Source organism: Pantoea sp. JZ2 (assembly GCF_035191405.1).
Taxonomy (GTDB): Bacteria; Pseudomonadota; Gammaproteobacteria; order Enterobacterales; family Enterobacteriaceae; genus Pantoea; species Pantoea stewartii.
The window spans coordinates 2,175,753-2,233,423 of the sequence record NZ_CP045247.1 but is presented as its reverse complement, the minus strand read 5'-3'; the positions used below and the strand labels follow the sequence as shown (position 1 = coordinate 2,233,423).

The window sequence follows — 57,671 nt, the reverse complement described above, 5'->3', positions numbered from 1 at the left end:
AAAGTCACGTCGCGCCTGCATCATCTCCGCGCTGTCGCCCGGCTCGCGGGAGCCTTTATGTTGAACGGGCAGCAAATTGACATAGCCCTCTTTCGCCTGATCGAACTGATGGCGATTTTCGCAACACCAGCTGCGTTCGGTCAGGTTCAGGGAAGAGTGACAAAGTGGGCAAATCAAGGACATAAGGCGCTCCGGCATCTATCGACGCGCAGCAGTGTACTCGACAGGGAACCCGAGCGAAAGCGTAAAAAAAGCCTCGGCCAGAAGGCCAAGGCTTTAATATCTGAGACCGGGCGCAGGGCACCCGTCTGAGGCGAAATCAGATAGCAGTAACGTTAACAGCTGCCGGGCCTTTCTGGCCGTCCTGAATTTCGAACTCAACGTTTTGGCCTTCGGCCAGCGTTTTGAAGCCGTTGCCCTGAATAGCAGAGAAGTGTACGAACACGTCTTTACTACCGTCAGCTGGAGTGATAAAACCGAAGCCTTTAGACTCGTTGAACCACTTAACCTGACCTTTAATCTTTGCCATTTTACTAATTCCTTAAAGTGTTTATTTGCCCGGAGGCTAACCTACAGATAAAACAGAGACATTACTGAATGAGGCACTGATTAAAGTTCGGCAAGGAAGCGGTATTCAACGTCAACGTCTTTACTCGTAACTTCTTTACTGAAGATGCCATACATAAACAGAACTGTACCTCGTTTAACCCACGAATTGTTATCACATATCCGCTAAATAATGGCAAGCCATTTTTAATATGTCGATCGTTAGTTTTTGCATAATTGCAGGGTAGCTCCCAGAGAATGTACTTTATGGTACAAAATGCTGCGAACCGAAACCCAGCGACCGTCATAACTTCACGATAAAATAAAGGCTTCCTGCATCCCGGATGGGATAACGCACTACTTTTCCTGCTTTTATCATGATGTATGACAATAAATAAATTACATTGCACTAATATGGCAATAATGCACCAAATAAAGGAATGGATAAGGGGAACGGTAAACCCGGACGGCTTCAGCTTGTACAGCTTTTATTATTTCGTACAAATATAAAAATTATTATTAGTAAAATCAAAAGTTGAGACTTCCCCTCCGCACTAATCATTTTCTTGACAGCTGACGTTTGAATTACCCCGAGCGCGTAAAAGAAATAAAAAGCGAATACGCCGGAGCCTTGCCGTTTCACAAACACAGGGCCCCGTATTTCGGATTAGGTCGGATTGAGATCGCTCAGACTGTGGCTCGCCCCAATTTTCCAGGGCGCAAAATTTTGCTGACCCTCGCCGCTCTGCGCGAGTGCTCGCTGGAGTTCAGCCGGGGGCGCATCCAGTGACTCATCCGCCAGTTCGAAAACGCCCCAGTGAATGGGAAGGGTCAGTGGCTGACCTATCGCGCGCCACAACGCCACCGCCTGCTGGGGATCCATGTGTTGTGCCCCCATAAACCAGCGCGGAGCATAAGCGCCTATCGGCAAAGCGGCCAGATTAAAGGGGCCATAATGCTGCGCAATCGCCAGAAGACTGTCGCTGTAGCCGCTGTCACCGGAAAACCAAAACCGCAGCGAAGCGGTCCTGATCACCCAACCGCACCACAGGGTTCGGTTGCGATTAGTAACGGTGCGCATGCTCCAGTGGCGCGCAGGGACCGCATCAAACTGTATTCCCGCAAACACTTTCTGTTGCCACCAGTCAAGCTCATGCACCTGTTTGACCCCATGACGCTTACACCACTCCGCCAGCCCCAGCGGCACCAGAAAAATAGTGTCCGGAAAGCGGCGCACAATCTGTTTGATGGTGGGCTTATCCAGATGATCGTAATGATTATGGGATATCAGGACGTAATCCAGCCGCGGTAACTGGTCAATGGCCAGCGGAGACGGCGTTTTACGTTCAGGTCCGATAAACGGCAAAGGGGAAGCCCGCCGGGACAGCGCGGGATCAATCAGAATATAGTGTTGGTTTATGCGCATCAGCAGCGCCGCATGGCCCAGCCACCAGAGACGGTCATCCTCCCCGTTCAGATCGGCAGGTTGCCACCACTGCGTAATAAACTGGTCATAGCCCTGACGAGGCGGATGGGGTAATCCCTGGGCTTTGCGTTCACGTCGCCAGCGCTGCAGGTCACCTTGCTGGCGGCTGTCGGGCTCAGGGTTACGAAACCCCTCAGCGGTGTGATGGGGTTTACTGCTGTCATACCAGGGATTTTTCCAGGCCATCCGGCCTCCATGCAGGGTTAACGTTCCGGGATTAAACGAATCAGTCCGTCGTTTTCCGACGGCGCTTCGGGGGACGGCTCATCTGCACCATTCTGCGCCTCAATCATCCGCCGCAGCAGTGCATTCTGTTTCTTTTGCTCTTCTAACAATGACGTCAATAACGCAACCTGTTCGTTCGCCCGAACGCTGGCGCGATTAACGTAAAACCACAGCATTAATGCCACAATCAGCGCCAGCAGAAAAACGCCGTAACTGATTACCGGTCCCGCATTCGCGGCTAACTCATTCATAACTGCCTCAAGATACCTGATGAAATCACAAAAAAAGGACGACCGTCTATTCTACTCCGCGCCGCCGCAAAAGATAATGGTGACGTCAGCGATATAGCGCTTTCTGCGCTTTCAGTTATCTCTGATCGCATCCTGCCTGAAAGCGAGGCATGCTAATCCTGTACATCATGTTAAGCAGCAGTCACTGGAACGCTGCGTGGGTATCATAAGGAGATACAATGAAACTCTTCATTCGGGCGATTATCGTTATCGGCATCCTCTGGCTGGCTATGCTGTTCACAGGTTACGGCGTGCTGGCGGGCAGCAACAAGAATGCCGCGGGACTGGGGCTGAAATGTAACTATCTGACCGCCAGAGGGATGGTGACCGCGCAATATCTGCATACAGACAGCGGCGTGGTGGGCGTGACGGATTGCCCGCTGCTAAAGAAAAGTAGCGAAGTGGTCGACAACGGATAACGGAGGAGCGGGCCAACTGGCCCGCTTTTTTTTAACCCCCGTCATTGCCGGTATAGCCCAGCTCTGACGAAAGACGTTGGCCCGCTTCACGTAACAGCGTCACATACTGTTGCTTGTTCGCGGCAGAAAAGCGCAGCGTGGGAAAGGAAAGGCTCAGTCCGGCGACGGCAACACCAAAGCGATCAAAAACGGGCACGGCGATGCAGCGCACGCCCACTTCCTGTTCTTCGTTATCCTCACCATAACCCTGCGCCCTGACCTGACCCAGTGCTTCGCGTAACGCGCCTGCGTCCGGTAAGGTGTTGGCGGTGTTAATAGTGAACGTCATACGCTCCAGAATGGCATTCACCTCGTCCCGACTGCGCCATGCCAACAACACTTTTCCCAGTGCGGTGGAGTGCAGTGGATTGCGGTGACCAATACGTGAGGCCATACGCAGGTTATACAGCGAGTCAATTTTATGCACATAGACCACGCTGTCGTCATCCAGCGCGCCCAGATGGATTGTCTCTTTAGTCAGACGCGATAACTCGCGCATGTGTACATCGGCGCTGCGGATAAGATCGCTATGCTGCAACGCGTTGGATCCCACCTCAAACAGTTTCAAGGTCAGCGAATATTTCTCACTTTCCCCTTCCTGCGCGACATAACCTAATGCTTTCATGGTTTGCAGGAATCGGTAGACCGTACTTTTGGACATCATCAGCCGTTGTGCCAGCTCGGTAATACCGTGATCGCGCTCTTCGCTTAACGCCTGCAAAATCCCGAATACTTTTTGCACCGAAGAGACGGCATCCGGCTGTTTATCCTTTTCGTCAGCGGCCATTTGTCACCCTGAATACGTGTTTCAAAAAAAATGGAACAGAGTTGCAGTATAGAGTGACAGCGCCGATCCCGGCAATCTTCCGGGTTTGAAACATCTCTAAAATATATTTTTTCCGTGGGTACGATGCAATTTGGCGGCCAATTGATTAGCATGATGATATTCACACTCTTTAATATTAGCCTCTATGTCACTTTCCTCTTCTGACGGCGGACTCGCAGTACCCCAACGCTACTGGGCTATTCTGACGATCGCCATCGGCCTTATCATGGCGGTACTTGATGGATCGATTGCCAATGTCGCGCTGCCAACCATCTCACGTGAGCTACAGGCCAGTCCGGCCCAGTCAGTCTGGGTGATTAATGCTTATCAGATTGCCATTGTCGCCTCGCTACTGTCGTTGTCCTTTTTAGGCGATATCGTCGGCTACCGCCGCGTGTACCAGGCAGGGCTGGTGGTGTTTGCCATCACGTCGGTGTTTTGCGCCCTTTCGCCCTCCCTTCCCCTGCTTACGCTGGGTCGGGTGCTTCAGGGCCTGGGGGGTGCGGCGATCATGAGCGTTAACACCGCCCTGATTCGTATCATTTATCCCCCACGTTATCTGGGCCGCGGCATCGCGATCAACGCCCTGCTGGTGGCGATCTCGACGGCGGCCGGCCCCACGGTTGCGGCAGCCATCCTCTCATTTGCCAGCTGGCGCTGGTTGTTCCTGATCAACCTGCCACTGGGCGTTGTCACGCTCTGGCTGGCGTTACGTTATCTGCCGGATAACCCGCAACGGGCCAAAACACAGAAATTTGATGTCACCAGTGCGGTGATGAATGCGCTTTTTTTCGGCCTGCTTATTTCGGCGCTGGGTGGCTTTGCCCAGGGACAATCGATCTGGCTTATCGCAGGAGAACTTATCACGCTGATTGTGGTGGGCTACTTTTTTATCCGACGCCAGCTGACGATGGCCGTGCCGTTGCTGCCGGTTGATTTGCTGCGCATCCCTATTTTTGCCCTGTCGATGTGCACCTCCGTCTGCTCTTTCTGCGCACAGATGCTGGCGATGGTATCACTGCCCTTCTACCTGCAAAGCGTGCTGGGGCGTACAGAGGTCGAAACCGGTTTATTGCTTACGCCGTGGCCGCTGGCCACCATGCTGCTCTCGCCGGTCGCGGGACGTTTAATTGAACGAGTGCATGCGGGCTTACTCGGGGGATTAGGGCTGGCCCTGTTTGCCATCGGGCTTTTTCTGCTGGCTCACTTACCTGCGAAGCCAGACGACATGGACATTATCTGGCGCATGATGCTGTGCGGGGCGGGCTTTGGCCTGTTTCAGTCCCCGAATAACCACACCATTATTACCTCCGCTCCGCGTCAACGCAGCGGTGGTGCCAGCGGTATGCTGGGCACGGCACGGTTGCTGGGTCAGAGCAGCGGTGCCGCACTGGTAGCGCTGATGTTCAACTGGCTGGGCAATGACGGCACCCATGCGGCGCTGTTACTGGCGGCTGGATTCTCAACCGCAGCGGCCCTGCTCAGTCTGTCGCGCATAAAAACACCGCGCGTACAGTGATAAAAAAAGGCGACTTCTCAGTCGCCTTTTTGCCGGGTTACTTCAGGTATTCGCCGCTACGCAGCGCTTCAATACGTTTATCTAACGGGGGATGCGACATAAACAGCTCGCTGAATGACTTCCCTTTACCGTTGATACAAAACGCCATCATGCTGCTGGGCTCCTGCGGCTCGTAGCTGGTTTTCAGGCGCTGCAGTGCCGCAATCATCTTCTCACGGCCCACCAGTTTCGCTGAACCGGCATCCGCATGGAACTCACGGTGACGAGAGAACCACATGGTAATGATGCTGGCAAGGATACCAAACACCAGTTCCAGCACCATAGAAACGGCAAAGTATACCAGCGGATTACCGTTGCTGCTTTCTTCCCCATCGCGGTTACCAGACATGAAGCCTGCCGCAATCTGCGCCAGAATACGCGAAACGAAAATCACGAAGGTGTTCACGACGCCCTGAATCAGGGTCATGGTGATCATGTCGCCGTTGGCAATATGCGCGACTTCGTGCGCCAGCACCGCTTCAGCCTCGTCGCGGCTCATGTTTTGCAGCAGCCCGGTCGATACAGCCACCAGTGACGCATTACGGCGGGCACCGGTTGCAAAGGCGTTGATGTCAGGCGCGTGGTAAATCGCGACCTGCGGCATCGCAATACCAACCTGCCGGGCCTGCTGGCTAATGGTCTCTAACAACCAGCGCTCGGTTTCGTTGCGTGGGTGTTCAATCACTTCACCGCCGACCGAACGCAACGCCATCCACTTCGACATCAGCAGTGAGACAAACGCACCGCCGAAGCCAAACAGACCTGCCATAATCATCAGGCCCTGAACACTGCTTGACTGAATTCCTGTCAGGCTGAGAATCAGCCCGAATACCAACATCACTGCCAGGTTGGTCAGCAGGAAAAGAGCAATACGCATCATAACGGTTAATCATCCTCAGTAGTTCATGCGCTCATGCGCGGATACATATCCTATGAGCATTGTGCGGGTTTTCAAGCGACCTTAACGTTTAAGTGCCTAAAAAGACATAACTTTACAATATGACATAACCTTTACCGCAACCCTACTGAATGCGCGCAGTACAACACATTAACGTGACGCATCCTTGCCAGACTTATCATAAAAAAAGCACCGCAGTGCGGTGCTTTTTATTAAACCAGAACGTATCAGTTGCTTTTCGCTGCGGACGCGTCGGGAAGCGTCTTTTCCAGCTGCGCCAGATCGTTGGCAATCTTGACGGTTTCATCCAGATAAGGATCGGGTTCTTTGTAATCCTTAGGCAGGTCATCCAGGCTCTTCAGCGGCTTTTTGCCTTCGGCCTGATAGCGCGCATTAATGCGTTCCAGACGCAGCGCATCGTCTTCGTGGTTCTCTTTCTCGCGTTGAGCAAGATTGAGCGACACGATATTGCGCTTGTCCTTCATGGCATTAAAGCGGGCAATGTCCTTCATGATGTACTGGAACTCACGATCTTTCGCGATACGTTCATCATGTTCTTTCGTCAACTGCGGCACCAGCGCTTTCACATCTCCGGTTTTCGCGTAGGTGGCAGCCGTGATGCTGTCCCACGGTAAGGCGTTATCTTCAAACTTCTCGCCTGTCTCCGCCGCTTCAACGCCGGTAGGCATCAGCAGATCGGGGGTGACGCCTTTACGCTGTGTACTGCCACCGTTAATACGGTAGAACTTCTGAATCGTGTACTGAACCGATCCCAGCGCAGGCCATTCCGGACGCAGCATCTGATCGTAAATGCGGTTCAGCGAGCGATACTGCTGAACGGTGCCTTTACCAAAGGTCGGCTCGCCAACAATCAGCGCACGCCCATAGTCCTGCATTGCCGCCGCAAAGATTTCAGAGGCAGACGCACTGAAGCGGTCAACCAGCACCACCAGCGGCCCTTTATAGTACACAATGCCGTCGTTATCGCTGTCCTGACGGATGCGACCGTTATTGTCGCGCACCTGCACCACGGGTCCACTTGGGATAAACAGGCCAGACAGTGAGACCGCCTCGGTCAGTGCGCCACCGCCGTTGGTCCGCAGATCAATCACGATGCTGTCGACATTCTGCTTTTGCAGTTTCTGCAACTGCACTTTGACATCATCGGTCAGGCCCACGTAGAAGCCCGGAATATCCAGTACGCCGACTTTCTGTTTGCCCACATTGTGAATACTCATCTTAACGGCGCGATCTTCCAGACGGATTTTCTCACGCGTCAGTGTCACAATGCGGGTTTTAGTACCTTTACCGGCAGGCAGGATTTCAAGGCGAACCTTACTGCCTTTCGGTCCTTTAATTTTGGCGACGACATCATCCAGACGCCAGCCAATCACATCTTCCATTGGCTTGCCTGGCTCACCGACGCCGACAATACGATCGCCAACGGTGATGGCTTTACTTTTCGCCGCCGGGCCACCCGCGACCATAGAATTGATCACGGTATAATCGTCATCCATCTGCAGTACGGCGCCAATCCCTTCGAGCGACAGGCTCATTTCAGTATTGAACTGCTCGGTATTGCGCGGCGACAGATAGTTGGTGTGCGGATCGATTTCGTGGGCAAATGCATTCATTGCCAGCTGGAACACATCTTCGCTGTTGCTCTGTGCCAGGCGACGGATGGCGAAGTTATAGCGTTTGGTCAGCACGTCACGAATTTCTTTTTCGTCTTTACCGGCCAGCTTCAGGCTCAACTCATCGTATTTCACCTTGGCATCCCACAGCGCATTTAATTCGTTCTGGTCTTTCGGCCAGGGCGCTTTGGAACGGTCAATATCGATGGTGTCATTACCGGTAAAGTTCATCGGGCGAGCCAGGACCATGAGCGCGTACTGATAGCGTTCGAAGCGGCGTTTCTGGGCCAGATTATAAAGATCGTAAAAAATATCCAGCTTACCGCTACGCAGTTCGTCACCCAGCTGTGTTTTCTTGCTGGCAAACTGTGCTACATCCGACGCCAGCAGCACGTTGTGGCTGTAGTCGAGCATGTTGAGGTAGCGGTCAAAAATTTTGGCGGAAAACGCCCCGTCCAGATCGAACTGACGATAGTGAGAACGCGTGAACCGTGAGGTGACGCGCTCGCTGACGGTAGGATCCTGGGGATCTTCATGCAACTGAGGAATTTGATCGGCACGAGTGATGTTCTCGGCGGCAAAGGAAGGGCCTGACAACAGCAGGCCCGCGATCAATCCAACTTTTAACAAGGTGTTCATGCCGGGGTCAGCCTCCGTTTCAGAACTGCAGGTGTTCTGCGCGCACAATCATTGCCATGCCGGAAGCGAGCTGTACCCGGACGCCGTCTTTAGAAACTTCCAGAACGGTCGCGTCCATTGCACTTTTGCCTGCTTTAACTTTAATACTCTGGCCGGGTTGCAAAGTTGAGGTATCAGTGATGGGTTTAGCCTGCTGCTGCTCCGGGCGGGTTGCCGGTTTGCGATGCTGCGATGCAGTAGGACGCTCAGCAGACTGCGGACGCGGCTTACGCGCGGCGTCACCCTCTGCGGCTTTACGCGGAGCAGGTTTGCGTGGACGACGTGGCGCGCTGGCCCCTTCTTCCCCCTCACCGGCTTCACGACGCGCGGCCCGCTGCTGATCGCGTTGCGCCTGAACACGCGCTTTCGCGTCTTCCAGCTGCTTGCGGGCATGCTCAACGTGCTGCTCATCGAGAACACCGCACGGATTGCCGTCGAGATCCACGCGGGTCGCACCCGCTTTAATACCGTACAGATAGCGCCAGCTGGAGGTATAAAGACGTAATGCTGAACGTAACTGTGTTTTGCTCAGGTTCATTTCGCCCTGAACGCGCTCGACCAGATCCTGAAAGATACCGATTTTGAGCGGACGCGCTTCACCTTCAGCGCTAAAGCAGTGCGGAAAGCGCTCCGCCAGAAAGCTAATGACTTCTTTACTGCTATTCAACTTAGGTTGATTTTCCATGAAATTTCCTGATTACTACGGGTTTGCCGACCAGAGCAGGCATGAACAGGCGACATTATAATGACAACATCGCTAAATGCCATGCAATCCAGTCGATTAGCTACGCGTCAGCTGCAAATATTTTTCTAAGTCCGTGTTCGCGAGCACGTCGCAAAGCCCGTCAGTCAAGGCTACCAGCCCTTTTTCATCATCACTATCAAAGCGATTGTATTCCACACTGTCGATATCCAGCACGCCCACAACGTGACCGTTTACTTTCAGAGGAATCACAATTTCAGCATTACTGGCCGCATCGCAGGCGATGTGCCCCGGAAACGCATGCACATCATCCACACGCTGGACCTGATTTTCCGCCAGCGCTGTACCACAGACACCTTTACCCACGGGGATGCGCACACAGGCAATTTTACCCTGGAACGGGCCAAGCACCAGTGTGTCTGCTTCCGTCAGCAGGTAGAAGCCTGCCCAGTTCACGCCTTCGAGACGTTCATACAACAGCGCGCTAAAGTTACCCATCGCGGCGAGGAACGCCGTTTCTCCCGCCAGCAAGGCGCGCATATCGCGATCTAAATCGGCGTAAAAGGCAGTTTTGTTCATTATTCAACCGTTACCAGTGACATCCGGGCGGCTAACCACTCCGCCAGTTAAAAATAAGCACTAAAAATCCATAGCCATAAGGTGAATCATAGCGTTAGTTACTATAACCTTAACATTCTGTGGATCGAAGCGTGATACCCGAAACAGGTACACAGCAATGTCTTAACAACCCTTTGCGTAAATAACAATAAGCGAACCCTGCACTCTTTATGAAAATTCACGCGATTAGCGAGACATTGCCCCACGCACGTTATCAGCGTTGTCCGCAATGCGATACCCTTTTTTCCTTACCAGATGTGAAATCGCATCAGTCGGCACATTGCCCCCGTTGTAATGCGCAAATTGTCAGCGGCTATGACTGGTCGATGACGCGTCTGCTGGCGATGGCGGCCACCATGCTGGTCCTGATGCCGTTCGCCTTCAGCATGCCGTTGATTGATATCCGGCTGCTGGGTATGCGCATTAACGCCAGCCTGCTGGAAGGCATTGTGCAGATGACGCTACAGGGCAACGTATTAACGGCCTCCATGGTGGCGTTCTGCACTATCGGTGCGCCCGTCACGCTTGTGGCCGGCATTGGCTACCTGGCGCTGGGCCAGCGTTTGGGCATGAATCTGCGCCCGGTTCTGCTGATGCTGGAGAAGCTGAAAGAGTGGGTCATGCTGGACATTTTCCTGATTGGCATCGCGGTGGCGTCGATTAAAGTTCAGGAATACGCCGATCTCGAAATGGGCTACGGTCTGGTGGCCTACATTGCCCTGACCGTCCTGAGCGTGATGACGCTGATTCATCTCAATATTGAGCAGCTATGGGAACACTTTTATCCGCAACAGCCTCAGGTGACGCGACGGGAGGATCTGCAGGTTTGTCTCAACTGCCATTATACCGATGTTCCCGACGCACGAGGCCGTTGCCCCCGCTGCCATACACCGCTCGACTTCCGTCGCCGTCACAGCCTGCAAAAATCCTGGGCTGCGCTCATCGCCTCCATTGTGCTGCTGATCCCGGCCAATCTGCTGCCCATTTCGGTGGTGTACCTCAATGGCTCGCGGCGGGAAGATACGATCTTCTCCGGCATTCTTTCCCTGGCATCCGGTAATATTCCGGTCGCCGCCATCGTCTTTATCGCCAGTATCTTAGTGCCCTTTACCAAGGTTCTGGTCATGCTGGCGCTGCTTCTCAGCATTCATTTTCGCTGCGAGCAAGGTCTGAAAACCCGCATCCGTCTCCTGCGTTTTGTAACCTGGGTCGGTCGCTGGTCTATGCTGGATCTGTTTGTCATTTCGTTAACCATGTCACTGGTCAATCGTGACCAGTTACTGGCTTTTACCATGGGACCTGCCGCGTTTTACTTTGGCGCGGCTGTGATCCTGACCATTATGGCCGTTGAGTGGCTGGATAGCCGCCTGCTCTGGGATGCACATGCAACAGGAAACGCCGACTACACCGACTAATGCTACGCTGCGTAATAAGCGTAAAATTTCCCCTTTTTGGCTGCTGCCCGTTATCGCCATGCTGATTGCGGGCTGGCTGCTATGGACGAATTTTCAGGAGCGCGGCACTACAATCACCATTAATTTCCAGACGGCAGATGGGATTGTACCCGGGCGCACGCCTGTGCGCTATCAGGGCGTGGAAGTCGGTACCGTGCAGGGCATCAACCTGAGCGACGACTATCGCAAGATCCAGATCAAAGCCAGTATCAAAAGTGATATGCGTGATGCACTGCGTGAGAATACGCAATTCTGGCTGGTGACACCGAAAGCCTCGCTGGCCGGGGTTTCCGGCCTTGATGCGCTGGTCGGCGGTAACTACATCGGCATGATGCCGGGCGATGGTAAAGAGAGCGACACCTTCACCGCCCTGGATACGCAACCGAAATACCGTGTTAATACCGGCGAGCTGATGATCCACCTTCATGCACCGGATCTGGGCTCGCTGAATACCGGCTCACTGGTCTATTACCGCAAAATTCCGGTAGGCCGCGTGTACGACTACAGTATCAACGGTCAAAACAACGGCGTGTCAATTGACGTGCTTATCGAACGTCGCTTCGTCAACCTGGTGAAAACCAACAGCCGTTTCTGGAACGTGTCCGGCCTGAACGCCGATGTCAGCCTGAGCGGTGCCAAAGTGCAGCTGGAAAGCCTGGCGGCGCTGGTTAATGGCGCGATTGCCTTTGACTCGCCCGAAGGCGCGGAAGCCGCAAAGAGCGACCAGAATTACACCCTTTATCCTGACCTGGCTCACAGCCAGCGCGGTGTGCTGATTAGCCTCGATCTGCCCAACGGCGATAACCTGTCGGCTAACCGAACGCCGCTGATGTACCAGGGTCTGGAAGTCGGTACGCTCACCAAACTGAATCTGCAGGACGGCGGCAAAGTCACCGGCGAGATGACGGTTGATCCGTCTGTGGTCGGCCTGATGCGCGAAGGCACACGCATTGAAATGCACAGTCCGAAACTCAGCCTGACTGACACCAGCCTGAGCAGTCTGCTGACCGGCAATACCTTTGAACTGGTGCCCGGCGACGGTCCACCCGTACAGCATTTTACCGTGGTTGCGCCTGACAAAACGCTGCTGCAGCAACCCAATGTGCTCACCGTAAAACTCAGCGCGCCGGAGAGCTATGGCATCGATGCGGGGCAACCGCTGATGTTATACGGTATGAAAATCGGCCAGGTCATCTCGCGCGATCTGGATGAAAATGGGGTGAATTTTGTTGTGGCAATCAATCCTGACCACCGGCAACTGGTGCACAGCGACAGTAAATTCATCGTGAACAGTCGTCTTGATGTGAAATTCGGTCTGGACGGCATGCAGGTGCTGGGAGCCAGCGCACGTGAATGGGTCGATGGCGGTATTCGTCTGGATCCCGGCAAGCGCGGCGCGCCAAAAGCCGCCTATCCGCTGTTTGCGGATGCGGAACGTGCGGAGGAAGGTATTGTGGGTGACGGTCCGTCGACCACGCTGATGCTGACCGCGAAAAGTCTGCCGGATGTTCAGGCGGGATCTGTCGTGCTGTACCGCAAGTTCCAGGTGGGCGAAATCACGAAAGTCACACCGCGCGCGGATGCGTTTGATATTGCCGTTCATATCAAACCGGAATACCGTAAGCTCCTCACCAACGAAAGTGTCTTCTGGGCGGAAGGCGGCGCACGCGTGCAGCTTAACGGCAGCGGATTAACGGTGCAGGCCTCCCCGCTGAACCGGGCTTTAAAAGGCGCGATCAGCTTTGACAACCTGACCGGGGCGAAAGTGGATAAAGGCGTAAAACGCGTGCTTTATCCGTCCGAAACGGCCGCTCGCGCGGTGGGCAGCCAGATTACCCTGCACACCTATGATGCCAGCAAACTGTCTGCGGGCATGCCGATTCGCTATCTGGGCATTAACGTGGGTCAGATCGAATCGCTGTCGCTGAGTGATGACAATAATCAGGTGGTGGCCAAAGCCGTACTTTACCCGGAATACGTGCAGAACTTCGCGCGCGTCGACAGTCGTTTCTCCGTGGTGTCGCCCGAGATTTCGGCCGCCGGGGTGAATCATCTGGAGACGATCCTGCAGCCTTACGTTAACGTTGACCCGGGTAAAGGACGCGGCGCGCGGACCTTTGAGCTGCAGGAAAGCACCATCACCGACTCGCGTTACCTCAACGGCCTGAACATCTATGTGGATGCCACCGAAGCGGGTTCTCTGTCATTAGGGACGCCGGTCCTGTTCCGGGGCGTCGAAGTCGGTACCGTGACCGGCACCTCGTTGGGTAATATGGCGGATCGCGTGCAAATCGCCCTGCGCATCAGTAAGAAATATCAGCATCTGGTACGTAATAACTCGGTGTTCTGGCTCGCCTCCGGCTATAACCTGGACTTTGGGCTGATTGGCGGTGTGGTGAAAACCGGTACCTTCCAGCAATTTATCCGCGGCGGCATTCAGTTTGCTACGCCACCGACGGTCCCGCTGGCCCCGCAGGCGAATGCGAACAAGCACTTCCTGCTGCAGGACGAACCGCCGAAAGAGTGGCGTAACTGGGGTACGGCCATTCCTGACCCGAACCAACCTTAATCCTTCCAAAACGGGCAGCCAGGCTGCCCGTTTTCTTTCCGCGTGTTACACTCCCGCCTTTGCCTCAAAGAGAACTTATCCGTGTCCGACGCCGCTTCACGTTTTCCTGCCGATTTCCTTGACCTTATGCGCCAGAGCCTGCCCGATGAGGCCAGACTGCAGCAGTTTATCGACATCAGCCAGCAGCCGTTACGCCGCAGCCTGCGAGTCAATACGTTAAAAATCAGCGTCAGCGCGTTTCTGGCCCAAACGGCTCACTACGGCTGGCAGCTTACGCCGGTGCCGTGGTGTGAAGACGGCTTCTGGATCAGCCGGGAGGATGAAAGTTTACCGTTGGGTAGCGTGGCAGAGCATCTGAGTGGCCTGTTTTATATTCAGGAAGCCAGCTCGATGCTGCCGGTGACGGCGCTGTTTGATGCCTGTCCCGATGCACAGCATGTCATGGATATGGCGGCCGCCCCCGGCTCGAAAACAACACAGATTGCCGCCCGAATGCACAACCAGGGAATTGTCCTTGCTAATGAGTTCTCTTCCAGCCGGGTAAAAGTGCTGCACGCGAACATTACCCGCTGTGGCGTGACCAATACCGCGCTGACTCACTTTGACGCCCGCGTCTTTGGGCCTGCGCTGCCGGAACAGTTCGATGCGATCCTGCTGGATGCGCCCTGCTCTGGCGAAGGCGTGATACGTAAAGATGCGGATGCGCTGAAAAACTGGTCGCTTGCCAGCACCCACGATATCGCCCAGACCCAACGCGATCTGATTGACAGCGCGTTTCATGCCCTGAAGCCTGGCGGTACGCTGGTGTATTCCACCTGCACACTCAATCCGATCGAAAACCAACAGGTTGTGGCCTGGCTGCTGGCGCGCTACCCCGCAGCCGTCGAGGTTGCGCCGCTGACGACGCTGTTTCCAGGCGCAGAACAGGCAGCCACGCCCGAAGGTTACCTGCACGTCTTTCCTCAGCTATTTGACAGTGAAGGCTTCTTTGTCGCGCGGTTACGCAAAATCGCCTCTGTTGAGCGGCTGCCTGCGCCGACATACAAAGTCGGCAAGCTCCCGTTTACCCCCGTAAACCGCAAACTGGAAAACGATATTGTTCAGGCGGCCGCGAAGGTGGCGCTTCAGTGGGATGAGCGCCTGCAACTGTGGCAACGCGATAAAGAGATTTGGCTGTTTCCCGCCGACATCGTTCCGCTGTTAGGACAGGTCCGTTTCTCGCGGATTGGCCTGAAACTGGCTGAAACCTTTGCGAAGGGTTATCGCTGGCAACATGAGGCCGTTGTCGCGCTGGCGTCACCGCGTCCAGCGCAGACAGTGGAACTGAATGAGGCGGAAGCGGAAGCGTGGTTTCGCGGTCGCGATATCTACCCTGAAAACCCGCCCACCGTTGATGAGATGATTGTGACCTATCAGGCTCAGCCGCTGGGGCTGGCAAAACGGGTTGGCAGCCGGATTAAAAACAGCTATCCGCGCGAACTGGTGCGCGACGGTCGGCTGTTCCGTTAAGCCGTCACATCCTGCAAGTGACACTGTCACGCATGCGGCGCTGTTTTGCTGATAGCAGCGCCAGAACCGTCGTTCAGCGCGGACGGACCTGCACAAGCGGCAGGCATCGCGCCTGCGCATTCTGGCGCGATGCATGCTGATAACTCAGGCGGTGCGCGCTTTCGCCGGATGGGTCAGCAATTTGGCGGCGGGCCGGATGGGCCGTCGCACTAATTCTCCCCCGCAGTTGGGACAATGCCCCTGCAGATGCTGCTCAGCGCAGGTCGCGCAGAAGGTACATTCGAACGAACAGATGCGCGCATCACGCGATGCCGCAGGCAGATCGATATCACAACGTTCACAGTTTGGGCGCAGTTCTAGCATGACATTCCCCCTTGCGGTAACGGCTTTCAGCGTGGCAAAACTCATGCTGCTTGTCGAGGATTTTCATCGCCCGTAACGCTTATCCGTCAGAAGATGTGGAACCTGACGTGGCCCTGCTGCGGCTTTCATCGTCGCGCGCCTGGGTCACGTCGCCTTCGTCCTCATTCTCACCCTCGTCCTCTGCGCCCTCCTCATCACTGGTGACCATCGCCGCCTGAATCGCCTCGTCTTCCAGCACCGGGTTAAGCGCCGCGCCTAAAGGCGAGGTAGCCAGGCTGTCCGGTAACACCACGTGGGGCAAAGGTACCTCGGTAGTCGGTAACGGAAGCGGCGCTTTCTTCACATAGCTCAGCACAGCAATCAACAGGGTGCACACCGTGAAGAACAGATAAAGCATGTTACTGCCGAAAGGCTGCATCAGCGAGCCCACCAGCAACGGGCCGATACTGGCTCCGATACCAAACGCCATCAGCAGACAGGCCGTCAGTGAAACGCGCTGCTCCGCCGCCACCTGATCGTTTGCCAGCGCCACCTGCAAAGGATAGAGGGCAAACTGCATCATGCTGGCAAGAAAGGCGATGCCGAGCACCCAGTGAAATGACAGCCTGGGCAGCAACACCAGCGGCAAACAGGCCAGCGCCAGCAGCGCCGCAATATAAAACAGCAGCCGCTGACGATCGTAACGGTCGGACAGCCAGCTTAAAGGAAACTGCGATACCAGCCCGGCAAAGATCGTCAGACTCATAAAAATACCGGTCTGCGCATCGCTGAATCCCTTGCTGCTGGCATACACCGGCGCCAGGCCATAAAAGGCGCCGACGACCATACCGGTTAATAAGGTGGTGCTGAGTAATTTAGGGATGGTGCGAAGAAAGTAGCCCAGTTCCATCGGCGCAGGTGACATCGCGCGAACATGCGTGCGCGTCGTCAGCGCAATCGGCACCAGACAGAGGGCAAAACAGAGCGCCACGATTAACAACGTATGAAGACCAAAGTCACTTTGTAAGGTCAGCACCACCTGACCGCTACTTAAGCCAAGGTAGGTCGCCACCATATAGAAGCCAAAGATTAGCCCACGCTGTGACGATTCCGCCTGGTCGTTAAGCCAGCTTTCCAGCACCATGTACTGGCACATCATGCACAGCCCGATGATCAGGCGCAGGAAAACCCAGAGGGGGATAAAATCTGTCAGCCCGTGTCCGATCACTGACGCCGTGATAATGCCGGCACAGGCTACATAGGCACGAATATGACCGACGCGCGCAATCAGGTTGTGACCCACCTTGCCACCGATCACCAGGCCAATATAGTTTGCCGCAATGATGGCCCCAATCAGCGCACCATTAACCTGATCATGGGCCAGACGCAGTGACACGTAGGTAGTGAGTAACCCTGAGCCCAACAGCATCAACAACGTGGTGGTGTAAAGCGGCAGAAATGTTCTTAGAATTTTTCGCATACGACTCCCTGTCCACAACAGTCATTGGTGTCCTGTAAAGTTTAAAGATAGTTGAATTTGCCCCGCTTTAGGTCGGGACAATTCCGACAGTAAACTCCCGTTGTCACGTGGACGGCAGTGATGACACATTTCCCTGTTCCCGGATGTATCGTAGGCCTCCGGCAAAACCTGACTGGCTGTGGACCATGTTTACGCGGCCGGGTTTTCCGTCAGCCATAAAAAACCCGTTAACCTGGCGGCTAACGGGCTGTGGGATCAGGCGCTGGGGAACGTAATGTTGCTGCCCGGTGCCTCTCGATGCAGATGAATAAAGTTCAAGTGGCGCTCATACTGATCGAGTATATCGATGATCACCTGCTCTTTGCTGTAATCCATCAGGTCATTACCCTGACTGCCCTCCAGCAGGAACGTCTCCAGCCGGTAATAGGTAGATTTCCCGCTGCGCGCGCGGTAGGTAAAGCCCGGAATGGAATACTGCTGTGGCCAGACCTGATAGAGGAAATCCTGCTCCTCGCCCAGCTGTACGCGCAGGTCCAGATAACCCAGAGGATGCTCCCCGTCGGCGGCCACGCGGTCCAGCGTGACGCGCGCGCCACGCAGCTCCAGCTCTTTTGCCACGTCCTCCATGGCGGGAAAGATCGTGTCATCCATCATTTTCAGGGTGTAGCGCGAGCCAGGATAGTTCATCAGGCGCGACAGCCGTTTTTTCCAGGTCAGGCGGTCAGTAGCATGTGCCAGATAAGGTGCCGTATCCCGCGTCGCACTCACGCGGCGATAATCTTCCACCTTGAGCGATTTATACAGCCCTGCCATCACGAAGAAGATGACGAAACTGAACGGCAGCCCCATGATGACCGTGGTATTTTGCAGCGCCGTAATGCCGTTGGTCATCAGCATACTCAGCGTCAGGACGCCGATGGCGACTGACCAGAATATACGCAGCCAGTTCGGCGCATCACTGTTGATGTCTTTCAGTTTGGAGGTGAAATTACCCAGCACCAGCGAACCGGAATCCGCCGAGGTCACATAGAACAACATACCGGTAATGGTCGCGACGGAAGCACTCAGCTTGAAGGCCGGGTACTGCGCCAAAAGACTGTAGAAACCGCGTTCCGCATGGCCCATCACTTCCTGTGCAAAACCTGCATCGCCATGAAGGATTTCATACAGGGCCGCGTTACCAAAGACCGACAGCCACAGCAGCGTAAAGGTAAAAGGAATCACCAGCGTACCGAGCACAAACTCACGGATGGTACGGCCACGGGAGATACGTGCCAGAAACAGGCCCACGAACGGCGACCAGGCCACCCACCAGGCCCAGAAAAACAGGGTCCAGCTGTTCATCCACTCTGTTGGCCGGTCAAAGGCAAACGTATTCAGCGTCATGCCCATAAAGCGATTGATGTAATCCCCTACGTTGAGCACCAGTGCGTTAAGCAGGAAGCCGGTATTGCCAGCGAACAGGACGAACAGAATCAGGCCGAGAGCCAGCGCCACATTCAGTTCCGATAAAATACGAATGCCTTTGTCAACGCCCGACGTCACGGAAATGGTGGCAATGATCACCGACAGAATAATCAATGCCGTCTGCGCCGTTAATCCTTCCGGAATATCGAACAGGACCTTCAGCCCATAGTTTAACTGCACCACACCAATTCCCAGCGTGGTAGCGATACCAAAGATCGTCCCTATTACCGCGGCAATGTCTACGCTGTGGCCGATGGGACCGTTAATGCGTTTACCAAAAATGGGATACAGGGCGGAACGGATGGTTAAGGGCAGATTGTAGCGGTAGCTGAAATAGCCAAGGGCAATCCCCATCAGGGCGTACATTGACCAGCCGGTTAAGCCATAGTGGAACAGGGTCCAGACCATCGCCTGACGGGCCGCTTCAAGCGTTTGCCCTGCCCCTTCCGGCGGCTGCATATACTGCGAAACCGGTTCCGCCACCGAGAAAAACATCAGGTCTATCCCGATACCGGCGGCAAACAGCATTGCCGACCAGCTCAGTATGCTGAATTCCGGTTTCGACTGCTCAGGCCCGAGTTTGATTGAGCCAAAACGGGAACAGGCGATATACACCACGAACACGATATAAAGCGTGGCGGCCAACATGTAATACCAGCCAAACGCTTCGGACACCCAGTTTACCGCCCTCAGTATCCAGTTGGCGGCTTCGCTGCTGAATAAAATAGTGATGAGTGAAAAGGTCAGAATCAATCCTGCGGAGGTGTAGAACACCACGGGGTTGATTCTGTCTTTTTCACTCGCTGGTGGACTCATCATCGTTTACCTCTGGTTGTTGGCTTATCAATTTTGCAAGAGTTCAAACCGGTAAAAACATCCGGTGTCCCGAGGGGTAAGTGTTTTTTACGCTTCGTTTCCTGCCGTTACATTCTGGTCAAAACTAACGAATCTGCCACACTTACCGCTTCACTTACTCAACTTTTAAGACACAGCATCCTAACAAGGTTTCTATTTATATTGAACATCCAATCAAAAAAAGATTAAATAGGGGACTGATTTTGGGTGGGAGCGAACGCAATGCCAAAGGTAGGGATGCAGCCAATACGACGTCGACAGCTGATCGATGCGACGCTGGCAACGATAAATGACGTAGGTATTAATGATGCCACCATTGCTCAGATTGCCCGACGCGCGGGCGTGTCAACTGGCATCATCAGCCACTATTTCAAGGACAAGAACGGATTGCTGGAAGCCACGATGCGCGACGTCACCCGGCAACTACGTGAGGCAGTTGCCCGTCGCCTGCAGCCGTTAGCCAACGCCCCCGCCGAAGAACGACTGCGCGCAATCGTTGAGGGAAACTTCGACGAAAGTCAGGTCGAACGCGCAGTGATGAAAGCCTGGCTGGACTTTTGGTCAAGCAGTATGCACCAGCCTCAGCTTCAACGTCTGGAACGGGTCAGTCATCGCCGTCTTTTTTCATCGCTGGCCGTGGAGTTTCGCCGCCAGTTGCCCAGGGACAGGGCCAGGCTTGCCGCTCACGGGCTGGCCGCCATGATTGATGGCCTGTGGCTACGCGCAGCATTAAGCGGTAAGCCCTTTGACCCGACGACAGCACGGACACTGACCACTCAATTTATTCGCCAGCAGTTAGCAGGCGAACACGCGTAACGGAACCAGGAGAAATTATGTCCCGATTCACCGAACAACACCTCTACATCAATGGTACTTATGTTGCCGCGACGTCTGGAGAAACCTTCCAGACGATTAATCCGGTCAACGGCGAAGTACTGGCTGATGTCCAGATTGCCGGGCGCGAGGATGTCGATCGCGCTGTGGCGGCGGCCAGAAAAGGGCAAAAAATCTGGGCAGCCATGACCGCCATGGAACGCTCACGCATTCTGCGTCGGGCCGTAGATATTCTGCGCGAGCGCAATGATGAGCTGGCTGAACTGGAAATGCTTGATACCGGTAAGCCGTTCAGTGAAACCGCCAGCGTCGACATCGTTACCGGTGCCGATGTGCTGGAGTATTACGCTGGGCTGATCCCTGCGCTGGAAGGCCAGCAAATTCCTCTGCGTGATACCGCGTTTGTGTATACCCGCCGTGAACCCTTAGGCGTGGTCGCCGGTATTGGCGCGTGGAATTACCCGATTCAGATTGCCCTGTGGAAATCTGCCCCGGCCCTCGCCGCAGGCAATGCCATGATTTTCAAACCCAGCGAGGTCACACCGCTGACGGCCCTGAAACTGGCTGAGATTTACACCGAAGCCGGTGTGCCGGACGGCGTTTTCAACGTGCTGCCTGGTACCGGCGCGGTTACCGGTCAACTGCTTACCGAGCATCCGGGTATCGATAAAGTGTCATTTACCGGCGGTGTCGTCAGCGGCAAAAAAGTCATGGCAAATGCGGCAGGATCGACCCTGAAGGACGTCACCATGGAGCTGGGCGGCAAATCCCCGCTGATCATCTTTGATGACGCCGATCTCGATTTGGCCGCCGACATCGCCATGATGGCTAACTTCTACAGTTCCGGCCAGGTATGTACCAACGGTACCCGCGTTTTTGTCCCGGCCGCATTGCAGTCTGCGTTCGAAGCCAAAATCGTAGAACGTGTTGCCCGTATCAAAGCGGGCGATCTGCGCGATCCCGAGACGAACTTTGGTCCGCTGGTCAGCTTCAGCCACCGTGACAACGTGATGCGCTTTATTGAGTCCGGTATTGCAGAAGGTGCCCGTCTGCTGTGTGGCGGTAAACGCTTAACCGGTGACGGGTTTGATCAGGGCGCGTGGGTGGCACCAACCGTATTCAGCGACTGCCGCGACGACATGAAAATTGTCCGTGAGGAAATTTTCGGGCCGGTGATGTCGATCCTGAGTTACACCTCGGAAGAGGAAGTGATACGTCGCGCTAACGATACCGAATATGGTCTGGCCGCGGGTCTGGTGACCCGGGATCTGAATCGTGCGCACCGTGTCATTCATCAGATTGAAGCGGGCATCTGCTGGATTAACACCTGGGGTGAATCTGCCGCTGAAATGCCTGTCGGCGGTTACAAGCATTCTGGCGTCGGTCGTGAAAACGGCTTGATGACGTTGCAGAATTACACCCAGGTGAAGTCGGTTCAGGTTGAGCTGACGCGCTTTCAGTCTGTCTTTTAATCCCCTTACCTGAGGAGCGACGAATGGAATTTGATTACATTATCATTGGAGCCGGATCCGCAGGGAATGTGTTGGCCACCCGACTGACTGAAGACAGTAGCGTGAATGTTCTGCTGCTGGAAGCGGGTGGGCCTGATTATCGTTTCGATTTTCGGACGCAGATGCCAGCGGCCCTGGCGTACCCTTTGCAGGGAAAACGGTATAACTGGGCGTATGAAACTGAGCCTGAGCCGTATATGAACAACCGCCGCATGGAGTGTGGTCGGGGTAAAGGCCTGGGCGGTTCTTCGCTGATCAACGGCATGTGTTATATCCGGGGTAACGCGATGGATCTGGACAACTGGGCAAGCATGCCCGGCCTGGAAAACTGGAGCTATCTGGACTGTCTGCCCTACTATCGCAAGTCAGAAACGCGCGATACCGGTGCCAATGACTACCACGGCGGCGATGGTCCGGTCAGCGTGACCACGCCGAAGAAAGGCAACAACGTGCTGTTTGAAGCAATGATTCAGGCAGGCGTTCAGGCCGGCTATCCGCGCACAGATGACCTGAATGGTTATCAGCAGGAAGGCTTTGGGCCGATGGACCGCTTCGTCACGCCAGAAGGCCGACGTTCCAGCACCGCGCGCGGTTATCTTGACCAGGCGAAACGCCGACCGAACCTGAAAATCGTGACCCATGCCACCACTGACCGTATTTTGTTTGAAGGCAAGCGTGCAATTGGCGTGGAATATATGATCGGTGACAGTAATACGCTGCACACCGTTCATGCGCGACGCGAAGTGCTACTGTGTGCGGGTGCCATTGCTTCGCCACAAATTTTACAGCGCTCGGGTGTGGGATCGTCCGAACTGTTACAGCAGTTTGACATCCCGGTCGTCCATGACCTGCCGGGCGTAGGTGAGAACCTGCAGGATCACCTTGAAATGTACCTGCAGTATGAATGCAAGGAGCCCGTCTCTCTGTATCCCGCACTGAAGTGGTGGAATCAGCCGAAGATCGGCGCAGAGTGGCTGTTTAACGGCACGGGCGTGGGTGCCAGTAACCAGTTCGAAGCGGGTGGCTTTATTCGCAGCCGTGAAGAGTTTACCTGGCCGAATATTCAGTACCACTTCCTGCCGGTAGCGATTAACTACAACGGCTCGAATGCGGTCGATGCGCACGGTTTTCAGTGTCACGTGGGCTCAATGCGTTCACCCAGCCGCGGACATGTGCGCCTGAAGTCCCGCGATCCGCGTCGCCATCCCGCAATTCTGTTCAACTACATGTCGCATGAACAGGACTGGCATGAGTTCCGTGATGCGATTCGTATCACACGTGAAATCATCAATCAGCCTGCGCTGGATAAATACCGTGGCCGTGAGATCAGCCCGGGCATTGAATGCCAGACGGACGAGGAGCTGGATGAATTCGTGCGTAACCATGGCGAAACGGCTTACCATCCTTGCGGAACCTGTAAGATGGGTAACGACGAGATGGCGGTGGTTGATGGCGAAGGCCGCGTACATGGACTGGAAGGTTTGCGCGTGGTCGATGCATCCATAATGCCATTAATTATTACGGGCAACCTGAATGCGACCACCATCATGATCGGTGAAAAAATCGCCGACTGCATCCGTGGTCGTCAACCACTGCCGCGCAGTACCGCAGACTACTATGTTGCAGGCGATGCACCAGTGCGTAAGGCACCTGAGCGGTCAGCCTGATCGCCTCCCTGACCTTAAGCCGGACAACTGTCCGGCTTATTTCTTTTTTCTGCACTTATCACCTACATTAATCAGAATAATAAGCATGATTGCTCTGATTTATGTCAATTCAACTTACAATATCGCGCTGTGCTTTTAACGCCGGTGGTGGTATAAAGTGTGGGTGTTTATTACCGGAGGCTTTACCCGTCCACTGAAGAGAAGCAATAACGTGGATGCATTGTGAAATTATGAGCAGGATGTTCATTCCCCGTTTTACCGCCCTTTCGTTCCTCGCATTACTCAGCGTTAACGCCCTCGATCAGCACTGGCGCAGCGCGCTTTAGTCCCCTTTCCGCTCGTTTATTCCTTTCTGCCGTGGCATCACGGTAGGTTAATTACGACGCTAGTTGTGGAGAAAAAACCATGCGCGCATGGGGATTATTAGCACTCGCTATTGTTGCGGAAATCATGGGTACCCTGACCATGAAATGGTCCAGCCTGAATCAAAGCCAGAGCGGCTATCTGATTATGCTGGGCATGATTGCCTGTTCGTATATCTTCCTGAGTTTTGCCATCAAACGTATCGCACTGGGGGTCGCTTATGCCCTCTGGGAAGGTATCGGCATTATGCTGATCACGCTGTTTAGCGTGCATCTGTTTGATGAAACCGTATCGCCGCTGAAAATCTGCGGTCTGGTCACCTTGATTGTCGGCATTCTGCTGATGAAAACCGGCAGCAAGAAGGAGGCCGATCATGACCCTGCCTGATCTGATTCATTTTGCCTGGCTGGCACTGGCTGTCCTGCTGGAAATTGCCGCCAATATCATGCTCAAGTACAGCAACGGTTTTAAAAAGCCCCTGCCCGGCATCGCGTCGTTGGGCTGTGTGCTGCTGGCATTCAGTGCGCTGTCGCAGGCCGTGAAAGGTATCGATCTTTCCGTGGCTTACGCGCTCTGGGGCGGGTTTGGTCTCGTCGCCACCGTTGCTGCAGGCGGCATTCTCTTTGGTCAGCGCCTGAACCGCAAAGGCTGGGCGGGCCTGGCTCTGCTGTTGCTGGGCATGGTTATGCTGAAACTGGCCTGAGAACAGGGGACGCAGACGTCCCCTTTCCGCCCTTTACCCGTACGTCTGCAATGCTGTCCTGCCCTGCTGTTTATGAAAATACGTCCCTCTTATCCCCAGTGGCAGGCCCGTCAGAGAAAGGGGTTGACCTTTGTCATCGACAGTCACTTCTGAGCCACTCAAAGGTGTGTGTATTATCACGCAGATCGATTATTCATCATAATGTCAGAATCCTCTTACTTTTATCATTGCAGGTGGACTTGATCCGACTGTTAGGGCTTAGTGATGCCTTTGGATCCAGTATAAATAATTGATTAACGAGGTTTTACCATGTCTGCAACGCGAGGATGGTCCACGGAACTGGAAGGGTTACGGGGGATTGCTTCTCTTTGGGTACTGCTGGGACACATAAGCTTGCTTATCCATTGCCATATCACTTTACTCTCTTCTCCGGGGATTGGTGTGGATCTGTTTATCCTGCTTTCGGGCTACCTGATGGCAAAAAACTATGTCGAACGTCAGGAAAAAGAGCCGTGGCAAAGCCCGGAAACCATCAAGAAATTCTGGCTACGGCGTTTTTTTCGCATCGCCCCGCTTTACTATCTGCTGCTGGCGGTCGCGCTCATCTCTGGCCCCTGGTTTGGCGAGATGCGCGACACGATCGCACATGTTTATTCGGGCACAGCGACCGATGCCTCACGCTATGCCGATCAGTCACTCATGAATGTCGTGACGCATTTCTCTTTTCTGTTTGGCGTCCTGCCCGCCTATGGCTTTAACACCACGCTGCCCGACTGGAGTATCGGGCTGGAAATGCAGTTTTATCTGCTGTTTCCCTTTATCATGCTGGCGGTGATGCGCTTCGGTTATGCCCCGGCATTGCTGTGCATCATGGCGCTGAGCTGTGCCGGCCGTTATCTGCTGCCTGACTATTACGAAGCCTTTGAAATGCCGTCCATGATTCTGATTAAACTCAATATGTTTATTTCGGGCATGCTACTGGCGGAGGCCGTACGGCGCAGGTCCCTGCTCTATGTGGTCTTTGCCCTTGCTGGCCCGGTGGTCAGCGTGTTTATCGGGTTAGGCGCGATCAAACTTCAGGTGGTGATGGAAGCCTTGATGATTATCGGCATGGCGGCGGTGCTGTGGCAGTATCAGGAAAACAGTCTGATGGCGCGGATCATTCAGCTTCCACGTAAGGTGTTAAACAACCGCCTGAGTACATGGCTGGGCGATGTCTCTTTTTCCGTGTATTTGCTGCATCTGCTGATTGTGATTCCGGCTATCGCGCTGTTGCTGAAACAAACGGATATTGCTTACCAGAGTGATGTCACGCGTTTCCTGATTGTCTGTGCCGTATCTCTGCCGCTGACGTATGGCCTGGCCTCTTTGCTGTACCAGTATGTTGAGAAACCGGGCATCAGACTGGGCAAAAAAGTGCTGGCTCCCAAACCTGCCCTGTAATACCAATATGGCTCGCCGGGGCGAGCCATTTTTATCCTCACATCATAATGCATTGCCTACATCATGCTGCTTTTCCCTCACATGCTCATCCGGTGATTCCGGCGTATCGGCAAGGCTACTGTACGTTTTCAGTCCGACGAGATGCGTCGGATCGTGCCTGCTGTGTACCAGGCTTTGTGCGGCAGAACCAAACGAGACAATCAAAAACATCCAGGCCACTGCTAATGATTTCCGCATTGTGCTATCCCATGCTGTGAATGGAGTCGCTATGGTGAAGAAATCAGGGTAAGGGAGTGTCTGATAAACTTAAAATTTTCGTCAATATTGTTACCTGCCTCACATATTTTAAGTCACCCAGGGGACACACATGACGGTCGCGGCCTGTGTGGGCTCGGGACAATCGCCCCTCACGCTTCAGCAAAAAGACAAGCGCTTACCCCTTACGCATCGCAAAAACGTGCTGAGCTTAACGTTTTTCGGGTCCGGATTCGGCCCAGGCTGTACGGCGCATCAGGGTTAGGGAGGAATCACCACTTATATTTATCTATCACCTCAAAAACACATGTTTTCCCAATGTAATACATAAAGAAATTCTTTGTTTTTTCATCATTTACCCCCTCCTTCGCAATGAAATCCTTTTATCTTACCATTTATTGATTAAGATCATTTTCAATGGTGCAAAATAAAATATTAAAGATATTTATGTAAATTTTGCATTTTCCATTAATTATTTATGCTTCTGATGCCGATAGAGAACGAAACCGCTCCTTATCAGGAATCTTATTATGAAAATCTCTACACGGCTTGCGACAGGTTTCGGCCTGCTCATTCTCCTTTTGATCCTCTGTACTGCCGTTTCTCTGACCTCCCTGCATCATGCCAAAACAGGCATGGACGATGTCGTGAACAGCAAAATGAGAAAATACCAACTTATTCTGGATATGCGTGGCGGACTGCGCGATCTGGCGATAGCCGTGCGAAACCTGGCCCTGCTCACCGACGACAAAGAAATGCAGCCAGAGTTACAGCGCCTTAATACGCAGAAAGCATTGTTCATTCAAAACCGCGAGACGCTTGAAACCATGATGCAGACTCAGTCTACAGCGGAAGAACAGGCTGCCCTGAATCATATCAGGGAACTTGAAGCACCGATGATGGCGTCCTTCGTGACGGCCGGGCAACTGGGACTAAAAAATGAGCAAACAGAAGCGACGCGCTATCTCATGACGACCCTGCGTCCACTGCAGCGAAATATGCTGGATGCGCTTAATAAAGCCACCGATATTCTGATGTATAGCAGCCGTAACGCCGTCGAAGTTAACAGCCAGTCCACCAGCCGGGCGTCGGTAACGCTGGTGCTGTTAGCCGTGCTTTCTGTCCTGTTCTCGGTAGCAACCGGCTATGTGATTACGCGTGTGCTGATGCGTCAACTGGGCGGTGAGCCCGCCCAGGCGCAGGCGCTGGCCGCTGCAATTGCGGCAGGTGACCTGACATCCAGCGTTTCGCTGCGTCGTCATGACACCACCAGCCTGCTTGCGTCCCTGGATGGTATGCAGGCGAAGCTGCGCGGGCTGGTCTCAGAAATTAAACAAACGTCGGGCAATGTTGCCCTGGCGGCAGAGGAAATCGCCCAGGGAAATACCGAACTCTCCTCGCGTACTGAACAGCAGGCTGCTGCCTTGCAGGAAACGGCGGCCAGCATGGAGCAGTTAACTGCGACGGTAAAAAGTAATACCGCCGGTGCTCAAACTACGGCCTCAACGGCGCGTGAAACGGCAGAGCTGGCCCGCAGCGGTGAGAGTGATGTCCACCGGATGTCAGAAACCATGAACGATATTTCCCTGAGCGCCGCCAAAATTCGCGATATCACCGGCGTGATAGAAGGCATTGCTTTTCAGACCAATATTCTTGCGCTGAATGCCGCCGTTGAAGCCGCGCGGGCGGGTGAACAGGGACGCGGGTTTGCGGTCGTGGCAGGCGAAGTCCGCACGCTGGCCCAGCGCAGCGCCACTGCCGCAAAAGAGATAAAATCCCTGATTGAGCAGGCGGTGGAGCAAGTGGGAAGCGGCGTCAAAGTGGCCAACGGTACGGGTGAAAGTATCCTGAAAATTGTCAGCATGGTGGGCGACCTCGCGAGTGCGATGGATGAAATTTCCCTTGCCTCCGCCGAACAGATGCAGGGCATTTCACAGGTCAGCGTCGCGGTGAGTCAGATGGACAGCGTAACGCAGAATAACGCGGCACTGGTGGAAGAATCGTCTTCGGCTTCACAATCTCTGTCCGAGCAGGCCCATGCGCTGCGCGGCATGGTAGAAGCCTTCCGCGTGTAACGCATGCCATTGCGCCACGTCATCGCAGGTAAGGTATGACGTGGCACGACGTTATTTTACTTTCTCGACTGACGGGGACGAGGCCAGAACAAGGCAGCCTGCCCCCAGTCCGCTTCGTGTTCTTCTGACTGCCAGACTTCACCCTCGTAGATGGTGAAGGTCTCACCCTGTTTATTGACGCGCGGGCCACTATAACCTGTGGCGATGCCATTGCGCCTCACGCTGTCCAGCAAACGCTGCCGCTCCGCCCTGTCGGCAGGCCCGGCGCTGAGCCGTGAGGGCAGTTGCAGCATCTCCGCCAGGCTGTAGTGAAAACAATCCAGCGCACAGCGGTTGGCATAGACAAAAACCGGATCGGCCTCACGGTTATGCGCGAGAATACTGTACGGCGCATCCTCGTGGAGCCAGCGGTAACGATCGGCTACGTGCTCAGGACAGTATAACCCGCTGCCGGTCAGCATCCGGTAGCGGTCATCAATGCGTTTCAGTAAGGCGATTTGCTGTTCAGACGACATGCTTCTCTCCGTAACGAAAATCAGAATGCGAAACGCTAATGTGGCGGGATTACAGGGGGAGATCAAGGACGGGAAGATGACAGCGCCAGGTGCGTTTTGGCTGTTTTGCGGCCGGGATGGATATTAAGACGCGTCGGGTATAAAAAAAGACCGAACACTATTCCAGGTATTCGGTCCAGGGAAAGGGCTCTCAAGGAGCCGTGCGCTAAAAGTTGGCATTCGTTCAGGCTTTCGCCTTGCCTGTAAAGCGTAGGCCAAGACAGGAGATTTTCCAGCCAGCGCAGCGGCGCTGTGCAAAAAACCGACAGGTTTGTGATCGGCTAAACAATTTTGCTGACAACCCTGCCGTATCGCGTGTTATTTCGCGCACAGCGCCTGAGCACGATCGACGATGGGCTGCAGACTCATCATCTGATCCGGATGGGCTTTATCCGGAGCCTGAATCACGCTGATCGGCTGCGCTTTAACCTGACCGGCCTTGAACTGCGCATCCGCTTTGTCGTTGAGGGGATACTGCATCAGCGTGCTGGGGTTAATCGCAAACAGCGCGCCGTCTTTCTCGCAGGTTAACATCACCTCTTCCCGGTTAAAGGGCCACTTCTCTTTGCCAATTTCGAAGCGGCTGACGGTGATAATTTGTGCCGCCAGCGCCTGGCCAGCCAGTGTGAATAACAGCAATGCAGGGATCGCTTTTTTCAGCAACATAACGTTCCTTTCTTGAATGTCGGTCATTTCAGGTTGGCGACAGCGTAGCAAACACACTCACCAACCCCACTACGCCGCATGCCAGCACAATTTCCAGCTGAGTCATGCGAATAAACTGCTGCTGTGCGCCCAGGCCAGCGACATGAAAACGCGGAACTAATCGGTAGCGGTTCCAGAGCGCAATCATCACCATAAGGCCCACCAGCGCGACTTTACAGAGCAACAGTACAACATAACGGTTAAGCGACCAGTCACCCGGCCAGCCTGCAATCAGCAGGCTGTTTACCAGTCCGGTGACCAGCGTCAGGGCCACAGCCAGATGCCCGTAGCGGGAAAAACGCATCATCGTGCGGATTGCGGTGGTTCGGAAGGCAATGTTCCGTGCCATCTGCATCAACACCAGTAACGGCACCAGGCCACCCGTCCAAAAAGATGCGGCGATCAGATGTACAACGTGATTACCTTGTTGCGCGATGCCAGCTAACCCCTCCCGCATCGCGGCATGGCCGATGAGCGCCAGACAACCACACTGTAGCAGACTGGTCAGCCACCCGATCCACTGCCGCTGCGGGTCACGCATCAGGATAGCGGCTACGCTGCACAACGAAAAGAGGAGTTGCCATTGCCACACCGCGCCCCAGTGTGTAGACAGCACCGCCATCCATACGTCCGGCACGGCCAGGTTGTGCCAGTCGCCACTCATCAATGCCGTCTGCGCGGCCAGCATACACAGCGCAGTCAGGAGTGCCAGGATTGCACTGCCTGTCATCAGGCGTGACAGGCGCGATATCAGCGCCGCCCGTAACGAAACGGGCGCCAGCAGCGTCGTACAAAAATGGCTGCCGACCAGTACTATAACCGCCGTAAAATGCAGTGCCCGCAGCACTACCCACAGTGTCGTCACAGGATTACTTCACGGTGAACGTATAGTTTCCGTTTGTTTTATGCCCGTCCACGGACAGCACATGCCAGTTTACCTGATACGCGCCCTGAGTCAGCGGCTGAGCGAAGTTAACCCGTAACTGGTTATGCCGGGCTTTATCGCGGCTGATCTTGCCCGCAATCGTTTTATGCTGAGCATCCACCACCTCAACGCCGCTGAACGCGGGCTCAACATCTTCCGTAAAATTCAGGGTTATCTGCTGCGGCGCGGGCGATATTTCGGCTTTTGCGGCGGGGACAGAGGACGTAAGATGCGCGTGCGCCAGCGCGAACGGACTAAAAGCCAGTGTCGAGGTCGCAAACGCGATCATTGCGCCATGCGAAAGTAATGTTTTCTTCATAACATCATCCTGTTAACGCCTGGTAAGGCCATAAACGTGGCGCAAGAATACGCCGCTGCAATTTAACTGTCGAGGCCAGCAATGCTATCCTTTACCTTGCGTATGGCGGAGGAAAACATTACTTTTGCGCACGCATATCAGGAGAATATCATGAGTCATAACCTTGCCTTGCTGTCGCAGGAAGAGAAAGACAAAGTCAACGTTGATCTGGCGGCGGCAGGCGTTGCATTTAAAGAACGCTATAACATGCCTGTGGTGGCTGAAATGGTGGCCAGTGAACAACCCGAAGCCCTGCGCGACTGGTTTCGTCAGCGCTTAATGCACTATCGCCAGGCCTCTCTGAATCTGTCCCGTCTGCCCTACGAGCCTAAACAGAAATAATGTTACGTGTCATTGATACAGAAACCTGCGGGCTGCAAGGCGGCGTTGTCGAAGTGGCATCCGTGGATGTGATTGACGGCCAGATCGTCAATCCTATGAGCGATTTGGTTTCACCCGACCGCCCTATCAGCCGCCAGGCGATGGCCGTTCATCGCATCACTGAAGCGATGGTGATGGGTAAGCCGCCGATTGAAGATGCCATTACGCGCTACCACGGCAGTGCATATTATGTCGCGCACAATGCCAGCTTCGACCGCCGGATGTTGCCTGAGATGGCCGGCGACTGGATCTGCACCATGACGCTGGCACGCCAGCTGTGGCCAGGTATCAAATACGGTAATCAGGCGCTGCGGCACAGTCTGAAGCTGGAAGTGACGCCGCCCGCAGATTTACATGCTCACCGCGCACTTTACGACTGCTATGTTACGGCGGCCCTGTTGATCCGCATTATGGACCTGTCTGGCTGGAGCGCCGCTGAAATGAGCCAGCGCTCTCAGCCTGCCGCCCAGCGCGATGATGTACTGCCGTTTGGTAAGTATCGCGGCCAGGCGCTGGCCGTTATTGCCCGCAAAGATCCGGGTTACCTGAAATGGATGCTTGAGAACGTTAAAGATTTGCGCCCGCCATTGCGACAGGCGCTGCGTAAATATCTCAGTCAGCTTCCCTGAGGTCAGGCGGGGGCAGACTGCCCTGGGCCAGTGCAATGATAAAGGTCAGCTCCAGCGCGACGCCTTCGTAGGCTTTATAACGCCCTGACTTGCCCCCATGCCCCGAGTCCATATCGGTACAGAGCAGGAGCAGTGTGTCATCCGTTTTATGTTCACGCAGTTTTGCGACCCATTTCGCCGGTTCCCAGTACTGCACCTGTGAATCGTGCAGGCCTGTGGTAACCAGCAGATGAGGACAGGGCCGGGCGTCAATATTGTCGTACGGGCTGTACTGACGAATAGCGTGGTAATACTTCGCCTCATTTGGGTTGCCCCATTCGTCATACTCGCCCGTGGTCAGCGGAATTGATTCATCAAGCATGGTGGTTAACACATCGACAAACGGCACCTGCGCAACGACGCCGTGATACAGCGTCGGTGCGAGATTGATGACCGCCCCCATCAGCAGTCCGCCCGCACTGCCGCCCATGGCATAAAGCCGGTCCGGGTGCCCGAAACCCCTTGCCACCAGTTCATGGGTAACGTCAATAAAATCGGTAAAACTGTTCATCTTATTGAGCAGACGACCGCCGTCATACCACTGTTGCCCCAGCTCACCGCCGCCACGCACATGCACAAGTGCATAGACAAAACCGCGATCCAGCAAACTCAGCCGGCTGACGCTAAAGTCCGCATCCATGCTGCTGCCATAGGCACCATAACCGTAAACCAGCATCGGGTTCTGTCCCTTCTGATAGTACTTGCGGTTATAGACCAGCGAGACCGGCACTTCGGTGCCGTCAGTCACGGTAATCCAGTGATGTTCACTTTTGTACTCATCCGGATTGAAGTCTTTGACGCTGCTCTGCTTTAAAATACGGCGTTCACCCGTGTCCATATCCAGTTCGAACAGCGTGGCAGGCGTGGTCATGGAGGAGTAGCCATAGCGCAGTTTACTGGTGCGTGGCGTGGGGTTGTAAGCCAGCCAGGTTACGTACGTAGGATCGTCAAATGCGATACCGCTGGTTTCGCCCGTGTGCCAGTTCATTTGCCGCAGGCTGGTAAGGCCGCGCTGGCGTTCCTCGACAACCAGCCAGTCACGGAAGAGCTGAAAGTCTTCCATCACCACATGGTCACGCGCGGGAATCACGGTTTCCCAACGCGATTCGTCGAGGTAACGCGTGCGGTACAGGCCAAAATTTTTGCCTTCACGGTTTGAGCGTATAAAAAACGTATAGTCATAGTGATCGAGGCTGTACTCGTGATCGCGTCGCCGTGGCAGAAAGACCTGTGGGAGGGCGTCCGGCAAATCGGCGTCCAGCAGCTGAATTTCACTGGTATTGGTACTGTCCAGTACGATCAGGATAAACTGTTTTGAGGTGGTTTTATGAATGCTGAGGTGAAAGGTATCATCCTTTTCTTCATAAACCAGCTGGTCATCGCTTTGTGGCGTGCCCAGTTCATGCCGCCAGAGCTGGTAAGACAGCAACGTTTGCGGATGCTTGCGCACATAGTAGAGCGTGCGTGAATCATTCGCCCAGGCAAAGCTGGAAGAGGCATCATTCAGCACCTCAGGATACCAGCTCCCGTTTTCCAGATTGCGAAAGCGAATGCCGTACTGGCGGCGGGAAAGGAAATCTTCTGCCAGGGCCATGACCTGATTGTCCGGGCTGATATGCAGCGCGCCCATGGTATAAAAATCACTGTGCGAAGCCCGCTGATTGGCATCCAGCAGCAATGTCCATTCATCAGTTTCCTGATAACTGGCAGGCTGCCGGTAATAGGCGGCATATTCGTTACCACTTTCATAACGGCTTTGGTAGCGGTAGCCATTTTTTACGTAGGGAACGGAATGGTCCTGAGGCGGCAGTCGGCCAATGATCTCGTGGAGAATACGGTTTTGTAATGGCTCCTGTGACGCCATGATTTTCTGACCATAGTTGTTCTCAGCACGCAGGTAGTCCAGCACATCGCTGTTTTCGCGTTTGTCATCGCGCAACCAGTAGTAGTTATCGACCCGCGTCTCGCCATGCAGCGACATCTCGTAAGGTATTTTTTTCGCGTCAGGTGCTTTCATATCATCCATCCTGCTGAACATCATCAACATTAAGGGTGGCACTAATGTCTTCAGATGCCAAGTCAGGGATAGTGAGTATGAGCGTGTTCAGGGCCCTGATACGGGCCCGGACATGAGTTAACTGGCCTTCTGCTGATCAATATCCTGCTGGATACCTTTTCGGACATCCTGCGGAATTTTTAGCGCGTCGCCCAGTGCCGACAGGTAGCTGCGCTCCATAAAATGGTCGACATCAATGGCGGCACAGCTGAGAAAATAGAGTTCCAGTGCTTCTTCTTCATTTTTAACATCCGCCGCCAGCCATTCGGGGTCCAGCGGCCGCTGCATGGCCTGCTGGATCAGTTTCTCCGCATCCTGACCATAGCCTGCCTGATGAATGTTCTGCTCAATCGCCGCACGTTCACGGTCATCAATATGCCCGTCGCTTTTGGCGGCAAACACCAAGGCCGTGACCAGTCGCTCTGCGCGCTGATCAACCGGCGTCTGTAACTCACCAAAACCCGGTTCGTCCTGATGGGTTTCACGCACCCGCTGTTTGTATTTGTTCCACAACACCGCGCCCGCTGCTGCCCCGCCGCCGATGATTAAGGCTTTGCCGCCATATTTAGTTAACAGCTTGCGTGATGATTTACTGGCCACCAGCAATCCCGCCAGGCCACCCAGCGCACCGGGGGCCAGCATCTCACTCAGCCCGCCGCCGGATTTGCCGTCACCGCTCTTTTTTGCCAGTACTGATTGAATCTGTTGCAGCCAGTTATTCATTATTTACTCCCGTTACCATCCAGAAACATCATCATTACCAAAAAGATGTCAGGAAACGTCAGAGCAGGAAAAGTAGCGCAAACGAGATGAAATGTGCGCAAGGGGTGAGAACGCAAACGTTTTCGTTTATACTGCGCGCGAATTTTGACTGGTTGACTGCTTAGGTGAAATGATGACGACTCTCGGAACTGCGCTACGCCCTGCTGCCACGCGCGTCATGCTGTTAGGCTCAGGAGAACTGGGCAAAGAAGTCGCGCTGGAATGTCAGCGTCTGGGTGTGGAAGTGATTGCGGTTGACCGCTACGCCAATGCGCCTGCGATGCATGTAGCGCACCGTAGCCATGTGATAAATATGCTGGACGGCGACGCACTGGCCGCCGTTATTGCCCAGGAGAAACCAGACTTCGTGGTGCCTGAGATTGAAGCCATCGCAACAGAGAAACTGCTGGAGCTGGAGCAGCAAGGTCAGCGCGTCGTGCCCACTGCCCGCGCTGCCCGCCTCACCATGAACCGCGAAGGCATTCGTCGTCTGGCCGCAGAGGAGCTGGCACTGCCCACTTCAACCTACCGCTTTGCCGACAGCAAAGAAAATTTTGTCGCTGCCGCCGCCGGGATTGGTTTTCCCTGCATCGTCAAACCCGTTATGAGTTCATCCGGCAAAGGCCAGAGTTTTATTCGCGATGCCAGCCAGCTGGATAAGGCCTGGGATTATGCGCAACAAGGCGGTCGCGCCGGGGCGGGACGCGTTATCGTTGAAGGCGTGGTGAAGTTTGATTTTGAAATCACCCTGCTGACCATCAGGGCCGTTGACGGCATTCATTTCTGCGCCCCTATCGGTCATCGCCAGGAAGACGGCGATTACCGTGAGTCATGGCAGCCGCAGCAGATGAGCGACCTGGCGCTACAGCGTGCCCAGCATATCGCGGAAACCGTGGTCAACGCACTGGGTGGCTATGGATTATTTGGTGTGGAGCTGTTTGTATGCGGCGATGAAGTGGTATTCAGTGAAGTCTCTCCGCGTCCGCACGACACCGGCATGGTGACGCTGATCTCGCAGGATCTGTCAGAATTCGCCCTGCATGTCCGCGCGTTCCTGGGGCTGCCTGTAGGGGCCATTCGCCAGTACGGCCCTTCTGCTTCAGCCGTTATTCTGCCGCAGTTAACCAGCCAGAATGTCCGGTTTGCGAATGTAGAAGCAGCACTGGGGGCGGGTTTGCAGTTGCGCCTGTTTGGCAAGCCCGAAATTGAAGGTCAGCGTCGTTTAGGTGTTGCTCTGGCCTGCGCAGAGACAACGGAAGAGGCTGTTGCGCGCGCGGTAGCCAGTGCGGCTGCCGTCAGCGTTCAGGGTTAAGTGAGTGCGGTGAGCCTGCGGGCTCACCGTCTGCCCGTTAGCGGGCCCCCGCGACGGCCTCGCTGGCCAGTTGCGTAATACGCTGCCAGTCCCCTGCTTCCAGCGCCTCGTTCGGCACCAGCCAGGAGCCGCCGATACAAAGTACGCTTTTCAGCGCCAGATAATCACGGTAATTCGCTGGTGAGATACCGCCCGTCGGACAGAAACGCACCTGAGGGAAAGGCCCACCGATGGCCTGTAGCGCTTTTACCCCGCCGTTGGCTTCGGCCGGGAAAAATTTAAACTCTCGCAGACCGTAATCCATGCCGGTCATTAATTCTGACACCGTGCTGATGCCGGGAATAAGCGGAACTGGCCCTTCAACGGCGGCCTTGAGTAAGGACTCGGTGATACCAGGGCTGATTACAAACTGTGCGCCCGCTTCCGTCACTTCCTGGAGCTGCTGTGTGTTCAGCACCGTTCCCGCACCGACAATAGCCTCTGGCACCTGTTTGATAATGGCGCGTAAGGCATCCATCGCCACGGGCGTGCGTAAGGTCACTTCCAGCACCCTGACGCCGCCGGCGACCAGCGCCTGAGCCATGGGAACCGCATGTTCCAGCTTGTTAACCACGATTACCGGCACGACCGGTCCGGTTTTCAGAATCTGTTCTGCACTCGTTTTCCAGTTTTTCATCACTTCCCCTGGTAAATAACATTGTGATCACTGCGCCGAAGCCTTTACAGCGCCAGTCCGGTTAACAGCACGACTACCATACAGGATTCTCCGTTTCACCGTCCATCAACGGATAAAATTTTTAAAACAGCAGTTCATTTTTGAGAGATGGTGCAAAAAAAAGCCCGCATTATGCGGGCTGGGAAGGGATTATTCGAATTCATTCCAGGAACGACCGTCTCGCGTGATCATCGCGACGGACGCCACCGGTCCCCAGGTGCCGGCCTGATAAGGTTTGGAGGAATCACCATCTGCGGCCCAGGCGTTGATGATGGAGTCAACGTAAGTCCAGGCGGCTTCCACCTCGTCACGGCGCACGAACAGTGCCTGAATGCCGCGCATCGATTCCAGCAGTAAACGCTCGTACGCATCCGCCAGATGAGACTGGTTAAAGGTTTCTGAGTAGCTCAGATCCAGCTTGGTCGTCTGCAGTTTGTGTTTGTGATCCAGACCCGGCACCTTGTTCAGGATCTCAATGTCCACCCCTTCATCCGGCTGCAGACGGATGGTCAGTTTGTTCTGCGGTAACTCGGAGTAAGAGTCTTTAAACAGGTTCATCTCCGGGTTTTTGAAGTACACCACGACTTCAGAACACTTGGTCGGCAAACGCTTACCGGTGCGCAGATAGAAGGGCACGCCCGCCCAGCGCCAGTTGTCGATATCGACGCGAATGGCCACAAAGGTTTCCGTAGAACTGGTTTTGTTGGCACCCTCTTCTTCCAGGTAGCCGGGGACTTTTTTGCCCTGCACAAAGCCGGCGGTGTACTGACCCCGCACCGTTTTCTCACGGACATTTGTCTGATCGATAGGACGCAGCGAACGCAGCACTTTCACTTTCTCATCGCGAATGCTGTCGGCACTGAGATCGGAAGGCGGAGACATTGCAATCATGGTCAGCACCTGTAACAGGTGGTTCTGGATCATATCGCGCATCTGTCCGGCTTTATCGAAGTAACCCCAACGGCCTTCAATGCCCACCTCTTCAGCCACGGTAATCTGCACGTGATCGATGGTGCGGTTATCCCAGTTGTTCACGAAGATGGAGTTTGCGAAACGCAGCGCAAGCAGGTTCAGAACCGTTTCTTTCCCCAGATAGTGGTCAATACGGAACACCTGACTCTCATCGAAATACTCGCCTACGCGGTCGTTGATTTCTTTTGACGTTTCCAGCGACGTGCCGAGCGGTTTTTCCATCACCACGCGCGCCGGTTTCGCATTGAGCTTGGCCATGCCGAGGCCCTGACAAATGGCCCCGAAGGTGCTGGGCGGCATGGCGAAATAGTTAATCGTGGTGCGGTTTTTCTGATCCAGCATCTTACCCAGTCTTGGGAAATGCGAGGTATCGTTGACATCAAGGTTACAGAAATCGAGACGGTTACTGAGCTTATCCCAGAGCGCTTCGTCAATCTTTTCCTTCATGAAGGTTTCTAACGCCTCACGCACCACTTTGGTGTATTCAGCTTTATCCCACTCTGCACGGCCAACGCCGATAATCCGGGTTTCTTCATGAATCTGACCCGCTTTCTCTAACTGATACAGCGAGGGCAACAGTTTACGACGGGCGAGATCGCCTTTGGCGCCGAAAATTACCAGATCGCATGCCTGGGCTATTTGTGTTACCGCCATTTTCCTCTCCTCGTTGCAGGATAGTCCCGGTGGCGATGCATCCTGAGCACCGGGTCCATGTTGTTATTTACTTTCAGCACAATGTACTTTTTTCCCCAGGCCAGGTAAACCAGCCCGCGGCGTCACCCTACTTACTCTGCGCGTAATTCGCGTCTGTGGTAGGTTGACCCGTGCGCTTTCGCTTATTTTTCTGTGTCAAAAATTGTCTGGCTGCAGCCAGTGCGACGCTGATTATGGCAAAAAAAGGGCCAGCCGACTTATCAGACCTTGCCCCGCGGCTGATTCTACAGGGTCACCCCGGCAGCATTGCCTTTCTTCTCAGCATTTATCCATTCTAACAGATATTTACTCCCTATCCGGTCGGGATAATGCGCCGGTGCAACACTTGCCGCTTTACGCTTTTCGCTGTTTACACCGGCTTCGTGGGCCAAACAACAGACGATGCCTTCCCCACCGGCAAACGAACGACCGCAACAGCCTGGTCTGTTACGCGCGGCCCGGCTGTAACTACGATACAGATGAACGGGCTGTTCAGCCTGCCGCGTTGTGACACGCAGAATGGCTGCGTCACTTGCGTCTGGTCAATTAAGCTGGCGCTAGCGTCGAAGGGGGGATGACTTCCTCGGTGAGTCTCAGTATTGTATCTGACAAAAGCGCCTTTACTGGACGTCTTCCGGGCGCAGTGCCACAGTTCTGACACACTCGAATGTATAATAATACCTCTGTGTGGTAATCAGTATCTGACGGGCTAATACCTTAAAAAGTAACGATTCAGCTCAGTTCCAAAATTCAAAGGAATCTCTATGTCCCGACGTTTAAGAAGAACCAAGATCGTAACCACTCTCGGCCCAGCCACTGACCGCGACAACAATCTCGAAAAAATCATTGCTGCTGGTGCCAACGTTGTGCGTCTTAACTTTTCACACGGTACGCCCGAAGATCACCAGATGCGTGCCGATAAAGTGCGTCAGATTGCGGCAAAACTCGGTCGACATGTGGCCATTCTGGGCGATTTGCAAGGCCCTAAAATTCGTGTCTCCACCTTTAAAGAAGGTAAAGTCTTCCTGAACGTGGGCGACCGGTTCCTGCTTGATGCGGCGCTGGGCAAAGGCGAAGGCGATAAAGAACGCGTCGGCATTGACTATAAAGGTCTGCCCGAGGATGTGGTACCCGGCGATATCCTGCTGCTGGATGATGGTCGCGTCCAGCTGAAGGTGCTGGAGGTTCAGGGCGTCAAAGTGTTTACCGAAGTAACAGTAGGTGGCCCACTTTCTAACAATAAAGGCATCAACAAACTGGGCGGAGGCCTGTCGGCTGAAGCCCTGACGGAGAAAGACAAAGCCGATATTATCACGGCCGCCAAAATCAACGTGGACTATCTGGCGGTGTCCTTCCCGCGTTGTGGTGAGGACATGCACTATGCCCGCCGTCTGGCGCGCGATGCGGGCTGTGACGCGTTAATGGTCGCGAAAGTAGAACGTGCCGAAGCGGTCGCCTCGCAGGAAGCCATGGATGACATCATTCTGGCCTCTGACGTGGTGATGGTTGCCCGTGGCGACCTGGGCGTGGAAATTGGCGATCCGGAACTGGTCGGGATTCAGAAAGCCCTTATACGCCGTGCGCGCCAGTTGAACCGTACCATCATCACCGCGACACAGATGATGGAATCAATGATCACCAATCCTATGCCGACGCGCGCTGAAGTCATGGACGTCGCCAACGCCGTGCTGGACGGCACCGATGCGGTAATGCTGTCAGCCGAAACCGCTGCCGGTCAGTATCCGGCGGAGACCGTTGCCGCCATGGCAAAAGTCTGTCTGGGTGCCGAGAAAATCCCAAGCGTGAATGTCTCTAAACACCGTCTGGATGTGCAGTTCGATAATATCGAAGAAGCGATCGCCATGTCAGCCATGTACACGGCGAACCACCTGCAGGGCGTGACCGCCATTATTACCATGACGGAATCCGGTCGTACGCCATTGATGACCTCACGTATCACATCAGGTTTGCCGATCTTTGCCATGTCGCGCCACGAACGTACGCTGAATATCACCGCGCTGTATCGCGGCGTGACGCCCGTGTTTTTCGACAGCGATAACGAAGGCGTGGCCACCGCCCATGACGCCGTTAATCTGCTGCGTGACAAGGGCTTCCTCGTCTCCGGTGATTTAGTAGTCGTCACGCAAGGGGATGTGATGGGGGCAACCGGCACGACTAACACCGGCCGGGTGCTGCGCGTCGATTAATACCGCTTTTCATACACATCTGTATTACCATTTAAACGCGGCTGCCTTGCAGTCGCGTTTTTTGTTTTTTCATAAGGAGGCCAGATGGCCCGTTATCAACCCATCCGCCAGTTGACCGGACGCGTGATGCTGTTTCCGCTGGCGATGGTGCTTTATGAGTTCGCCACCTATATTGCTCACGATATGATCCAACCCGGCATGTTGCTGGTCACCGCCGAATTCGACGTAGGCGATCAGTGGGTTTCCACCTCTCTCACGGCCTATTTGCTGGGTGGCGTGGTTTTACAATGGCTGCTTGGCCCGTTGTCCGATAAATATGGCCGCAGGCCTGTGCTGCTGTCCGGCATTCTGTTTTTTGCCGCCGCCTGTATTCTGACTACCTGGGTCAGCGACATTGAGCAGTTTGTCAGTCTGCGTTTCCTGCAGGGAATTAGCCTGTGTTTTATTGGTGCGGTCGGCTATGCAGCCATTCAGGAAGCGTTCGAGGAAGCACTGGCCGTGCGCATTATGGCGCTGATGGCGAATGTCGCCCTGCTGGCACCACTCGCCGGGCCTCTGGCCGGCGCCGCCTGGCTCACGGCCGGAAGCTGGCGCAGTATGTTCTGGCTGTTTGCCGCCTGCAGCGCCGTGGCGTTTATCGTACTCTGGCGGGTCATGCCTGAAACCGCCGGCGATCGTCACCAGTCCATTGCGCTGCCGGTGCTGGCGCGCAATTATGGCCGACTGATAAAAGATCGTCAGGTGATGTTTGGGTCCTTTGCCATCGGACTGGTTTTCATTCCCATTCTGACCTGGGTGGCCCTGTCCCCGGTCATCCTGATGCGTGATGAAGGACTTTCACGAATGGAGTACGCCCTGCTCCAGCTGCCGGTATTTATGGCAATGATTGCCGGTAACCTGACCCTGAGCAAACTGGTTGGCCGGATGCCGATTGAGCAACCTGTGAAATTTGCCGCCTGGCCCATATTACTCGGGTTAAGCCTTGCTTTATTTGCCACGCTGATAAACACACACAGCTATTTGTTGATTACCGCAGGATTAAGCCTGTACGCGTTCGGCGGTGGGATGGTGAATGCCGGACTTTACCGGCTGACGCTCTATGCCAGCGATGAAGGTAAAGGCAGCGTCGCGGCCATGCTGGGCATGATCAGCATTTTGACGCTGGCTGCCGGCATTGAGCTGGCGAAGCACTTCTATTTTAGCGGTGGGGTAATCTGGTTTAGCCTGATCAACTTTATCAGTGGTGTCCTGTGGTTTGGCCTGGTGCTGATGTTTCTGCGGGAACGCAGGCGTCACGCCAAAGTAACGCCCGTCTAAATCAGAAAGGCCGCCATGCGGCCTTTCTTTATTTACGAGGATAAAGCTCGTCTCGCGAGTAGGGTTCGACATCACCCGCTTTTCGGGTTTTAAGCAGTTTCAGTATCCAGGTATATTGTTCCGGATGCGGACGCACAAACACTTCTACCTCTTCATTCATCCGCCGCGCCAGTTGACGGTCATCCGCTTCGAGTAAGTCATCCATCGGCGGACGAACGTAAATTTCCAGCTTATGCCTTGCTCCGTTATACACCGGAAACAGCGGCACGACGCGGGCGCGACAGACTTTCATCAACCGGCCAACGGCGGGTAAGGTAGCTTTGTAAGTGGCAAAGAAGTCGACAAACTCACTGTGTTCCGGCCCGTGATCCTGGTCAGGCAGATAATAGCCCCAGTAGCCCTGACGGACCGAACTGATAAACGGCTTAATGCCATCGTTGCGCGCATGCATACGACCACCAAAACGACGGCGGACACGGTTCCAGACATAGTCCACCAGCGGATCGCTCTGGTTATGGAACATCGCGGCCATCATCTGTCCCTCTGAGGCCAGCAGCATGGCCGGAATGTCCACAGCCCAGCCATGCGGCACCAGAAAAATCACGTTCTGCTTGTCGGCCTGCAGTTGATCAATGATTTCCCGACCGTGCCACTCAACCCGCTGTCGGATCTGTGCCGGATCGCGCATACCCAGCTCGGCCATCATGGCCATGGCTTGCGGTGCGGTGGCAAACATCTGATCGACGATCGCGACACGCTGAGATTCGCTTAATTCAGGCAGGCAGTAATAGAGATTGATGAGCGCACGGCGACGCGCGCCCTTCGCCAGCTTACCAGCAAACTTGCCGAGCCCTCCCAGAAGCGGATCGCGCACGCGAGGCGGCATCAATGCAATACCCGCCAGCGCGCCAATGGCCAGCCAGCTGCCCCAGTATTTTGGCTTTAAAAAAGAACGTTCAAAAACGGGAATAAATTCAATGTTATTTTTTTTACGGGTTTCCATGCACTCGCCTCAATCAATGACGGGCTAATGATAGTGGCGACGAGTAAATTTGCAATCATCCTGCGCCAGAGATAAAAAAGTCGACGGCCATGCCGTCGACGTTATCAAAGTGTTTACTTCATCCCCAACTGCGGTAACCAGCCTTTGACCTGAGCAAGATACTGCGAACGATCTTTGCCCGTCAGACCTTCCATGCGCGGCAGCTTGGCCGTCAGGGGATTAACAGCCTGATTATTAATCCAGATCTCAAAATGCAGATGCGGTCCGGTTGAACGGCCGGTATTGCCGGAGAGCGCAATACGATCGCCACGCTTTACCTTTTGCCCCGGTTTCACCAGCACTTTTTTGAGGTGCATGTAACGCGTCATATACTGACGGCCGTGACGGATGGCCACATAGTTACCGGCGGCACCGCCGTTTTTGGCCACCACGACTTCGCCATCGCCCACAGCCAGCACAGGCGTACCAACCGGCAGCGCGAAATCGACACCTTTGTGTGGTGCAATTCGGCCCGTCACCGGATTAAGACGGCGCGGATTAAAGTTCGACGAGACACGGTACTGTTTCACGGTGGGGAAACGCATAAAGCCCCGCGCCAGGCCCGCACCGCTGCGGTCGTAATATTTGCCGTCTTCGGCCCGGAACGCGTAATAATCTTTGCCGCCGCTGCGCAAACGCACACCCAGTAGCTGGCTTTGCGCGCTCTTGCCTTCCAGCATTTCGCGCGACATCAGCACGCTGAATTTATCGCCCGCGCGTAACTTACGAAAATCCATCTGCCACTGCATGGCTTTGATCACGCTGCTGGCCTCTGCACTGCTTAAACCGGCACGCATAGCGCTGGCGGCGAAGCTGCCGCGGACTTCGCCCTGAATCACACTGTTGCGCCATTCACCCTTTTGCATCTGCGACTGCATGCTAAAGCCACCTTTATCGGTGCGCGTATAGGTGCGGGTTTCACGACGCGAGATTTCCCAGGTAAAGGTATCCAGTGCGCCGGCATCATTGAGCGTCCAGCGGAGCTGCTGACCGACCTGCAAATTACGCAGATCTTTATCGCTGGCCACCAGCGCATTAATGTCGCTCATGTCGATGCCATACTGGTTCAGTGCGCTGCTGAGCGTGTCGCCTGAGGAGACGGTGTAATCGTGCGAGCCTGCCGTATCGGCGACATCCTGATCGACGTCGTCTGAAGGCAGTTCTTCATCGGGTTCGGGCGTGGTTTGATCGATAGGTTCACTGGCTTCAGGAAGCAGTGTGCGAAACTCGTTTTTGTCTAACTCAATGGCTTTGACGATGGGCGTAACATCATCATTCGGATGGTAAACATAAGGCCGCCAGACTGCGACGGCCAGAGTAACAACGGTTAACGATCCCAGCATAACGCGGTGGGGGCGCGGCAAATTATTAAATGCGAGGGCGACAGAGCGGGCTATCTGCTGCACGTTAAACTATTCCTCTATGCTCCTTTCAGGCAGGTCTCATACTGGCTCGACAGCTGTGAGAGGAATTTCACATAGCTGTCTTTTCCTAAGCTGATGTCTGTGCCCAGTGGATCGAGCGTGCCTTTACGCACCTGCGTTCCACGGGCAACAGCATCGATGACCGCCGGCCTGAATTGTGGCTCAGCAAAGACGCAAACGGCCTTTTTCTCAACCAACTGTGTTCGAATTTGATGTAAGCGCTGTGCACCCGGTTGAATTTCTGGGTTAACGGTAAAATGCCCGGTGGGCGAGAGACCGTAGTGTTTTTCAAAGTACGTGTAAGCGTCGTGAAAAACGAAATACCCTTTATCTTTAACGGGGGCAAGCTGTGAGATAATGCGCTTATCTGTGTCCGCTAATTCTGCCTCAAAATGCTGCAGGTTGGCGTCAAGTTTGGCTTTATCCTGCGGCATAAGTTCCAATAATTTTTCATGGATTGCAACCGCGGTTTTTTGCGCGATTTCGGGTGACATCCACAAGTGCATATTAAACTCACCGTGATGGTGATGATGCTCTGCATCGTGATCGTGCTCTGCTGCCTCGTGGTCATCGTGATCATCGTCTTCATCGCCCCGCAGCAACATCGTTTTTACGCCGGGAATTTGTACTATCTCTAGATTCTTTTTTTCTGGCAGGGCGGCGGCTGATTTGGTCATAAACGCTTCCATTTCTGGTCCCACCCAGACCACTAAGTCCGCGTTTTGTAAGCGTTTTACATCAGACGGACGCAGGGCATAATCATGTTCGGATGCGCCATCAGGCAGCAAGACCTCCACCGGTGTTACCCCGTCCGCAATCGCAGAGGCAATGAAGCCAACAGGCTTAATGGAGGCCACCACATTGGCATGAGCGGGCAAAGCAACGGCGGTAGCAAAAGCAAGCGCAGCCAGGGTAAAACCCACCCCTTTTTTATTATGTAACATAATGCGTCATTCCTTCGTCATCAACAGATTGGATGTGATATTATAACATTCGAAATTCTGCGCAACCTGTAAATCTTATGCCATCACTTGTCACACTTGAAAATGTCTCCATCCAGTTTGCTCAACGCACCGTCCTGTCTGGCGTGAGCCTGGCGCTTCATCCTGGTAAAATTTTGACGCTGCTGGGTCCCAATGGCGCGGGTAAATCGACGCTGGTGCGCGTGGTACTCGGCCTGCTCGCGCCCTCATCCGGTCAGGTGCATCGCAGTGCGAACCTGCGTATTGGTTATGTGCCTCAGAAACTGCACATCGATCCGACGTTACCGGTCACTGTCGAGCGTTTTATGCGTTTGTCACGTGGCGCACGTCATCAGGACATTCTGCCTGCGCTCAAACGCGTTCAGGCCGGTCACCTGCTGACCTCTCCCCTGCAGAAACTGTCCGGTGGCGAAATGCAGCGCGTCCTGCTTGCGCGTGCGCTGCTTAATCAGCCACAGTTGCTGGTGCTGGATGAGCCGACACAGGGCGTGGACGTCAATGGTCAGGTCGCGCTCTATGATTTGATTAACCAGCTTCGTCATGAGCTGAACTGTGCGGTATTGATGGTCTCTCATGATTTGCATCTGGTCATGGCCAAGACAGACGAAGTACTGTGCCTCAATCATCATATCTGCTGTTCCGGCACGCCCGAGGCTGTCTCCCAGCATCCGGAATTTATTGCCATGTTTGGGCCACGCGGCGCGCAGGAACTGGCTATCTATCGTCATCACCATAATCATCGTCACGACTTAAAGGGACGTATCGTACTTCGCAAGGGACCGGGTCCACTATGATTGAATTATTGCTACCGGGCTGGCTGGGCGGCGTCATGCTGGCGCTGGCTGCCGGTCCTCTGGGTTCGTTTGTCGTCTGGCGCAAGATGTCTTACTTTGGCGACACGCTGGCCCATGCCTCACTGCTGGGCGTTGCGTTTGGTTTAATGCTGGATGTAAATCCATATTATGCCGTGATTCTGGTGACGGTTTGTCTGGCGCTGGGGCTGGTCTGGCTGGAACGCCGCCCGCATCTGGCCATAGATACCTTGCTGGGCATCATGGCGCACAGTGCGCTTTCACTGGGACTGGTGGTCGTCAGCCTGATGTCGAATGTGCGGGTCGATTTGATGGCCTACCTGTTCGGCGATTTGCTGGCGGTCACCCCTGCCGATCTCGGGGCAATGGCTGCGGGCGTAGGTTGTGTTTTAGCGGTCATGGCCTGGCAGTGGCGCCCGTTGCTGTCGATGACCATCAGCCCTGAACTGGCGCAGGTCGACGGGGTGAATATTCAACGCACCCGGTTAATCCTGATGCTGGTGACCGCGCTGACTATTGGCGTGGCGATGAAATTTGTCGGGGCGCTTATCATCACCTCGCTGCTGATTATCCCGGCTGCGACGGCGCGACGCTTTGCACGTTCACCGGAAATGATGGCCGCGATTGCGGTGCTGATCGGGGTAATGGCAGTGACCGGCGGGTTAACCTTCTCGGCGTTCTATGACACGCCTGCGGGGCCGTCTGTGGTGCTGTGCGCAGCCATACTGTTTATCGTCAGTATGGTGCGCAAACCGGCGCTGTGATTACGCCTCTTTGGTGATACCGAAATGACGGTAAGCATGCTGCGTGGCCATCCGGCCGCGCGGTGTGCGTTGAATAAAGCCCTGTTGAATCAGGAAGGGCTCGATGACATCTTCGATCGTTTCCCGCTCTTCACCAATCGCCGCCGCAAGGTTATCCAGACCCACCGGCCCGCCGGTGAATTTATCAATAATCGCCAGCAGCAGTTTACGATCCATATAGTCGAAACCTTCGCTGTCAACGTTAAGCATGTCCAGCGCGGTCACTGAGACTTCGCCGCTTAAGTTACCGTTTGCCCGCACTTCTGCAAAATCACGCACCCGGCGTAACAGTCGGTTAGCAATACGCGGCGTGCCGCGAGAGCGACGGGCGATTTCTAGGGCTCCCTCCTCGCTCAGCGCCAGGCCCAGACAGGCGGCACTGCGCCCGACAATATGCTGCAAATCTTTCACCTGATAGAATTCCAGCCGCTGCACGATACCAAAACGATCGCGCAGGGGCGACGTCAGTGAGCCCGCGCGCGTAGTGGCACCAATCAGCGTAAACGGCGGCAGATCAAGCTTAATCGAGCGCGCTGCCGGACCCTCGCCAATCATGATATCCAGCTGATAGTCTTCCATCGCCGGATACAGCACTTCTTCAACGACCGGTGACAGGCGGTGAATCTCATCAATAAACAGCACATCATGCGGCTCAAGGTTGGTCAGCATCGCCGCCAAATCGCCCGCTTTCTCCAGCACCGGACCGGAGGTGGTGCGCAGATTGACGCCCATCTCATTAGCCACAATGTTCGCCAGGGTGGTTTTTCCCAGCCCGGGTGGGCCAAAAATCAGCAAATGGTCCAGCGCATCGCCACGCAGTTGGGCCGCTTTGATAAAAATTTCCATTTGCTCCCGCACCTGCGGCTGGCCGACATACTCGGTCAGCATCTTAGGCCGGATGGCGCGGTCGAGGCTCTCTTCTTCGCTAACGCTGGCGGCGGAGATCAGGCGATCGGCTTCAATCATGAATTACCTCAAATAGCGGCGCGGAGCGCTTCGCGAATTAATGTTTCACAATCCGCGTCAGGGCGACCCACTTTGCTGATCATGCGGCTCGCTTCCTGCGGTTTATAACCCAGGGACACCAGCGCTGCAACCGCTTCCGCTTCGGCGTCGTTGGTTTCGGGTTCCGGGCCCGGCGTGGTCAGCGTAAAGGCCGAGTCACCGCCAAACAGATCGCCATGCATCCCTTTAAAGCGATCCTTCATCTCGACAACCAGACGCTCGGCGGTTTTCTTGCCCACACCCGGCAGTTTGACCAGCGCGGCAATCTCTTCTTTTTCCACCGCCGTGACAAACTGCTGAGCGGACATGCCCGACAGAATAGCGAGCGCCAGTTTCGGCCCAACGCCGTTGACTTTTATCAGTTCACGAAACAGGGCACGTTCCTGTTTGCTGTTAAAGCCGAACAGCAGTTGCGCGTCTTCACGAACCACAAATTGCGTAAAGATTATCGCTTCGTGATTAAGCTCAGGCAGTTCATAAAAACAGGTCATTGGCATATGGACTTCATAACCAACGCCATGCGCCTCCAGCAGGACCAGCGGTGGCTGCTTTTCCAGAATGGTTCCCCGTAAACGACCTATCACCTGATGCCTTCCTTATTCAACGTATGTGGCGGAATTTATACCATAAAAAAGGCTGGATGAATATCCAGCCTGACGGGCATATTGCGGGGATTGCCGTTAGCGCTGCCGCAGCCGGCCGCGGGTCAGCACCAGCGTGTTCTCACTCATGCGCGCGGCATTCTGTGCAACATGGCAGTGCGTAATCGCAATAGCCAGCGCATCGGCGGCATCAGCCTGCGGACTGGCTGCAAGCTTCAGTAAGGATTTGACCATATGCTGAACCTGACTTTTTTCTGCCCCGCCGGTTCCGACAACCGTCTGCTTCACCTGACGTGCGGCATATTCGAACACCGGCAGGTCATGGTTTACCGCCGCGACGATGGCGGCACCGCGCGCCTGGCCAAGCTTCAGCGCCGAGTCGGCGTTCTTCGCCATAAATACCTGCTCGATGGCGAAAAAATCAGGCGAAAACTGCGTGATAATTTCGCAAACGCCAGCATAGATCAGCTTCAGGCGCGCCGGCAATTCTGTCGTATTGGTGCGGATACAGCCGCTGCCCAGATAGGTGAGCTGGCGGCCGGTCTGACGAATCACCCCGTAACCGGTGACGCGTGAACCGGGGTCAATCCCCAGGATAATAGACATGACGCGTCTCCAGCCAGCGATGAAAGCGGTACAGCATTACAGCGTTTCCGCCACCTCATCGGAGATCTCACCGTTGTGATAAACCTCCTGCACGTCGTCGCAGTCTTCCAGCATATCGATCAGACGCAGCAGTTTCGGTGCGGTTTCCGCATCCATTTCCGCTTTGGTTGACGGAATCATCGCAACTTCCGCCGTATCCGCTTTCAGACCGGCGGCTTCCAGCGCATCGCGCACGGAGCCCATCTCTTCCCAGGCGGTGAAGACATCGATAGCGCCATCATCATACGCCACCACGTCCTCTGCACCGGCTTCCAGCGCGGCTTCCATCACCGCATCTTCATCCTGACCTGGCGCGTAAGAAATCACGCCTTTTTTGCTGAACAGGTAAGACACGGAGCCATCGGTTCCCAGGTTGCCGCCGGTTTTGGTGAACGCATGACGCACTTCACCCACCGTACGGTTTCGGTTATCACTCAGACACTCGATCATGATGGCCGATCCCCCCGGACCGTAACCTTCATAGATGATGGTTTCCATGTTGGAATCATCTTCGCCGCCCACGCCGCGTGCAATCGCACGGTTCATGGTATCGCGTGTCATGTTATTAGACAGCGCTTTGTCCATGGCAGCACGTAAACGTGGGTTAGAACCGGGATCGCCCCCACCCAGTTTCGCGGCGGTCACCAGCTCGCGAATGATTTTGGTAAAGATTTTACCGCGCTTGGCATCCTGAGCAGCCTTGCGGTGCTTGGTATTCGCCCATTTACTATGTCCAGCCATCTTGCATATTCTCCGATCTTAACAATCGCACGGGCTATCTGACTTACGATCCGCCTCCCGACAGTGCCTGCCATCCTCACGTCGTTATAAACGTTCCGGTTGCGCTGCACTGACAGTCGCGGCTTCGCGATACCGATGATGCCCGACTCTTCAATTTTAACGGCGCCGGTTTATCACCGGCACCCGGTTTAGGGAACGAAGGATGAGCTTCGTCGAATTCGCGAAATTTAACGTTACTGCCGCCTGAAAAACGCATTACGGCAGGCATTCAGATAAATTCCTCAATCGCCTGGCGGTTACTCCAGGACTTGGTCAGGGCAGCAGCAGCGGCGGGCTCAAGCCAGCGCGCGGCAAGATGCTCGGTGAGCAGCAGGTCGCGCTCTGCGGGTAACGCCAGCCTGAACCAGTGTTCACGGTTATACGTAATGCCCGGTGCGTAACGGTGGCGATAGTGCGGGAAAATTTCAAACTCGATCTGTTTGTGACAGTCTTCCAGCACTAACTTTTCGTCCGCAATGTTGATGGACAGCTCCTCTGACACCTCACGCTCGGCCGCCTGGCGCGGGGTTTCCCCGACTTCCAGGCTGCCTGTGACCGACTGCCAGAAGCTGGCATCATCACGTCGCTGCAGCATTAACACCCGGCCAGTATCTTGCGCAAAAATCACCACCAGCACCGATACCGGATGTTTATTGCCCATTACTTGTTCTCTGACTTTTCTTTCTTCGGCGCCACCAGAATGCCCAGATCAAGCAACGCGGCAGGATTGGCTTCGCTCGGTGCTTCGGTCATCATGCACGCGGCGGCGGTGGTTTTCGGGAATGCGATAACATCGCGAATGTTATCGGTGCCGGTCAGCAGCATCGTCAGACGATCCAGACCAAATGCCAGGCCCGCGTGCGGTGGTGTACCGTATTTCAGCGCGTCAAGCAGGAAGCCAAACTTCAGGCGCTGCTCCTCTTCGGTGATCCCGAGGATACTGAACACCGTCTGCTGCATTTTGCTGTTGTGAATACGCACGGAACCGCCGCCCACTTCGTAGCCGTTAATCACCATGTCGTAGGCATTTGCCACCGCCTGAACCGGATCGCTGGCCAGCGCCTCTGCGGTCATGTCTTTCGGTGAGGTGAACGGATGGTGCATCGCAGCCAGACCGCCTTCTTCATCTTCCTCAAACATCGGGAAGTCGATTACCCACAGCGGTGCCCAGGCGTTTTCGTCGGTGATCCGCAAATCGCGGCCGACTTTCAGGCGCAGCGCACCCAGCGCATCCGCCACGACTTTCGCGCGATCGGCACCGAAGAAGATCAGGTCGCCATCCTGTGCGCCCGTGCGGTTCAGTATCGCTTCCACGATGTCGGCACTGAGGAACTTGGCCACCGGACTCTGCACGCCCTCGAAGCCGTTGGCACGTTCGTTAATCTTCATCCACGCCAGCCCTTTGGCCCCGTAGATTTCAACAAACTTGCCGTATTCGTCGATTTGCTTACGCGTCAGCGCCGCACCGCCGGGCACACGCAGCGCAGCTACGCGGCCTTTCGGGTCATTAGCGGGACCCGCGAAGACCTGGAATTCGACGCTTTTCAGCAGACCGCCTACGTCCACCAGCTCCATCGGGTTGCGCAGGTCAGGCTTATCCGAACCAAAGCGATGCATGGCTTCGGCAAAGGTCATCTGTGGAAACGCCCCCAGATCCACCCCTTTGATGTCCATCCACAGCTCACGAATCAGACGCTCCATCTTCTCACGCACCTGTTCGGCGGTCATGAAGGAGGTTTCAACGTCGATCTGGGTAAACTCTGGCTGACGATCAGCACGCAGGTCTTCATCACGGAAGCACTTAACGATCTGATAATAGCGGTCGAAGCCGGACATCATCAGCAGCTGCTTGAACAACTGCGGTGACTGCGGCAGCGCATAGAACTTCCCTTTGTGCACACGGCTGGGCACCAGATAGTCGCGCGCGCCTTCTGGCGTTGCTTTAGTCAGCATCGGCGTTTCAATATCCAGAAAGCCTTCGTTATCCATAAAGCGACGCACAAAGCTGGTGATTTTCGCACGGGTTTTCAAACGCTGCGCCATCTCCGGACGACGCAGGTCCAGATAGCGATACGTCAGACGCGCTTCTTCGCTGTTGGTCTGGTTAGAATCCAGCGGCAGAGGGTCAGCACGGTTGATGATGGTCAGCGCGTGGGCGAATACTTCCACGTCGCCGGTCGCCATGTCGCTGTTTCGGTTCTTTTCGTCACGGGCACGGACGGTACCGGTGATCTGGATACAGAATTCGTTACGCAGTTCAGATGCCAGCTGGAACGCCTCTTGATGATCGGCATCGAAAAACACCTGGGCGATGCCTTCACGGTCGCGCATATCGATAAAGATCAGGCTTCCCAGATCGCGACGGCGATTGACCCAGCCGCAAAGCGTAACTTGCTGACCCACATGAGACAGATTGAGCTGTCCACAATACTCTGTACGCATAACACTATCCTTTTAACTTCGCCGCTGCAGCAGACAGCACCAGGCCGCGTAACCTTATCAGGTGCTGTCGCAAAAAAGGCCGCTATTATAATGGAAAAAGGCTGACAGGATAAGTGGAGCCACGCTAAAGCACGGCATTTCCTGTTCCCTTTTCACCGGGTTGCGTCAATATACTGCCTTACAGGATAATTACCATCACACTCAACGACAGGAGTCAGGCGTGACACTTCGTATCGGTTTGCCGCAATGGCACCACGCACACTGGAAACGCTGGGGAATTGAAACCCTGGCGGACTACGCGCGTTATTTCCAGACCGTTGAGGGCAATACCACGCTGTATGCACTGCCGGATCCCGAAACCGTGTTGCGCTGGCGGGATATGACGCACGATCAGTTTCGCTTCTGTTTTAAATTCCCCAGCACAATCAGCCATCAGGCAGCACTGCAAAACACCGATGACTTACTGACCGACTTTTTTCGCCTGATGCATCCGCTTGCCGATCGCATCGGTCAGTACTGGCTCCAGTTGCCTGCCAGCTTTTCTCCCGCCCAACTCAGCGATCTGTGGCGTTTTCTGGATAGTCTGCCTGCCTCTTTTTCCTATGGCGTGGAAGTGCGGCATGCCGCTTTTTTCGCGAAAGGTGAGGCTGAGCGCGCGCTGAATCGTGGCCTGCTCCAGCGCGGCGTCAATCGTGTGGTGCTGGACAGCCGTCCGGTTCACGCCTCAACGTCACAAAGCGCGGCGGCGCTGCACGCCCGCCAGCAAAAACCGCGCGTCCCGCCGCATGCGCTGTTAACAGGACCGCGCCCGATGATCCGCTTTGTCGGCAGCGATAGTCTTGAAGAAAGCCTGCCGCTGTTTCGCATCTGGCTGACGAAACTGGCTGAATGGCATACGCAAAGTGAACCGCTGGTTTTCATTCACACGCCCGACATGGGCCAGGTCTTTCCGCTGGTGCAGGCCTTGTGGCCTGAACTGCAAAAAATTGATGCCAGCATCGGTCCCGGGCCGGACTGGCCGCAACAGGATTCGCTATTCTGATAGCGACCGGCAGCATCACACCTCTGGCAAAAGTAAAAATAAGGAATCAATAATGATAAGCGCGTTATATGTGGTGATCGGGGCCTTACTGATCATGAAATTTACCCTGAATGTTGTGCGCTTACGGCGACAGCATCATGTGGCTTATGGCGATGGCGGTCATCACGATTTACATATGGCCATCCGGATTCACGGCAATGCCATTGAAACGATCCCGCTGGGGTTATTATTGCTGATTGTGCTGGAGATGAACGGCGCGAATATCTGGATGGTGCACCTGACCGGCATCCTGTTTTTCATTGGCCGGGTGTTGCATGCACAGGGCCTGCGCAACGATGTCATGAGCAAACGCAAATATGGCATGATGCTGACGTTATTCTCGCTGTCCGGTATGGTAATTTTTAACCTGATTTACCTGCCCTGGCCACTCTTGCTCAGCTTGCGTTAATGTTAACGGCGTAAAGGGTGCAGGCCGCGGCAGTTTCTGCCAGAATAGCGCCCTTTCCGCCGTCTCTTCGGATTTTCGTTATGTCTGATCGCGATCAACTCTTTTCTGCGCCCATTGAAAAACTGGGCGACTGGACGTTTGACGAGCGCGTGGCTGAAGTGTTTCCCGACATGATTCAGCGCTCAGTGCCGGGCTATTCCAACATCATTTCGATGATTGGCATGCTGGCAGAACGTTTCGTCCAGCCCAACAGCCAGGTATTTGACCTGGGCTGTTCACTAGGCGCTGCCACGCTCTCGGTGCGCCGCAATATTCACGTGCCCGGCTGTCAGATTATTGCTGTGGATAATTCGCCGGCCATGGTGGAGCGCTGCCGCCGTCATATCGATGCGTTTCGGGCGGATACGCCGGTTACGGTCGTCGAAGCGGATATCTGCGATATCGCCATTGAGAACGCCTCACTGGTGGTGCTCAATTTCACCCTGCAGTTTCTTGAACCGCCAGCCCGCCTGACGTTGCTGACCAAAATCTGGCAGGGGCTGAATCCCGGCGGCGCGTTGGTGCTCTCTGAGAAGTTCAGCTTTGAAGATCGTGACGTCGGTGAACTGTTGTTCAACATGCATCATGACTTTAAGCGCGCCAACGGCTACAGCGAACTGGAAATCAGCCAGAAACGCAGCATGCTGGAAAATGTGATGCTCACCGATAGCGTAGAAACGCACAAGGCGCGCCTGAAACAGGCCGGCTTTTCTCATGCTGAGCTGTGGTTTCAGTGTTTTAATTTTGGTTCGTTGGTGGCATTAAAATGATCGACTTTGGCCGTTTTTATCAGCAAATCGCCGTGGGTCCCCTGGCAAAATGGCTGGAGGTGCTGCCTGCGCAAATCAGCGAGTGGCAGCGTGAAAATCTGCACGGGCACTTCCGTGACTGGTACAAGTCGCTGGAATATTTACCCCAGCTGGAACCTCAGCGGCTGGACCTGCTGCACAGCGTCAGCGCCGATCGGGACGATATCAGCGATCGGCACCGTCAGGGCATTGAGAAACTGCTGCGCAATCTGATGCCCTGGCGCAAAGGCCCCTATTCGCTTTACGGCACCGAAATTAATACGGAATGGCGCTCAGACTGGAAATGGGATCGCGTGCTGCCACACATCTCCTCGTTAGCCGGACGCACTGTACTGGATGTGGGCTGTGGCAGTGGCTACCATATGTGGCGCATGATCGGGGCAGGCGCGCACCTTGTGGTCGGTATCGATCCCATGCAGCTGTTTCTGTGCCAGTTCGAAGCCGTACGCAAGCTGTTAAATGACGACCGCCGCGCCCACCTGCTGCCGCTCGGCATCGAACAGCTGCCGGTGCTTCAGGCGTTCGATACCGTGTTTTCCATGGGCGTGCTTTATCACCGCCGTTCGCCGCTGGATCATCTGATGCAGCTGAAAAATCAGTTAGTGAGCGGCGGCGAACTGGTCCTGGAAACGCTGGTGATTGAAGGCGATGTGAATCAGGTGCTGGTGCCAGGCGAACGCTATGCTCAGATGCGCAACGTCTACTTTATCCCCTCCGCCGAGGCGCTGAAAAGCTGGCTGGAGAAATGCGGCTTTGTCGATGTGCGCATTGTGGACTTTGCCGTAACGACCACAGATGAACAGCGCCGGACCGACTGGATGACCAGCGAATCGCTGGCGGAATTCCTTGATCCTGCGGACAGCAGCAAAACCGTTGAAGGTTATCCCGCACCGCTGCGTGCGGTGCTGGTCGCCACAAAGCCGTAATGCTCAGCGGCGAGACAGCGCCAGTTTCGCCGCGAAGCCAATAAAGACGCAGCCCGTCAAACGATCCATGATTATTAACACGCGTGGCTTCCTGAGCTGTGCCGCAAAATAGTGACTGCTGCCAATCAGCACGCTGCTCCAGATCAATCCAGTCACCATATGTGTCAGGGCCATCAGGGTGCACCAGACCGGGACCGAACCGCCCTGAGGGATAAACTGCGGTAAAAATGTTACGTAGAAAACGCCCACTTTAGGATTCAACAGATTCCCCAGTAACCCACGCAGAAAGCAGGCCAGATGCGTTTGCTGCGACGGCGTTTCGGCGGGCAGCGCTGCATTCTGGCGACGCGGATGCCACAGTAACCTGACGCCCAGCCAGAGCAGATAGGCTGCGCCAGCCCACTTCAGCAGGTTATACGCCGTTTCCGATGCCAGCAGCAGCGCCCCCAGCCCCAGCCCTACCGCAATGCCCCACGACAGACAGCCCGTCGCCACGCCCAGCGCGGTCGCACTGGCTCCTCGCCAGCCCTGTGCCGCCGCCGATCGCAAAATTAATGCCGTATCGAACCCCGGCGTCAGGGTCAAAATGATGATCGCAAACAGAAAAGAGAGGAATGAAGTCGTCACAGGCGTACTCCTGATTAGAAGTGCTTAACAATAACAAGCGTTTTTCACGCTGTACAGACAGCCAGGCGTGATTAACTGCTACGCTTTTTAGTGGCGTTATTAGCGGGCCGGTAACGGTCTCAATTGAAAAACCAGGAGCTACGATCATGAGTAAATTTATTTTCTCTTCGCCTCGCAAATATGTACAGGGTGCGGGCGTGCTCGATGAACTGGGAGAGTATGTCACGGAATTGGGCAATCACGCTTTCGTGGTGGCTGACGATGTCGTCTGGGGGCTGATTGGTGAGCGGGCGCAGTCTACGCTGGAAAAAGCAGGCATTACCCTCAGCCGTCAGCAGTTCAATGGCGAAGCCTCCAGTAATGAAATTACCCGGTTAAGTCAGCATGCGCAGCAGCAGGGCTGTAACGTGGTGATTGGTTTGGGTGGCGGCAAAACGCTGGATACGGTAAAAGCCGTGGCCGATGAACTCAAACAGCCGGTAGTGATTGTGCCCACCATTGCCTCAACCGATGCGCCCTGTAGCGCGCTGTCTGTTATCTATTCCGACAGTGGCGTTTTTGAAAGCTACCGTTTCTACAGTAAAAATCCCGATCTGGTGTTAATTGATACCGCCGTGTGCGCCGCCGCGCCCGCCCGCCTGTTCGCGTCCGGCATCGCCGATGGTCTGGCGACCTGGGTGGAAGCCCAGGCGGTGGCCCGTAGCCATGCGAAATCGATGGTCAATGGCGATCCGACTATTGCCGGTCTTGCCATTGCCCGGGCCTGTGAAGAGACGCTGCTGACGTGGGGCTACAGTGCCTATATCGCAGTCTCGGAAAAACGCGTCACGCCAGCGGTAGAAGCGGTAGTGGAAGCCAATACATTGCTGTCCGGTTTAGGCTTTGAAAACGCCGGTCTGGCAGGTGCGCACGCGATTCATAACGGATTCACCGCAATTGACGGCGATATCCACCATCTTACTCACGGTGAAAAAGTGGCCTACGGTACGTTAACTCAGATGGTGCTTGAGCAGCGTCCCGATGAAGAAATTGCCCGCTACATCCGCTTCTACCGTTCGATCAATATGCCGACCACGTTAAAAGAGATGCATCTGGACGGGGTGAGCTGGGAAGATCTGGTAAAAATCGGCGCGCTGGCGAACAGCGAGGGCGATACGCTGAAAAACCTCA

At 54.8% G+C, this 57,671-nt stretch carries 55 protein-coding genes and 1 pseudogene (2 of these 56 cut by a window edge); 24 read left to right on the top strand and 32 right to left on the bottom strand.

Annotated elements, in window-relative coordinates:
• From rlmA to GC087_RS10725, 5 genes and pseudogenes are all read right to left on the bottom strand, one after another.
• Positions 1-183: the 5' end (the start) of a 23S rRNA (guanine(745)-N(1))-methyltransferase gene (gene rlmA, locus GC087_RS10745; protein ID WP_006119468.1), read on the bottom strand. The gene continues 627 nt to the left of window position 1, outside the view; 183 of the gene's 810 nt are visible here — the first part of the coding sequence; its start codon is at positions 181-183; the stop codon falls past the left edge of the window.
• A 136-nt stretch (positions 184-319) separates the two neighbouring features.
• Positions 320-529 carry a transcription antiterminator/RNA stability regulator CspE gene (cspE, locus tag GC087_RS10740; protein WP_001062678.1) on the bottom strand — a complete coding sequence of 70 codons (210 nt, stop codon included), beginning with the start codon at positions 527-529 and terminating at the stop codon, positions 320-322.
• A gap of 36 nt (positions 530-565) precedes the next feature.
• Positions 566-684: pseudogene (locus GC087_RS10735) on the bottom strand (DUF2627 domain-containing protein).
• A gap of 529 nt (positions 685-1,213) precedes the next feature.
• Entirely contained in the window at positions 1,214-2,218 is a 1,005-nt protein-coding gene (locus GC087_RS10730; protein ID WP_033741929.1) for an MBL fold metallo-hydrolase, read from the bottom strand.
• Between the two features lie 17 nt (positions 2,219-2,235).
• Positions 2,236-2,508, bottom strand: coding sequence for a YebO family protein (locus tag GC087_RS10725; protein WP_006119471.1), 273 nt, complete (start codon positions 2,506-2,508; stop codon positions 2,236-2,238).
• 218 nt (positions 2,509-2,726) lie between these two features.
• Between GC087_RS10725 and GC087_RS10720 the strand changes: the two genes are divergently transcribed.
• Positions 2,727-2,966, top strand: a complete 240-nt coding sequence (locus GC087_RS10720; RefSeq protein WP_033741931.1) for a YobH family protein — start codon at positions 2,727-2,729, stop codon at positions 2,964-2,966.
• A 31-nt stretch (positions 2,967-2,997) separates the two neighbouring features.
• On the opposite strand, the gene kdgR is transcribed toward GC087_RS10720, so the two are convergent.
• The gene (gene kdgR, locus GC087_RS10715; RefSeq protein WP_324030531.1) at positions 2,998-3,792 is read right to left on the bottom strand and encodes a DNA-binding transcriptional regulator KdgR; all 795 of its coding nucleotides are present in this window, start codon (positions 3,790-3,792) and stop codon (positions 2,998-3,000) included.
• 184 nt (positions 3,793-3,976) lie between these two features.
• Between kdgR and GC087_RS10710 the strand changes: the two genes are divergently transcribed.
• Positions 3,977-5,350, top strand: a complete 1,374-nt coding sequence (locus GC087_RS10710) for an MFS transporter (protein ID WP_033741933.1) — start codon at positions 3,977-3,979, stop codon at positions 5,348-5,350.
• A gap of 37 nt (positions 5,351-5,387) precedes the next feature.
• Here the strand turns inward: GC087_RS10710 and htpX are convergent, their stop codons facing one another.
• The 4 genes from htpX to GC087_RS10690 all read right to left on the bottom strand — a co-directional run bounded on the left by htpX (position 5,388) and on the right by GC087_RS10690 (position 9,881).
• Positions 5,388-6,269, bottom strand: a complete 882-nt coding sequence (gene htpX, locus GC087_RS10705; RefSeq protein ID WP_289367302.1) for a protease HtpX — start codon at positions 6,267-6,269, stop codon at positions 5,388-5,390.
• A gap of 245 nt (positions 6,270-6,514) precedes the next feature.
• On the bottom strand, positions 6,515-8,560 hold the full coding sequence (gene prc, locus GC087_RS10700) for a carboxy terminal-processing peptidase (RefSeq protein WP_324030529.1): 2,046 nt from the start codon (positions 8,558-8,560) through the stop codon (positions 6,515-6,517).
• A gap of 19 nt (positions 8,561-8,579) precedes the next feature.
• Complete coding sequence (gene proQ, locus GC087_RS10695; protein ID WP_039343099.1) at positions 8,580-9,284, bottom strand: RNA chaperone ProQ; 705 nt, start codon at positions 9,282-9,284, stop codon at positions 8,580-8,582.
• A 96-nt stretch (positions 9,285-9,380) separates the two neighbouring features.
• A complete protein-coding gene (locus tag GC087_RS10690) occupies positions 9,381-9,881 on the bottom strand; it encodes a free L-methionine (R)-S-oxide reductase MsrC (protein ID WP_039343102.1) in 501 nt (166 codons plus the stop codon).
• A 209-nt stretch (positions 9,882-10,090) separates the two neighbouring features.
• Between GC087_RS10690 and yebS the strand changes: the two genes are divergently transcribed.
• From yebS to rsmF, 3 genes are all read left to right on the top strand, one after another.
• Positions 10,091-11,335: a membrane integrity lipid transport subunit YebS gene (gene yebS / locus GC087_RS10685; RefSeq protein WP_033741942.1), complete on the top strand. Its 1,245-nt coding sequence runs from the start codon at positions 10,091-10,093 to the stop codon at positions 11,333-11,335.
• Positions 11,304-13,943 carry a PqiB family protein gene (locus GC087_RS10680; RefSeq protein ID WP_033741944.1) on the top strand — a complete coding sequence of 880 codons (2,640 nt, stop codon included), beginning with the start codon at positions 11,304-11,306 and terminating at the stop codon, positions 13,941-13,943. Before yebS ends, GC087_RS10680 begins: the two co-directional genes overlap by 32 nt.
• 126 nt (positions 13,944-14,069) lie before the next feature.
• The gene (rsmF, locus tag GC087_RS10675; RefSeq protein WP_416383436.1) at positions 14,070-15,452 is read left to right on the top strand and encodes a 16S rRNA (cytosine(1407)-C(5))-methyltransferase RsmF; all 1,383 of its coding nucleotides are present in this window, start codon (positions 14,070-14,072) and stop codon (positions 15,450-15,452) included.
• A 144-nt stretch (positions 15,453-15,596) separates the two neighbouring features.
• Here the strand turns inward: rsmF and GC087_RS10670 are convergent, their stop codons facing one another.
• The 3 genes from GC087_RS10670 to GC087_RS10660 form a co-directional block, all read right to left on the bottom strand.
• Complete coding sequence (locus GC087_RS10670; RefSeq protein ID WP_054633659.1) at positions 15,597-15,815, bottom strand: DUF1272 domain-containing protein; 219 nt, start codon at positions 15,813-15,815, stop codon at positions 15,597-15,599.
• 79 nt (positions 15,816-15,894) lie between these two features.
• Positions 15,895-17,274 (bottom strand): MFS transporter, encoded by a 1,380-nt coding sequence (locus GC087_RS10665; protein ID WP_324030525.1) that lies wholly within the window; start codon positions 17,272-17,274, stop codon positions 15,895-15,897.
• 255 nt (positions 17,275-17,529) lie between these two features.
• Positions 17,530-19,560 carry a choline transporter gene (locus GC087_RS10660; protein ID WP_054633657.1) on the bottom strand — a complete coding sequence of 677 codons (2,031 nt, stop codon included), beginning with the start codon at positions 19,558-19,560 and terminating at the stop codon, positions 17,530-17,532.
• A gap of 258 nt (positions 19,561-19,818) precedes the next feature.
• Between GC087_RS10660 and betI the strand changes: the two genes are divergently transcribed.
• The 6 genes from betI to GC087_RS10630 all read left to right on the top strand — a co-directional run bounded on the left by betI (position 19,819) and on the right by GC087_RS10630 (position 26,117).
• Positions 19,819-20,412: a transcriptional regulator BetI gene (gene betI, locus GC087_RS10655; protein WP_006120302.1), complete on the top strand. Its 594-nt coding sequence runs from the start codon at positions 19,819-19,821 to the stop codon at positions 20,410-20,412.
• Positions 20,413-20,429: 17 nt separating this feature from the next.
• On the top strand, positions 20,430-21,902 hold the full coding sequence (gene betB / locus GC087_RS10650; RefSeq protein WP_006120301.1) for a betaine-aldehyde dehydrogenase: 1,473 nt from the start codon (positions 20,430-20,432) through the stop codon (positions 21,900-21,902).
• A 23-nt stretch (positions 21,903-21,925) separates the two neighbouring features.
• A complete protein-coding gene (gene betA / locus GC087_RS10645) occupies positions 21,926-23,608 on the top strand; it encodes a choline dehydrogenase (RefSeq protein ID WP_054633655.1) in 1,683 nt (560 codons plus the stop codon).
• Between the two features lie 405 nt (positions 23,609-24,013).
• The gene (gene mdtJ, locus GC087_RS10640; protein ID WP_006120299.1) at positions 24,014-24,358 is read left to right on the top strand and encodes a multidrug/spermidine efflux SMR transporter subunit MdtJ; all 345 of its coding nucleotides are present in this window, start codon (positions 24,014-24,016) and stop codon (positions 24,356-24,358) included.
• Entirely contained in the window at positions 24,345-24,674 is a 330-nt protein-coding gene (gene mdtI, locus GC087_RS10635; RefSeq protein ID WP_033741950.1) for a multidrug/spermidine efflux SMR transporter subunit MdtI, read from the top strand. The genes mdtJ and mdtI overlap by 14 nt, the downstream gene beginning before the upstream one ends.
• A 309-nt stretch (positions 24,675-24,983) precedes the next feature.
• Positions 24,984-26,117, top strand: coding sequence for an acyltransferase family protein (locus tag GC087_RS10630; RefSeq protein ID WP_324030523.1), 1,134 nt, complete (start codon positions 24,984-24,986; stop codon positions 26,115-26,117).
• 42 nt (positions 26,118-26,159) lie between these two features.
• Here GC087_RS10630 and GC087_RS10625 read toward each other — a convergent pair whose 3' ends face one another.
• Positions 26,160-26,354 (bottom strand): hypothetical protein, encoded by a 195-nt coding sequence (locus GC087_RS10625; protein WP_006120296.1) that lies wholly within the window; start codon positions 26,352-26,354, stop codon positions 26,160-26,162.
• A gap of 548 nt (positions 26,355-26,902) precedes the next feature.
• On the opposite strand from GC087_RS10625, the gene GC087_RS10620 reads away from it, so the two are divergent.
• Entirely contained in the window at positions 26,903-28,447 is a 1,545-nt protein-coding gene (locus tag GC087_RS10620; protein WP_033741952.1) for a methyl-accepting chemotaxis protein, read from the top strand.
• Between the two features lie 56 nt (positions 28,448-28,503).
• On the opposite strand, the gene GC087_RS10615 is transcribed toward GC087_RS10620, so the two are convergent.
• The 4 genes from GC087_RS10615 to copC form a co-directional block, all read right to left on the bottom strand.
• Entirely contained in the window at positions 28,504-28,962 is a 459-nt protein-coding gene (locus GC087_RS10615; RefSeq protein WP_033741953.1) for an MEKHLA domain-containing protein, read from the bottom strand.
• 357 nt (positions 28,963-29,319) lie between these two features.
• A complete protein-coding gene (locus tag GC087_RS10610) occupies positions 29,320-29,667 on the bottom strand; it encodes a YebY family protein (protein WP_058708054.1) in 348 nt (115 codons plus the stop codon).
• Between the two features lie 28 nt (positions 29,668-29,695).
• The gene (gene copD / locus GC087_RS10605; protein ID WP_033741956.1) at positions 29,696-30,571 is read right to left on the bottom strand and encodes a copper homeostasis membrane protein CopD; all 876 of its coding nucleotides are present in this window, start codon (positions 30,569-30,571) and stop codon (positions 29,696-29,698) included.
• A gap of 4 nt (positions 30,572-30,575) precedes the next feature.
• Positions 30,576-30,950 (bottom strand): copper homeostasis periplasmic binding protein CopC, encoded by a 375-nt coding sequence (copC, locus tag GC087_RS10600; protein ID WP_033741957.1) that lies wholly within the window; start codon positions 30,948-30,950, stop codon positions 30,576-30,578.
• A gap of 150 nt (positions 30,951-31,100) precedes the next feature.
• Between copC and GC087_RS10595 the strand changes: the two genes are divergently transcribed.
• Both GC087_RS10595 and exoX read left to right on the top strand, forming a co-directional pair.
• Entirely contained in the window at positions 31,101-31,331 is a 231-nt protein-coding gene (locus tag GC087_RS10595) for a DNA polymerase III subunit theta (RefSeq protein WP_006120290.1), read from the top strand.
• Entirely contained in the window at positions 31,331-31,999 is a 669-nt protein-coding gene (gene exoX, locus GC087_RS10590) for an exodeoxyribonuclease X (RefSeq protein WP_033741958.1), read from the top strand. Before GC087_RS10595 ends, exoX begins: the two co-directional genes overlap by 1 nt.
• On the opposite strand, the gene GC087_RS10585 is transcribed toward exoX, so the two are convergent.
• Both GC087_RS10585 and GC087_RS10580 read right to left on the bottom strand, forming a co-directional pair.
• Positions 31,983-34,055, bottom strand: coding sequence for a prolyl oligopeptidase family serine peptidase (locus tag GC087_RS10585; protein ID WP_324030521.1), 2,073 nt, complete (start codon positions 34,053-34,055; stop codon positions 31,983-31,985). The genes exoX and GC087_RS10585 overlap by 17 nt on opposite strands.
• A 117-nt stretch (positions 34,056-34,172) precedes the next feature.
• Positions 34,173-34,817 carry a tellurite resistance TerB family protein gene (locus tag GC087_RS10580; protein WP_205951952.1) on the bottom strand — a complete coding sequence of 215 codons (645 nt, stop codon included), beginning with the start codon at positions 34,815-34,817 and terminating at the stop codon, positions 34,173-34,175.
• A gap of 172 nt (positions 34,818-34,989) precedes the next feature.
• On the opposite strand from GC087_RS10580, the gene purT reads away from it, so the two are divergent.
• The gene (gene purT, locus GC087_RS10575; RefSeq protein ID WP_039343220.1) at positions 34,990-36,168 is read left to right on the top strand and encodes a formate-dependent phosphoribosylglycinamide formyltransferase; all 1,179 of its coding nucleotides are present in this window, start codon (positions 34,990-34,992) and stop codon (positions 36,166-36,168) included.
• Positions 36,169-36,205: 37 nt separating this feature from the next.
• Here the strand turns inward: purT and GC087_RS10570 are convergent, their stop codons facing one another.
• On the bottom strand, positions 36,206-36,844 hold the full coding sequence (locus tag GC087_RS10570; protein WP_033741962.1) for a bifunctional 4-hydroxy-2-oxoglutarate aldolase/2-dehydro-3-deoxy-phosphogluconate aldolase: 639 nt from the start codon (positions 36,842-36,844) through the stop codon (positions 36,206-36,208).
• A 189-nt stretch (positions 36,845-37,033) separates the two neighbouring features.
• Positions 37,034-38,509 carry a glucose-6-phosphate dehydrogenase gene (gene zwf / locus GC087_RS10565; protein WP_324030519.1) on the bottom strand — a complete coding sequence of 492 codons (1,476 nt, stop codon included), beginning with the start codon at positions 38,507-38,509 and terminating at the stop codon, positions 37,034-37,036.
• An 803-nt stretch (positions 38,510-39,312) separates the two neighbouring features.
• Between zwf and pyk the strand changes: the two genes are divergently transcribed.
• Positions 39,313-40,755, top strand: a complete 1,443-nt coding sequence (pyk, locus tag GC087_RS10560; RefSeq protein WP_033741964.1) for a pyruvate kinase — start codon at positions 39,313-39,315, stop codon at positions 40,753-40,755.
• Between the two features lie 84 nt (positions 40,756-40,839).
• Positions 40,840-42,072, top strand: coding sequence for an MFS transporter (locus tag GC087_RS10555; protein WP_324030517.1), 1,233 nt, complete (start codon positions 40,840-40,842; stop codon positions 42,070-42,072).
• Positions 42,073-42,100: 28 nt separating this feature from the next.
• Here the strand turns inward: GC087_RS10555 and lpxM are convergent, their stop codons facing one another.
• The 3 genes from lpxM to znuA form a co-directional block, all read right to left on the bottom strand.
• Positions 42,101-43,075 carry a lauroyl-Kdo(2)-lipid IV(A) myristoyltransferase gene (gene lpxM / locus GC087_RS10550; protein ID WP_324030515.1) on the bottom strand — a complete coding sequence of 325 codons (975 nt, stop codon included), beginning with the start codon at positions 43,073-43,075 and terminating at the stop codon, positions 42,101-42,103.
• A gap of 113 nt (positions 43,076-43,188) precedes the next feature.
• On the bottom strand, positions 43,189-44,520 hold the full coding sequence (mepM, locus tag GC087_RS10545) for a murein DD-endopeptidase MepM (RefSeq protein ID WP_324030513.1): 1,332 nt from the start codon (positions 44,518-44,520) through the stop codon (positions 43,189-43,191).
• A 14-nt stretch (positions 44,521-44,534) separates the two neighbouring features.
• Entirely contained in the window at positions 44,535-45,482 is a 948-nt protein-coding gene (znuA, locus tag GC087_RS10540) for a zinc ABC transporter substrate-binding protein ZnuA (protein WP_205950329.1), read from the bottom strand.
• A 77-nt stretch (positions 45,483-45,559) separates the two neighbouring features.
• On the opposite strand from znuA, the gene znuC reads away from it, so the two are divergent.
• Both znuC and znuB read left to right on the top strand, forming a co-directional pair.
• Positions 45,560-46,315 (top strand): zinc ABC transporter ATP-binding protein ZnuC, encoded by a 756-nt coding sequence (gene znuC / locus GC087_RS10535; RefSeq protein WP_033741975.1) that lies wholly within the window; start codon positions 45,560-45,562, stop codon positions 46,313-46,315.
• The gene (znuB, locus tag GC087_RS10530) at positions 46,312-47,097 is read left to right on the top strand and encodes a zinc ABC transporter permease subunit ZnuB (RefSeq protein ID WP_054633643.1); all 786 of its coding nucleotides are present in this window, start codon (positions 46,312-46,314) and stop codon (positions 47,095-47,097) included. The genes znuC and znuB overlap by 4 nt, the downstream gene beginning before the upstream one ends.
• On the opposite strand, the gene ruvB is transcribed toward znuB, so the two are convergent.
• From ruvB to aspS, 6 genes are all read right to left on the bottom strand, one after another.
• A complete protein-coding gene (gene ruvB / locus GC087_RS10525; RefSeq protein ID WP_006120271.1) occupies positions 47,098-48,102 on the bottom strand; it encodes a Holliday junction branch migration DNA helicase RuvB in 1,005 nt (334 codons plus the stop codon).
• Between the two features lie 8 nt (positions 48,103-48,110).
• Positions 48,111-48,725: a Holliday junction branch migration protein RuvA gene (gene ruvA / locus GC087_RS10520; RefSeq protein ID WP_006120270.1), complete on the bottom strand. Its 615-nt coding sequence runs from the start codon at positions 48,723-48,725 to the stop codon at positions 48,111-48,113.
• Between the two features lie 96 nt (positions 48,726-48,821).
• Positions 48,822-49,349, bottom strand: a complete 528-nt coding sequence (ruvC, locus tag GC087_RS10515; protein WP_033741979.1) for a crossover junction endodeoxyribonuclease RuvC — start codon at positions 49,347-49,349, stop codon at positions 48,822-48,824.
• 36 nt (positions 49,350-49,385) lie between these two features.
• Positions 49,386-50,129, bottom strand: coding sequence for a YebC/PmpR family DNA-binding transcriptional regulator (locus tag GC087_RS10510; RefSeq protein WP_058701783.1), 744 nt, complete (start codon positions 50,127-50,129; stop codon positions 49,386-49,388).
• 268 nt (positions 50,130-50,397) lie between these two features.
• Positions 50,398-50,829, bottom strand: a complete 432-nt coding sequence (gene nudB, locus GC087_RS10505) for a dihydroneopterin triphosphate diphosphatase (RefSeq protein WP_324030512.1) — start codon at positions 50,827-50,829, stop codon at positions 50,398-50,400.
• The gene (gene aspS / locus GC087_RS10500) at positions 50,829-52,610 is read right to left on the bottom strand and encodes an aspartate--tRNA ligase (protein ID WP_324030510.1); all 1,782 of its coding nucleotides are present in this window, start codon (positions 52,608-52,610) and stop codon (positions 50,829-50,831) included. Before aspS ends, nudB begins: the two co-directional genes overlap by 1 nt.
• Positions 52,611-52,830: 220 nt before the next feature.
• Between aspS and GC087_RS10495 the strand changes: the two genes are divergently transcribed.
• The 4 genes from GC087_RS10495 to cmoB all read left to right on the top strand — a co-directional run bounded on the left by GC087_RS10495 (position 52,831) and on the right by cmoB (position 55,874).
• Positions 52,831-53,652, top strand: coding sequence for a DUF72 domain-containing protein (locus tag GC087_RS10495; RefSeq protein ID WP_006120264.1), 822 nt, complete (start codon positions 52,831-52,833; stop codon positions 53,650-53,652).
• Positions 53,653-53,704: 52 nt separating this feature from the next.
• The gene (locus tag GC087_RS10490; protein WP_033741986.1) at positions 53,705-54,100 is read left to right on the top strand and encodes an MAPEG family protein; all 396 of its coding nucleotides are present in this window, start codon (positions 53,705-53,707) and stop codon (positions 54,098-54,100) included.
• Positions 54,101-54,180: 80 nt separating this feature from the next.
• Positions 54,181-54,909 carry a carboxy-S-adenosyl-L-methionine synthase CmoA gene (gene cmoA / locus GC087_RS10485; protein WP_006120262.1) on the top strand — a complete coding sequence of 243 codons (729 nt, stop codon included), beginning with the start codon at positions 54,181-54,183 and terminating at the stop codon, positions 54,907-54,909.
• Positions 54,906-55,874, top strand: a complete 969-nt coding sequence (gene cmoB / locus GC087_RS10480) for a tRNA 5-methoxyuridine(34)/uridine 5-oxyacetic acid(34) synthase CmoB (protein WP_006120261.1) — start codon at positions 54,906-54,908, stop codon at positions 55,872-55,874. The genes cmoA and cmoB overlap by 4 nt, the downstream gene beginning before the upstream one ends.
• Positions 55,875-55,877: 3 nt before the next feature.
• On the opposite strand, the gene GC087_RS10475 is transcribed toward cmoB, so the two are convergent.
• A complete protein-coding gene (locus GC087_RS10475; protein WP_324030508.1) occupies positions 55,878-56,501 on the bottom strand; it encodes a LysE family translocator in 624 nt (207 codons plus the stop codon).
• 146 nt (positions 56,502-56,647) lie between these two features.
• Between GC087_RS10475 and GC087_RS10470 the strand changes: the two genes are divergently transcribed.
• On the top strand, positions 56,648-57,671 hold the 5' portion of the coding sequence (locus GC087_RS10470) for a glycerol dehydrogenase (RefSeq protein WP_033741989.1). Its footprint extends 74 nt past the window's final position; 1,024 of the gene's 1,098 nt are visible here — the first part of the coding sequence; the start codon lies at positions 56,648-56,650; its stop codon lies beyond the right edge, outside the window.

Coding starts and splice junctions, on each gene's coding strand:
- cspE (WP_001062678.1), bottom strand. CDS start 529: ATGGCAAAGATTAAAGGTCAGGTTAAGTGGTTCAACGAGTCTAAAGGC.
- GC087_RS10730 (WP_033741929.1), bottom strand. CDS start 2,218: ATGGCCTGGAAAAATCCCTGGTATGACAGCAGTAAACCCCATCACACC.
- GC087_RS10725 (WP_006119471.1), bottom strand. CDS start 2,508: ATGAATGAGTTAGCCGCGAATGCGGGACCGGTAATCAGTTACGGCGTT.
- GC087_RS10720 (WP_033741931.1), top strand. CDS start 2,727: ATGAAACTCTTCATTCGGGCGATTATCGTTATCGGCATCCTCTGGCTG.
- kdgR (WP_324030531.1), bottom strand. CDS start 3,792: ATGGCCGCTGACGAAAAGGATAAACAGCCGGATGCCGTCTCTTCGGTG.
- GC087_RS10710 (WP_033741933.1), top strand. CDS start 3,977: ATGTCACTTTCCTCTTCTGACGGCGGACTCGCAGTACCCCAACGCTAC.
- htpX (WP_289367302.1), bottom strand. CDS start 6,269: ATGATGCGTATTGCTCTTTTCCTGCTGACCAACCTGGCAGTGATGTTG.
- prc (WP_324030529.1), bottom strand. CDS start 8,560: ATGAACACCTTGTTAAAAGTTGGATTGATCGCGGGCCTGCTGTTGTCA.
- proQ (WP_039343099.1), bottom strand. CDS start 9,284: ATGGAAAATCAACCTAAGTTGAATAGCAGTAAAGAAGTCATTAGCTTT.
- GC087_RS10690 (WP_039343102.1), bottom strand. CDS start 9,881: ATGAACAAAACTGCCTTTTACGCCGATTTAGATCGCGATATGCGCGCC.
- yebS (WP_033741942.1), top strand. CDS start 10,091: ATGAAAATTCACGCGATTAGCGAGACATTGCCCCACGCACGTTATCAG.
- GC087_RS10680 (WP_033741944.1), top strand. CDS start 11,304: ATGCAACAGGAAACGCCGACTACACCGACTAATGCTACGCTGCGTAAT.
- rsmF (WP_416383436.1), top strand. CDS start 14,070: ATGCGCCAGAGCCTGCCCGATGAGGCCAGACTGCAGCAGTTTATCGAC.
- GC087_RS10670 (WP_054633659.1), bottom strand. CDS start 15,815: ATGCTAGAACTGCGCCCAAACTGTGAACGTTGTGATATCGATCTGCCT.
- GC087_RS10665 (WP_324030525.1), bottom strand. CDS start 17,274: ATGCGAAAAATTCTAAGAACATTTCTGCCGCTTTACACCACCACGTTG.
- GC087_RS10660 (WP_054633657.1), bottom strand. CDS start 19,560: ATGATGAGTCCACCAGCGAGTGAAAAAGACAGAATCAACCCCGTGGTG.
- betI (WP_006120302.1), top strand. CDS start 19,819: ATGCCAAAGGTAGGGATGCAGCCAATACGACGTCGACAGCTGATCGAT.
- betB (WP_006120301.1), top strand. CDS start 20,430: ATGTCCCGATTCACCGAACAACACCTCTACATCAATGGTACTTATGTT.
- betA (WP_054633655.1), top strand. CDS start 21,926: ATGGAATTTGATTACATTATCATTGGAGCCGGATCCGCAGGGAATGTG.
- mdtJ (WP_006120299.1), top strand. CDS start 24,014: ATGCGCGCATGGGGATTATTAGCACTCGCTATTGTTGCGGAAATCATG.
- mdtI (WP_033741950.1), top strand. CDS start 24,345: ATGACCCTGCCTGATCTGATTCATTTTGCCTGGCTGGCACTGGCTGTC.
- GC087_RS10630 (WP_324030523.1), top strand. CDS start 24,984: ATGTCTGCAACGCGAGGATGGTCCACGGAACTGGAAGGGTTACGGGGG.
- GC087_RS10625 (WP_006120296.1), bottom strand. CDS start 26,354: ATGCGGAAATCATTAGCAGTGGCCTGGATGTTTTTGATTGTCTCGTTT.
- GC087_RS10620 (WP_033741952.1), top strand. CDS start 26,903: ATGAAAATCTCTACACGGCTTGCGACAGGTTTCGGCCTGCTCATTCTC.
- GC087_RS10615 (WP_033741953.1), bottom strand. CDS start 28,962: ATGTCGTCTGAACAGCAAATCGCCTTACTGAAACGCATTGATGACCGC.
- GC087_RS10610 (WP_058708054.1), bottom strand. CDS start 29,667: ATGTTGCTGAAAAAAGCGATCCCTGCATTGCTGTTATTCACACTGGCT.
- copC (WP_033741957.1), bottom strand. CDS start 30,950: ATGAAGAAAACATTACTTTCGCATGGCGCAATGATCGCGTTTGCGACC.
- GC087_RS10595 (WP_006120290.1), top strand. CDS start 31,101: ATGAGTCATAACCTTGCCTTGCTGTCGCAGGAAGAGAAAGACAAAGTC.
- exoX (WP_033741958.1), top strand. CDS start 31,331: ATGTTACGTGTCATTGATACAGAAACCTGCGGGCTGCAAGGCGGCGTT.
- GC087_RS10585 (WP_324030521.1), bottom strand. CDS start 34,055: ATGAAAGCACCTGACGCGAAAAAAATACCTTACGAGATGTCGCTGCAT.
- GC087_RS10580 (WP_205951952.1), bottom strand. CDS start 34,817: ATGAATAACTGGCTGCAACAGATTCAATCAGTACTGGCAAAAAAGAGC.
- purT (WP_039343220.1), top strand. CDS start 34,990: ATGACGACTCTCGGAACTGCGCTACGCCCTGCTGCCACGCGCGTCATG.
- GC087_RS10570 (WP_033741962.1), bottom strand. CDS start 36,844: ATGAAAAACTGGAAAACGAGTGCAGAACAGATTCTGAAAACCGGACCG.
- zwf (WP_324030519.1), bottom strand. CDS start 38,509: ATGGCGGTAACACAAATAGCCCAGGCATGCGATCTGGTAATTTTCGGC.
- pyk (WP_033741964.1), top strand. CDS start 39,313: ATGTCCCGACGTTTAAGAAGAACCAAGATCGTAACCACTCTCGGCCCA.
- GC087_RS10555 (WP_324030517.1), top strand. CDS start 40,840: ATGGCCCGTTATCAACCCATCCGCCAGTTGACCGGACGCGTGATGCTG.
- lpxM (WP_324030515.1), bottom strand. CDS start 43,075: ATGGAAACCCGTAAAAAAAATAACATTGAATTTATTCCCGTTTTTGAA.
- znuA (WP_205950329.1), bottom strand. CDS start 45,482: ATGTTACATAATAAAAAAGGGGTGGGTTTTACCCTGGCTGCGCTTGCT.
- znuC (WP_033741975.1), top strand. CDS start 45,560: ATGCCATCACTTGTCACACTTGAAAATGTCTCCATCCAGTTTGCTCAA.
- znuB (WP_054633643.1), top strand. CDS start 46,312: ATGATTGAATTATTGCTACCGGGCTGGCTGGGCGGCGTCATGCTGGCG.
- ruvB (WP_006120271.1), bottom strand. CDS start 48,102: ATGATTGAAGCCGATCGCCTGATCTCCGCCGCCAGCGTTAGCGAAGAA.
- ruvC (WP_033741979.1), bottom strand. CDS start 49,349: ATGTCTATTATCCTGGGGATTGACCCCGGTTCACGCGTCACCGGTTAC.
- GC087_RS10510 (WP_058701783.1), bottom strand. CDS start 50,129: ATGGCTGGACATAGTAAATGGGCGAATACCAAGCACCGCAAGGCTGCT.
- nudB (WP_324030512.1), bottom strand. CDS start 50,829: ATGGGCAATAAACATCCGGTATCGGTGCTGGTGGTGATTTTTGCGCAA.
- aspS (WP_324030510.1), bottom strand. CDS start 52,610: ATGCGTACAGAGTATTGTGGACAGCTCAATCTGTCTCATGTGGGTCAG.
- GC087_RS10490 (WP_033741986.1), top strand. CDS start 53,705: ATGATAAGCGCGTTATATGTGGTGATCGGGGCCTTACTGATCATGAAA.
- cmoA (WP_006120262.1), top strand. CDS start 54,181: ATGTCTGATCGCGATCAACTCTTTTCTGCGCCCATTGAAAAACTGGGC.
- cmoB (WP_006120261.1), top strand. CDS start 54,906: ATGATCGACTTTGGCCGTTTTTATCAGCAAATCGCCGTGGGTCCCCTG.